This window comes from Paenisporosarcina sp. (assembly GCF_057785155.1).
On the sequence record NZ_JBYNRN010000025.1, the window covers coordinates 1 to 57,671 of the forward strand.

Consider the following 57,671-nt stretch of genomic DNA (forward strand, 5'->3'; position numbering starts at 1 on the left):
ATTCATAAATAAAAGAGAAATCAAGCGCAGACTCAATTTTGCGAACAAGGTGGTTCGCAGGCACAAGTTGATCTAAAGCAATCATTTCAATTTGATCTCTTTGAATGGAATTATGTTTTGAAAGCATTATAGTCACCTCAAACAAGTATTTTTAAAAGGAAAGGAATCAGAGCCACTCCCGCGGAAAAACGGATGCCGAAAGCCCCGCAGACCTTTAGGTCGAGGAGATTGAGGCGTTCGTCCGCAGGAAAGGGCTCAGATTCCACATGATTTGTCATATTTTAATTTTAAATGAAAAAAGACTGTAGGCAAACTCAAAATTAATGAGTTTGTCTACAGTCTGACGGTCTCTCATTTTATTGAGAGACCGTTTTTTCTATCTTAAAAAAAGTTTTTGATTTCCATTGCTGCGGACGCTTTCCTGGGGGCACGGCTTTAGCCGCTTCCCTTGCTCCTGCGATTACTCGTCGCAAATACAAAAACATTCGCTATGCTCAGTCCAGGGTCTGCAGCTCGTGCTGCTCCCCATGGAGTCGCGGCCTCCATTCCAATCAGAAAAAACACATTAATCTTAACAAGTAAAAACACCTTCATGTTTACTTAAAGAAACCAACATCATCTAAATATAAGTAAAAAGCCAAACGAATTCTAAACTAGAAAGATAGAGATAAATCATTGTTTTATACATTACACAATTACTTAATTATCAATTTGAAAACACAAATGAGAATACAGATCCTTTTCTGCAGACAGACAAACGAGTTTCCTCACAGGTCAGTTATTCTGCAGGAAAGATCGGTATTCTCTAGAATGTAACAGTTTTTTTCACCTATATTTTATTAATTTGGATGTGATTATCAACAACAGTTGCTTCAATTCGGCTACCTGGGATTAATTCTCCACCTAATAATTCTTTTGCAACTGCCGTTTCGACATGACGTTGTATAAATCGACGTAATGGTCGTGCACCAAAGGCGGCGTCAGTTCCTTGATCAACTACCCACGCTATGAGTTCTGGCGTGTACGTTAAATGGATTTCTTGTTCACCCACACGTTTAGCAAGCTGCTCTAAATATTTCTCCGTGATTGCTTCGAAATGAGAACCTTTTAATGCATGGAATAAAACGACTTCATCCATACGGTTCAATAGTTCCGGTTTGAAGTGAGCGCGTAAAGCAGTCATCACTTGGTCTTCCGCATGTTCTCCACCATCTAATAAATACTGCGATCCAATATTGGAAGTCAAAATAACCACGGTGTTCGTGAAGTTAACCATTCGTCCTTGGCTATCTGTAATACGTCCATCGTCTAGCAGTTGCAACAAAATATTCGCTACATCCGGATGTGCTTTTTCAATTTCATCTAACAATATAACCGAATATGGATTTCGTCGCACCGCTTCCGTTAATTGTCCGCCTTCTTCATACCCGATATAACCAGGAGGTGCTCCAACTAGTCTAGATACACTGTGTTTTTCCATGTATTCAGACATATCAATTCGAATGAAATGATCCTCTGAATCAAACAAATTAGCAGCTAACGCTTTCGCTAATTCCGTTTTCCCGACTCCAGTAGGACCAAGGAATAAGAAGGAACCAATCGGTTTAGATGGGTCTTTAATACCTGCACGAGCGCGCCATACAGCTTCCGTTACAAATTGAACGGCTTGATCTTGCCCTACTACTCGTTCTTGAAGTGTTTCTTTTAAGCGCAATAATTTATCCCGCTCTCCTTCGATAAGCTTCGTAACAGGGATGCCCGTCCATCTAGCTACAATTGAGGCAATTTCTTCAGCTGTTACTTCTTCTCGTAATAAACGATTATCTGTGCTTGATTCAAGAGCTGCTTCTAAATCCGCCAATTCTTTTTCGAGAGATGGCATTTTACCATGACGCAGTTCTGCCGCTTTATTCAAATCATAGCGATTTTCAGCATCCTCTAAGTCTCTTCGATAAACATCTAATTGTTCACGTTTTTCTTGTATATGCTTTAATGATTCTTTTTCAGTTGTCCATTGGTTGCGCATCGCTTCTGTTGACGATTTTAGTGTCTCTAGTTCCGTACGCAAATTAGTTAACCTTTTTTGACTAGCAGGATCTTTTTCTTTCATTAATGCCTGTTCTTCTATTTCAAGTTGCATCATTCTTCTTGTGACTTCATCCAGTTCCTGCGGCATCGAGTCAATTTCAGTACGAATCATCGCACATGCTTCATCTACTAAATCAATCGCTTTATCTGGTAAAAATCGTTCAGTTAAATAACGGTTCGAAAGCTGTGCTGCTGCTACAATTGCGCGGTCGTGAATGCGCACTGCATGATGCAATTCAAATCGTTCCTTTAATCCTCGCAAGATCGAAACCGTATCTTCAACAGATGGTTCGCGAACAAGCACTTGTTGGAATCGACGTTCTAACGCAGGATCTTTTTCAATATGCATTCTATACTCATCGAGAGTTGTTGCACCTATACAATGCAACTCACCACGAGCCAGCATCGGTTTTAACATATTCCCTGCGTCCATCGCACCTTCTGTTTTACCTGCGCCAACAATGGTATGGATTTCATCAATAAATAAAATGATGCGTCCTTCACTGTCTTTTACTTCTTTCAATACTGCTTTTAAACGCTCTTCAAATTCTCCACGATATTTAGCACCTGCAATTAGTGAAGCCATATCTAACTCGAAGATGTCTCGATCTTTTAATCCTTCAGGCACGTCTTTTCTTACAATACGTTGTGCTAATCCTTCTACAATCGCTGTTTTCCCAACACCGGGTTCTCCGATGAGAACCGGATTATTTTTCGTTTTACGGGAAAGGATTCGAATCACATGACGAATCTCTTGATCACGCCCAATGACCGGATCCATTTTGCCATTTCGAGCTTGTTCGACAAGATTTCGACCGTATAATTCAAGAGGCTTTTTTTGTTCATTTTGTTGTTGCATATATCCCACTCCTCAAAGTTTGACCTTTTTTGACCATTATACGATTGAACATGGAAAACTGTAAAGAAAAGTGATTTCGAATGAAAATCTGTACTTTGTATATGTTTTTTATAACTAACTTGATCTTTTGAAGTACCGTTATCTATTGAAGAATTTCAGGTATTGGACATAGAATTCTAAAAAGAGTTAACGGGTATCAAGTGATTGAAATGAAGACGGCGACTCCAGCGGAATCAGCAAGAACTGAAGACCCTGGACTGAGCAAAGCGAGGGAAGCGGCTGAAGTCTTGCCCGCGGAAAGCGTCCGTCGCAATGGAAATCAACATTTTTTATTCGTTTATAGTCTTGCTTTCGTACATAAAAACTTGAATGTGCAAGCTCATCAAATGAAATCAAAAAAAGTCCTACAACTCAGCTTTCACTGAATCATAGGACTGTATGCACATATATTATCTGACACCGAGTGCCATTTTAGCGTAACGTGACATATTGTCTTTTGACCAACCTGGTGTCCAAACAATATTAACGTCCACTTCTTTGATTTCCGGTAATTCATATAATGATGTTTTAACCATATCAACGATCATTGGTCCCATTGGGCAACCTAATGATGTTAACGTCATCGTTACTACTGCAAATCCGTCTTCAGACAAATCAACGTCATAAACTAGACCTAAATTAACGATATCAATCCCAAGTTCTGGGTCAATCACGTTTTCAAGTGCACCCATCATGCTTTCGCGCATATCTTGATCCATATTCATACCCCTTTCCGAATCTGGTATAGTTCCATCATATCAAATCGCGGTTAGACTGACAAATACTCTGCCAGAAAATCCGTTGCTTCCAGTAAACCTTTTCTTGAAACAGCATGTCCTGCTAGTTGATCTGACTTAAATTGAAAACGCTCAGGATGATCAGCATACGATTTTTTTATGGCGTTATAGAAATTATATGTTGGTTCGTATGGAACGACCGTGTCTTGTTGACCATGCCAAAAGAAAACAGGTCGTCCATTTAACGCTTCCGGATTTTTCGTTAAGTCAAAATTGCTTAGCGTCTCTAAAATTTGTTTACGCTCGATTTCGGTTACTGGCAGTTTAAAGCCACGTGCTTCGTATTGTGCCATCTGTGCTTTCGCCAGTTGAACATACCCCGGTGACCCCATCATCACGGCTGCCACATCTACCCATGGGTACACTTTTAAACAACCTAATGTTTCAATCCCGCCCATTGAGGTACCTGCAAGCGCTATTTTTGTATCGTCCGATAATAACTGGCGATTGATACATTCACTTCTTAAAGTTTTGACATCTTCAATAGAAGTTAAAACAATTTCCCAAAATCTTAACGATAATTGGATTTCATCCAAAGATTCATGACGTTCACCATGTAAATGCGCATCTGGCAATAAAACACGCATTCCTCTTTCAGCTAACTGGTAGGCATAATGAAGATTATGCTCCTTCGCACTCGTAAAACCGTGTAAAAAGAAAACAACTGGAACTTGTTCATTTTTATATTCTTCCTTATATACATGCAAAAGAGGAATATTGCTCCACTTTTCGTGATCAACAATCATACATTACACATCCTTTTAGCTCAACATACTATTATCGTAGCAAAATATTTCTGAAAGTTCAAAAATGAGTTGGATATTTTTGACGATTCCTCTATGTGAAGATACACTTTATATAGAAGGAAGGGAGTTCTACATCATGCAACCACATTTAATCGTTTTGGATTTAGACGGAACTTTATTGACTGATGAGAAAGTCATTTCAGAAAAAACCTTACATACGTTAAATAAAGCTCGTGAAAATGGACATGAGGTCATGATTGCGACCGGTCGACCTTATCGAGCAAGCGAAATTTATTATCAACAACTAAAAATTGAAACGCCGATCGTGAATTTTAACGGTGCGTTTGTTCACCATCCTTTGGATAAAGGTTTTAAAACCGTCCATGAGCCAATTAATTTAAAGGTGGTAAATGAAGTCATTGACGCTCTACACGATTTTAAATTCCACAATATTATTGCCGAGGTTATGGACGATGTATACTTACATTATCATGATGAAAAACTGCTCGATATATTCAGTTTCGGTAATCCGCAAATAACAACTGGGGACATTCGCAATTATTTAAAAGCGGATCCAACGAGTATACTCATTCATGCAGAAGAATCGGAAGTCTCTGCCATTCGACAACACTTACATGATGTTCATGCGGAAGTGATTGATCATAGACGTTGGGGTGCACCTTGGCATGTCATAGAAATCGTACGAAGCGGTTTAAGCAAAGCTGTTGGGCTCGCCCATGTATCTAAACACTTGAACATTCCTCAAGATCGCATCATAGCATTTGGGGATGAAGACAATGATTTAGAAATGATTGAATATGCTGGGACAGGCGTAGCAATGGGTAACGCGATTGCACCTTTGAAATCATTAGCAAATGATGTTACCGGTACGAATAACGAGGACGGTATTGCGAACTACTTACAACAACGTTTAAAATTATAAAAAAAGACAGAAATTATATGGGGGATGGAAATGAGAATATATGCAGACAGTGCCTGCGATTTACCGAAAGAATTTTACGAAACTAATCCTGTGACCCTAATTCCTTTACGTGTTCAAATTGAGGAGGCAGAATATTTAGATGTAGAAACTATTAATTCATCTGAAGTTTATGCTGCCATTCGATCAGGCAAGCATCCGAAAACGTCACAAGCATCACCAGAACAATTCATTACTCTATTTGAAGAACTTGCGAAATCCGGCGAAGAAGGATTGTACATTGCCTTCTCATCTGAATTGTCTGGAACACATAATTCAGCAGTTATGATTAGAGATCAGGTTTTAGAAGAATATCCTCAATTAAAGTTGACAATCATTGATTCTAAATGTGCGTCTTTAGGTTATGGTTTATTGGTGAAAGAAGCTGTTCGCTTACAAAAAGCCGGTGAACCTCTTGAGCGAATTGAAGAAATTATTCGTTTTAAAGCTGCACATATGGAACATTTATTTACCGTAGAAGATTTAGATTATATGGCACGTGGTGGCAGAGTTTCAAAAGCAAGTGCCTTTATCGGCGGATTGTTGAATATTAAACCTTTACTCCATGTTGAAGATGGCAAATTAGTTCCGATCGAAAAATTGCGTGGTCGTAAAAAACTAATGAAACGAATCCTCGAATTAATGGAAGAACGTGGCGAACGCTTGCATGATCAAACGATTGCAATAAGCCACGGAGACGATGAAGCATTTGCTTTGGACATGAAGAAAATGATAGAGGAAAACTTTCAACCGAAACATGTGGAAATTCATGTAATTGGTTCTGCGGTTGGTTCACACGCAGGTCCAGGAACACTTGCCATATTCTTTTCAAACCAAATTCAGCCATAAGAATGGAGTTTTTACATGCCGAAAATTGTCATTGTAGGTGCTGTCGCGGGTGGAGCTACTGTTGCTTCCCAAATCCGCTATTTAGATAAAGATTCGTCCATCACCGTTTTTGATCAAGACGAAACCATGTCCTTTGCTGCATGTGGCATGCCTTACTACTTGGGCGGTCATATCGAGAATGAACAAGATCTAATTGCCACTACTCCTGAAAAATTTAAGGATGAAAAGAATATTACCGTAAAAATGAAACACCGCGTCATGCGCATCGATCGAGAGAAGAAAGTAGTTGAAGTAAAAGACTTACTTTCCAATAAAACCTTTGAAGAAGCATATGATGTGCTCGTTCTATCTCCAGGAGGAACACCAATCGTTCCAAAAACAGATGGATTGGATAGCGCTAAAGTATTTACGTTACGAAATTTTGAAGATATGCGCAACATTCATTCATTTATTGAAGCGGAGTCTCCGAAGAGTTGTGTAATCGTTGGAGCAGGTTTTATTGGACTAGAAATGGCTGAAAACCTTGTGGATCTTGGAATGAAAGTAACATTGGTTGAAAAGTCACCACAAGTAATGAACATTTTGGATGTTGATAGCTCAGATATCGTTGAAAAAGAATTGCATGAACATGGAGTTAAAGTATACAAAGAAAACTTTATAACGCATGTTGATGGCCGTAATATCACGTTAGACCAAGGCGAAAAGCTTGAGGCAGATTTCATTTTGATGAGTGTTGGCGTTTCACCTTCTACCGAACTAGCTTCGGAAGCGGGACTTACAATTGGGGATTCACGTGGAATTGTGACGAACGAATTCATGCAGACCAATGATCCTGCCATATATGCGTTAGGTGATGCAGCTGAGAATAAAGACTTCATTACCGGACAACCAAAGAGAGTTCCTCTCGCATGGCCCGCACACCGCCAAGCCTATGTCGTAGCAAATCATATAGCCGGACAGAAAATTACGTTTAAAGGAATGCTCGGCACATCGATTGCCAAAGTCTTTGACTTAAGCGTCGGGATGACCGGTCTTGGTGAAAGAAATTTAAATGAATCGGATTTGACATTTAAAACCGTCACTCAAAAGTCTAAATCGAATGCCGGCTATTACCCAGATCATGGGGATTTGTTCTTAAAAATTCATTATGACGTGGAAAGTCGCAAAGTTTTAGGTGCACAAGCCGTAGGTGAAAAAGGTGTGGATAAACGAATCGACGTCATTGCAACAGCCATTTACGCTGGGTTGACGATTGATGACTTGCAAGCATTAGAACTGGCTTATGCTCCACCCTATTCTTCACCGAAAGACCCAGTGAACATGGCAAGTTATCGAGCTAAATAATTGATTAACGCTTAAGATGTTCCTTGTCTTAAGCGTTTTTTGTTTGGACAGAGAAGTCGGTGAGCGAAGCTGAAACTTGCTTGTTTTACAACATTAGCTGGAGATTTTACAACATTAGCAAAATAATTTACAACATTAACTGCTGGTTTTACAACATTAAACTTTCACCGGAATCCTACAAAAGAAAAAAGCCTTTATTCACAATGGAATAAAGACTCCCTCACTTATTTATCCTTTTTACGTTGCTTTCCCTTACGCCATACTAAGTATAAAAATCCAAGAAATAATACATAAACCATTGCTAGCGCGGCTAAATATCCTTTGTTTAACCCTTTAGGTTCATTAACGGTGAAAAATTCGGCAATTTCTCGATCTACTACTATTCGATACGTGCCATCTTCACGTTGTCTTAAAATATCACTTTCCATTAGGCCGCGTAATTCTACATTCGCACCCATCATTTCTTCCGTTAAATCAAACTGCTGCGTGCTGCCAGTATTATTGATAGCGACAACCCACGTTTCCTCTTCATTCCAACGTTTAAACACCATAAATCCATTTTCATTATGCAATAATTCCATCTCACCAGAACGTAAAGCTGCTGAACCATTGCGTAATTTTTGTAAATCCCCAACGTAATCAATTAACTCTTCTTCAACTTTGTAGTTCATGATTTGATTGGATTCTGGAGCCTGTTCACCATTCATGGCAATTTCTGAACCGTACGTAATAACCGGTACTCCAGGAATCGACATCAATGTTGCGAATGCAATTTTCCATCGAGTTGGTGGAAACATATTTTCTTCTGCTGCATCGGCTGTAAATCGACGTTCATTTATGTGATCGATAGAACGAATCATGTTTGATTGATCAAGGGTCTTTCCAAATTCTTCAGTCGGTAAATCAACATTTTTGAAGGCATTTCGCGCAAGATCTGTATTTTTTGCAGATACAGTCAAGTCAAAATCAGCTTCACTTTCTGCATTGCTCAAGACATACAGTGTTTCGTTTTTCCCTTTTAAAGCAACGATCATTTCATTTAAAAACGTTGTATCAACACCATCAATAGAGGTAATTCGTAAACCATCAACTTCAAATTCACCCACAAATTCAACAGCAGCTTGAATAATTGCTTGTTGCACTTCTTCGTTGTTCATATCCCAATCCAGCGTGCCGTCGTCGTTTATTGTCGCCCATTCCGGATTTTCTTTTGCCCACACATGGTTAGCACTCACTTCCTGAATCGGAAAATCCACCAGTAATTTGAGGTCTTGTTTTTGTGAACCGGCAATTAAAGTTTTGAACTCATCCTTTGTACCAAAATGTCGCTCAAAAGTTGAATAGTCCGTAACACGCTTTCCATCGTATGTATCTGTCGAAAACACCGGTCCTAATGACGCCCCCGTAAAGCCCATTTTTTGAAGGTAAGGAATCTTTTCTAACACTCCGAGGAAATCTCCACCCGCAAACGCCGCAGGATCTTGTGTATTCACTTCGAAATCATTTTGTACGGTTTTATTAAAAAAGCGATCCACTAATAAATCATATATACTTTCGTCCATTATGTTCTTGTTCGTTTCTGCAGAAGTTGGAACTTGTCCAACCATACTCACCAACAACACACAAGAAATAATAGAACCAATCCACTTATTTATTTTCAATTGAGGTCCTCCTCTAACGAATCTTCCTTCGTCATTTTACCAAACCGCCAAAGGACTTGTCATGATTCAAAGCAATATTCACAAAACAGTTAAGTCAAATCTGTGAATGAGACCTATAATGTTCGTATTTATTTCCCGGGAAAGTATTAATCAGAGTTTTCGGAATGAAATCTGAAATAAAAAAACATTCAAATGAGAATCACATAGACTCACTTGAATGTTTATAATACATCTGTTTTAGTTATAGGTTCTTGCTCACTCTGCAATGAATCGAGTGTCTCGCGTAATTCTTTTTTGGTAAGCGTGCTTACCTGATCCTGCTTTGAACTGAAGAAGGCGGAGATTGCAAAAGAAAACATAAGTAATAAAACGAACACTAGTAATATGATGCCAATCAAGTTAGTTTCAATCTCCTTCCAAATCGATTCCCGACGGTTTTTCTATTCTTTAAAATTACCACAATATTCTAAAGAATGGAAGTAAGATGTTGAACCTCTTTAATAAATAGTTGAAATGTAATACGCTTTTCTAGCATTTAGACACAGTTTGCTATTTTCTTTGTAAATATGCATGGGTAAATTAATGAGGGGTGGTTCAATAGTCGGTAGATAGATAATAAATGGCGATTAAGATGTGTACAAAAATGACTGTGAAAGTAAATTCACATTTTCCATATCACCTTTAAAAACTTCATTAAAATCTCTTATACAAGTTAATAAATCTTTTTACTATTTCTGTTGATTGAAATGGAGGTGGCGTAGAACAACTGCTCCTGCATCGCTGCGCTAGCTTCGTCGCAAAGATTAGAACTATGGTTCTAATCTTTCCAGGGGAATCAGCAAGAACTGAAGACCCTGGACTGAGCGTATGCGAAGGAAGCGGCTGAAGTCTTGCCCGCGGAAAGCATCCACCGCAATGTAAATCAGCCAATTTCTCTGTATATACAAACACTTATATATAATTTTTATCCAATAAACATAGATAAAAAGCAAAAATGCTCCATTTTCTGCGCGTTGAAATTGTGTGGAAAACGTGAATTTTAGAATAGGTAGCTCGAATTCTTGAATGTGCCCATTGAATCCTTGAATACCCCCGTCCAAATCGAGAAACCACCCAATGAATCCTTGAAACACCCTCGCGAAATGGAGAATGCCAAAAACAACACACCATTTCAAGGACAAAAAGAAAAAGCCAATCGACAAAAGTCAATTGGCTCACTCGCAATAAGTATTAAGCTAAGAAGTTGATACCCATTGGAAGTTTGAACCCTAGGAACATCGTAATAAACAAGAAGACAAATAACAAAATCCAGAACATCGTTGCTGGCTTTTGCTTCTTCATTCGCGCAAGAATCATTTCCATCATTCCAATGATGATGATCCCGCCTAATAATTTAAATCCGTACAGCATACCCATATCGAAGTCCATGCCATCCATAAACAAAGCAATACCTGTTAATAGAATGAAAATGTAGAATACGCGTAAAACCATTTGTGTAATTTTTTGTCCTTTGCTGCCGTTGGTCATCATCACTGCTGCGAAGAACAAGATTAGGCCGATTACCCAAGTTGTAATGTGTAAATGTGTGCTAGCTAAAAAGTCCATGTGTTTCACCTCGTCAAATTATTAGTTCAACTCTATCGTATCATATCTAGTAAATTTACATCGGAATTTACATGTCGCATCAATTTATTCAAAACGATTACACAAAGTTCCGATTCCTTCTATCGAAACTTTTACTGTATCTCCCGCTTTTAAAAACTTAGGCGGATTAAAGCCTTTCCCTACTCCGGCAGGTGTTCCAGTCAAAATGATATCGCCTGGTTCGAGTGTCACCATACTTGAAATCTCAGCGATTAATTGATCGACAGGGAAAATCATATCTTTTGTGTGACCATTTTGGCGGACTTCATCATTCACTTTTGTCACCACACTCAGTGCATGTGGGTCTGGCATTTCATCTTTTGTGACAATATATGGCCCCATCGGACATGAGCCATTTAAACTTTTTCCTAAGAAAAATTGTTGATGTTTCTTTTGTAAATCGCGTGCTGTTAAGTCATTTGCAATCGTATAACCAAAGATATAATCATACGCTAATTTTTGCGGCACATTGTAGCCTTTCTTGCTAATAACCACTGCTAGTTCGCCTTCATAGTCATAAGACGAAGTTAGTTCGGCATGCACAGAAAGCGTTTCTTCATCGGCAGCAATCGTTGTTGGTGATTTCGTAAAGACCATCACATCTTCTGGTGCTTCTTTTGAACCCATTTCTTTTGCATGATCCGAATAATTTCGACCGATCGCAAGGATGTTTTTCGGTGTTCGAGGAATTGGCGCTAACCATTCAATTTGGGTAAATAATCGCTTAAATTGCTTTGGCTCTTCAGAACTTAATGCCGCTTCGACTAATTTACGCATTTGCTCAACAAAATCCATACCAGCCTCAACGCCTTGTAAAATCGTCTGCGGAAAACTCGGCAATACTTGGAGCGTCTCTTGAATCGCTAAAACGTCCCACACGGCTTCTTCTTTTTTTACTTTGGGACCAAAGCAAATTTGACCATCATAGCGAAACGATAAAATTTTCATTTTCAGACACTCCCTTAAGAATTGATTATTGAATGTTCAATTGAACTTATTCTACGACAATTCAACCGAATTTTCACTCGTTTTTTTCTCACTTTTGCCATATGTCAGTCGCTTCCACAACATCTCTACTGGACCTTGCGTAAACTTAGCTAACCATAGCTCAGCAAATATTAGTTGTACGAGGAAGATCCCAATCGCCATCCATGTTCCAGTCATTACGTCGACTTTGCCATACAAGCCAAATCCGTATGAATAAAAAATGGTCGTTGCAATAATAGACTGGGTTAAATAAGTTGTCATCGACATACGCCCAGCTTTCGCAACAGGACTAAATAGTTTTCGGAATAAAGATAGCTGGCATAAAAGCGCTATTATCCCAGCATACGCAACTGCTTGAAGTGGTCCACCAAACATATCTTGCACAAATATAGTGTAGTAATTGGCACCTTGCGTGTGTGGTAAAAATTTAATATAGGTTCCAACACTAAGGCTAATAGCAATTAAGATTAGCCAAAAAAATTTCTTCTCAGCAGTTCGCTGAATCAAATTCAATTTAGATGCAACAGCACCAATCAACATGTACGGGAAAATCGTAATCAATAAAAAGAATAGGATTGTAAATCCATTCGCATACATCCAATCCTCGGCACGTTGTGCAAAAATATCACCCCATGAACCGGAACCAAACGCGACGATTGATGATTCAATTTGTTGAACACCTGAATATATCGGCTCGTCTTCAGGAATTAGCTTCATGACGAAGGACATCAAAATATTCGGAAGTAAATACAGTCCGAGTGCAATGCCAAGTAACCATTTCCAAGACAAGAACAAAATCCACATGACCAACAATCCGCTGATCGCGTACGTAATTAAAATATCACCAGACCATATAAAGAACGCATGGACAATCCCAAAACCTAATAACACAAGTAATCGGCGTAATGCTAATTTTGGAAATGAAACGCCCCGCTCCCTAGCTTTCGTAAATTGCATCGCAAGTCCGTACCCAAACAACATCGAAAATAATGGGTACACACTTCCTTGAATTGCAATATCAATCCATTGAAACGCATCACGATCCGCAGGAACTGTAAACCATGTATACGGATCGATGTAGTAAAACGGTGTATGAAAAGCTAACATATTCACAATAAAAATACCTAGTAGTGAGAAGCCGCGCATCATATCTAGCGCGACAACTCGTTCACTCAACTGAGTGGGTGCAACATTCACAGGGAATCCTCCAGTACCAACGTTTTCTCTGCATCAAATAAATACAGGATTTTCTCTTTAATCGTGATTCGTAAAATTTGTTCAATGGCTTCTTTGTATAAAGACAACTGCAAGCCATAGCGCACATTCATTTCTCGCGTTATGGCATTCTCCGTAATCAATACCCCTTTGACTCGGTCCGTCTTATAGTCGAGCAATACCCACTCACCGTCTGCTTCTTCAAATAAACAATCGGCTATCCCTTGAAGAATTTGAATATCACCATCATCATCTGTCAAACCATACGTAAATGGTACTTCGCGTAACACTTGTTTGGCTTGGCGCAATCGTTCACCCAACTCACTTTGCAGGAAGGCTTGCATAGCCGAGACATTTACTGTTCCCGCTTCCGCGACTGTTAACAATTGTTTATTTGCCAACTGTTGAATGAATTCTGTTAATGCTTGCGAACTTGAGTCCATCGAAAAATCAAGATGTTGCATTGTTGTATGAAGAGCTGTCCCGATTTCAGCAGCAGACAATTTTTTGTCCCCTTGTTGCATAAATGCAGGTCGCTTATACACCGATTTCTTCATTTCTTCCTTCACTTGAGCGGGTCTGAAAAATTCAGGTTCTTCTTCTTGACGCAGTTGATCGAGTCGTTTTAACTCACTTACCGATTGTTTCGAGCGTTTTGTTATCGCTCGTTCAAATGGATACGCTGTATCAAATCGTCGAGCGACTTCTGCCTTCAAATCTTCTGTAACCACTTGTTGAGCACCCTCAAATTGAGGCATGTCAACGACTACATGATCTTGACGCAATTGTTCAGCATAAACGGTTTCAAATGACCAGCTAGATGGATCCTCGATTCCGTTCACATTCGGTCTACCTTGCCATGACGCATAATCTGCGTGTCTCGCAACTGCTGGACCAATCCAATCCAGGAAGCCTTTTGCTCGTGCACGTACATATTCAGGGAGCATCGTATCAGCTGCAACACTCGCATCTTCCCATTTGGACAAAGTTTTTTCCACATCTTTTACCGTTGCCACTAACAGTAACTTTTCTTTCGCCCGTGTCATTGCTACGTATAACACACGCATTTCCTCGGATTTTAGCTCGAGTTGTTTCTTTTCTTTCATTGCTAAAAACGGCAAGGACGTGTACGAAATTCGTTTTTCTGGGTCGATTGCTTTTACAGCTAAACCAAATGTTTGGTCAAATAAATACAATTCATTGAAATCCATTTGATTGAAATCACGGCCAAGTCCGGCAATGAACACATACGGAAACTCAAGTCCTTTAGAAGAATGAATCGTCATTAAGCGAACCACATTCTCTTTTTCGCTCATGGCCCGAGCTGTTCCTAAATCATCACCGCGTTTTTTCATGCGGTCAATAAATCGAAGAAAACGGAACAAGCCTCTAAACGACGTTTGTTCATAAGCTAAGGCACGGTCATGTAATGCTCGTAAATTCGATTGGCGCTGTTTCCCGTTTGCCATGGCACCGACCATTTCATAATAGTACGTGTCCATGTAAATACGCCAAATTAATTCTGCCAAAGAACCCCTTCTCGCGAGATGACGCCACTCCTCAAACTGCAATAGAAAACGTTGTAATTTCTCAGCAGTTGCTGGATGAATACCGCTTTCCCCTTTTCGCACGAACTGCTTTAACGCTTCGTAAAAAGGTTCTTTTGGAGCGGATAAACGAATGCGAGATAGTTCCGATTCAGTCAGTCCGACAAACGGTGCACGCAACACGGAAGCGAGCGGAATATCTTGATACGGATTGTCGACAATTCGAAGGGTATTTAACATAATCATCACTTCTAACGCATCAAAATAACCCTTTTTTAACTCAGCATACAATGGAATTCCAGCTTGCTTGAATTCTTCTGTTAAATCTTCAGACCACGTCATCGAGCGCATTAAAATGACAATATCTCGATATTCTAATAACCGCTCTTTATTCGACCAAGGATCGACGACCATCGTTTTGGCTTCCATAAGCGATTTGATCTTCTGAATCATGTAACGCGCTTCCCATTGCGATTTTTTCAAATCTTCCTGTTCCACTAATTCCGCGTTCCCTACATCCTCTTCAAGCATTAATTCTTCTTGCGTGGTCAATAAAGCCAGTTCCACTGAGGCTTCCCCGTTTTTATAAGGCGCTCCCGGTTTAAGTGCAGCGGCATCATCGTAGTCAATTTCGCCAACACGCTGACCCATGATTTGCGAGAATATAAAATTCGTCGCGTGCAACACTTCAGGACGACTTCTAAAATTCGCATTTAAATCGATTTTGACACCCGATTGCTCAGGTTCAGACGTAAAGGTTAAGTATTTATGAAGAAACAGCATCGGCTCAGCTAGGCGGAAACGGTAAATGGATTGTTTCACGTCACCTACCATAAAGAGATTGCCATTCGCTTCAGTGCCAGATTTGACGATTTGTAAAATCGTTTCTTGCAGACGATTCGTATCTTGGTATTCATCGACTAATACTTCTTTAAACTGAGCCATGACATCTTCCGCAATTGCTGAAGGCACAAGCCTTCCTTCAACTTCTGTTGTTAAAATTTGTAGTGCAAAGTGCTCTAAATCAGAGAAATCAACGAGTCCTCGTTCGCTCTTAACGGCTTTATAGCGATCTCCATAAGCCGTTGTTAATTCAACCAAAGTTTCTAATAGTGGGTGCATCATCTTCATTTCTTCTAACAAACGTGCTGGTGAACGAGTGAAGTATTCTTCTTTAAGCTTCATCACACGTTTTTTCAGTTGATCGCGTTTGTCTTTTGCTTTTTTCACAAGGTCTTCATCACAAGAATCTTTCTGAATTCGGCCAGCTGTCGCAAACTTTAACCCTTGGAAATAATCATACGTTTCTTGCCACGAGTGTGACGAGATAAGGCGAATGGCTTCAGCGAGCAATAGCTGATCCTGTTCAACCGTTGCTCCAAGTGGCGCAGGTCCGTCTGGCAATAAAGCATATTGACGCACTTCTTCTGTCATTGCATAAGCTTCTTCTAACGTATGTTTGATGGTCAATTTTAATGGCGCAATAAAAGCAAGATCGTCAATCACCGCATCATCCGCTAACTTGTATTGAGCAGGAATCGATGCTAACCACTTCGTAGGTTCAGGATGCACGCGAGCAGCTCCGAATAATTTATCAATCACCACTTCAATCGCTTGATCGTCTCGATCGGTTGTAAAGCTATCAATTAGGCGATATACGTCTTCTGGATCATCGGCTTGGTACGCTGATTCAAGCACATCGACTAACACATCGTCTCTCAGCAAGGCCGCTTCCGCGTCATTTGCTAAGCGGAAACCTGGGTCCATATCGAGTACATACGCATATTGCTTCACGATACTTAGGCAGAAGGAATGCAAAGTAGAGATTTGGGCTTTATTCAACAAACTTAGCTGTCTTCTAATATGATGAGCCTCTGAATTTTTCACAAGCTCACGCTCTAGTGCTTCAGCCATTCGATGACGCATTTCCGCTGCAGATGCATTGGTAAAGGTTACGACTAATAATTGGTCGACGTCAATGGGGTCATCATTGCGAATCATTTTTTGAATTAAACGTTCGATTAACACGGCTGTTTTTCCTGAACCGGCAGCTGCCGATACGAGAACGTCACGTCCAGTCGCGAAAATAGCACGCCACTGCGCATCTGTCCATGTGACTTCTTGCGGTTTAGTTGGAATGAGCATCTGGTTCGACCTCCTGACGTATGCGTTCTGTAACTTGATCAGCCGGTTCGACTGGTAACGTACGGTATTGTTGAGCGGGATCACTCGGGTCAAACTGACACACACTGCGATAGCTACAATAGTCACAAGCCGTTTTATCTTTCATGCGATAAGGTAGCACGCGCGTGTCACCAGCTAACATGCCGTCCCCTGCCTGCTGGTGCTTTTTACGGACAAATGTACGAAGGGTTTGCATGTCCGCAGCTGTTACCACTTTCGAGAATGACTTAGACAAGCTTCCGTCTTTATTGACACGAGCAGGAATGACTTTTGAGAAGCCTTCCATCTCTGTATCCATTTCGTTTAACACGGCCACATCATCGATTAAGAGACCATTCATCTTGTATTTTTTAAATCGCTCTTCATCAGCTTCCATATCAGACATTTCTTGCGATGCTTTTAACATCGGGTTATGAACATGCATATACAGAACACCGGCAGGATCGGCTTCATCTCCGAGCCAGATCGTCGCATTCGCAACAGCCACATCTAAATAAGTCAGCATCTGAAGAGACAAGCCATAATACACATCGTTTAAATCTAAGCTTTTCGCCGAACTCTTATAATCGACTATACGAATATACGGTTTGCCGTTTACGACAGCCGCATCGACTCGGTCAATTCGGCCACGCATATTCATCGATTGGCCATTTTTTAATGGAATAAACAGCGCAGGTAATTGTTCGCCGGGTCCAAATCCTGCTTCAATCGCGATCGGTGAAAACTGTGACATATTGGCGTGGTCACGTAAAGTCGTCATCGTTCGTTGTAAAATCTGAACAAGTTTCCGTTGTATATATTGATGACGCTTTGTACTCAATAAGATTTGATTCACAAAGAACGGAGCAATCTCATCAACTGCTTGTCTAGCAAGCTCCCAAGCTTGTTTTGTAGACAAGCTAGCCCACGTAATTCCTAAGCGATTCGTTTCATCTGAAATCCATTTTAGTGCCGCATGGAATAAATCCCCGATTGCAGGGGCTTCTAATTTAAACTCCGCTCGTTCTTCCAAACGCAGGCCATACGTCGCAAAATGCGCGAAAGGACAACTGTAGTATTTCTCGACACGCGACACACTCGACGTAAATGAATCTCCATAGAGAGCATGGGTGGTGTCTGGGTCTAGACGCTCCTGCTTCGTTGATGAGGAAATTGGTTTGGTAACGCGTTGCAAAACCGTTTGCCACAGCGGATCCTCATTGTAATAAGACTCTAATGCTCTCCACTCAGGTTTGATGTCTTCTCCTCGCGACTCGTGACGCAATGCCGTGGCAACATAAGGCATCGCTGAGCGTGGATGCTGAATATACGAGATTACATCTTCAGTTAGGTCGGATGGGTCGATCACTGATGTCACTTTCGTTACATTCGGTAAAAGTTGTTGAAGGCGTTTCACATAAAGAGATGGCAATAATGCCTTCCCTTCTTCATCCGCACTCGAATAAGACACGATGAGTTTTTCTGAAGCGGTTGTAAACGCACGGTACGCCATATACGACTCGTCCATTAAACGTGCTTTGGAAGTCGGTGCCAGTTCAAATCCGATTTGCGTAAACCAATCCCGCTCCGTATCTGACAACAAGCCATCTTGCTCCATGCGCTTTGGAAATACACCGTCATTTACGCCGATGACAAAGGACGCACGGATTTTCGATAACCTCGACAAATCAACTGTCGCAACAATCACCTGATCGAGAGAAGGTGGAATACGAGAGAATTCTAACGTATCAAATCCTTCTTCTAACAGGCGCAAACTCGCTTCAGGAGATAGTTCTTCATTGCCAAACATCAAAACAAACTGGTCAAGTACATCAATCCATTGGGACCAGGCTTGTTCGTGTTCAGTTGCAAGAAGTAATTGCCCTTGTTCATTCTCTGTATCTTTTAACGCTTGCAGTTTTTCATAGATTTGTAGTTCTTCCATTAATTCAAATAAAGCTTGAGCTGTCTCACTACCTGTTTTGCAGCATTCAATTTTTTCTGCAAAGCGTTGCAATGGAAGCGTCACTAAATCTCTTACAGATGTAATGTCAGCTTGAATGGCACGCTCTTCATCCGTCTGATTTTTCGTATGGAATTCGAGTCCACGGTATTTCTTCACATGCCAACGTTTTTCATCAAACCAGCGATCGCCATAAATCCCTTGAGATAACACATAGTTTTCTAAACGATCCGCTCGTTCACGCCATGTAATCACGTCGCCATGGAGCGGGAAGAATAAGTCCGTCTTGATTGCCCGAAAAATCGGTTCAAATGAATACCCTTTTAACACGGCTTCAAAAGCAGACCGACTGAATTCAATCAAGGGATGATGCAACATCGGTTTTTTTCGGTTAATAAATACAGGAATATCGTATTGAGCAAATGTCGTTTCGATTAGCTCGTCATACACATCTGCTTGTCGATACAAAATGGCAATGTCTTGATAGCGCAGATGCTCATCGCGAATGAGCTGGCGAATTTGTCGAGCTACCCCGTGAATTTCCGCACGACGATTCTCCGCTTCTATGATCGTTACGTTTTCGCTTTCTTCTAGAGCAGGTGCAGGATATGCATTTAAATTCGCTTCGATATGACGAATGTCTTCTGAAGTAAATCGAGAAGATTCATTCACACGGACGGACGGTTCGATTTCAACCGATGCATCTCTCGCCATTTCTTTTAAGCGTGCAGCCGTTTTAGCCGCATGATGGAATAAAGATTGTTCGTTATAGAGGTCTTCTTCTTCGTTATGAAGCGGCAACGAAATCGTGACGCGCTTCGCTGTCTTCATCAACTCGCCAAGAATTTCATACTCTCTCGTCGTCATCGATACAAACCCATCGACATAAACCGTTGCTTCCTTAATCATCTCTGACTGATGCAACTGTCGAGCGAGCAACGCAAAATAACCTTCGCTATCGACAAACGTCGTGCCCAGGCGGTCTTCTAAAGCTTGTAGTAAAACCGATAAATCATGCGCTTTATCTTGAAGAGTTCTCGGAGCTTGGACAGATTTTAGTGTATCTTCAAGAGATGTAAGTGTGTCGCCATCTAAACAATAGCGACTAAATTCTTTTAACAGCATTTCCATCTGGTCTGTGAATCCACGTTTACTCGCTGCTTTTTTGAATAAAGTAAAGTCGTCTTGATGTTCTTCTAGAAGAGATCGAATGAGCATGCGGTAACCGAATCCATTAATTTCTTGTCGGCTTATCCCACCCGTTTCCTGTAAAATACGCCAAGCTAAACGTTTAAACGTCGTGACTTGTGAGCGAATCAATCCGTGTAAAACACCGGTTGTCGTCAAGGCATACTCAGAAGAGAATGACATCTGATCGGGCACGATTAAAAAGATGGGCGATCCAAGTGGTTGAGCTTCGGATGCTTGTACGATTTCACGTTTCATAAATGCAGATTTCCCAGCCCCTGCACGACCTGTAACAATGCGAAGTGACATCGTCATTCCCCCTATCAAGATTTATATATAGTAAATGGTTTTAGTCGTTGAGATTATTTAGATGTTCCGCAAAACAGCTTGCTTTCCGCGTGGCTTGCGCCGAACTAACTTGGACTTTTTGTCCGAGTGGATTTCGACAATTCGCTTTTCCCGCTGGAGTCTTCGCTGTTTTGCTACATATCTTTTAATACGGATATTAGTAGAGATAGTTTCTAGAGCAATTATTTATACATGTGTAGTCACTCGTTACTCGGTAGTGTTTGATTAGAAGATATTCCGCAAAACAGCTTGCTTTCCGCGGGGCTTGCGCCGAACTAACTCGGACTTTTTGTCCGAGTGGATTTCGACACTTCGCTTTTCCCGCCGGAGTCTTCGCTGTTTTGCTACATATCTTTAAATAGCAATAATGATAGATATAGTTCCTCTAGCAATGAGTAATATGACAGTAAGTTCGCAATTTCTGCTTAAGGTTGTGAGTTAATCGTCACTCACAGAGATTAAATAATTTACTTGATCACACTTCTTATTAAATGTATATATCTAGTGTAGCGGAAGGTGGCGACTCCGGCGGGAATAGCAGGTCCAGGTGAGACCCCGCAGTGAGCTTTGCGAACGAGGAGGCTCACGGACCGCCCGCGGAAAGCGTCCACCTGAAGCGGAACGAGCGTATATAATTTGTAAATCAATGTACATACTTTTTCGATTGAATTTACAAACAAAAAAATCCCGAATAGTTCTATCTCTATTGTACCTAACTCGGACAATAGAAAGAAACTATTCGGGACGTGCTGTCATGAAATTTATTGTCAAATTTGGAAGTGGCCAGTAACGAAGAACGACTTGACCGACAACTTGATCAGCCTTAACAAATTTAAAATAGCGGCTATCTAGACTATGTCTGCGATTATCACCTAATACAAAGTAGGAATCTTCTGGAACACGCAAGTTTCCGGTTAAGCCTTCTAATGTGAAATTCTCGGTTAGATTTTCATCTGGATTCACATACGCAGGATGTGTATCGAGGAATGGTTCATCAACCTTTTCTTTATTGACATAAAGCTGATCGTTTTCGTATGTAATGATATCTCCTGGAATACCGATGACTCTTTTTACGTAATCCTCATTTTCGTCATTGTGAAAAACGAGCACATCTAATCGATCAATCTCGCCGAGCGTGTACGCAATTTTGCTTACAATGACTTTGTCTTGGTCTTGTAAAATCGGCATCATCGACTCACCTGAAACCGCATAATTGGTGAAGAAAAAAATTCGAATGATCATGACAACGATCAAACCAAGTACAATTGCTTTTGTCCACTCCCATAATTCTTGCTTCAAAGAACTCAATCGATGGGCTCCTTTCCTATGTTCTGGTTCGAACTTTCTCGAAAGTCTTTTTCCACACGTGCATTTAATCGACGTTCAATTTGTTTCCCTACAAGCCATAATAAGAAAATGACCGCCCCGACAATTGCGGTGCGAATTGGTTGTGTAATAAGCGCTCGAATGTCGTATCCAATGAAACTAATCGTTAAAATCATGACGAATTTACCCGATAGTAATGTCCATAAATAGTTTTTCTTCTTTATATCAGATAACCCTGCCACTAAATTGACTAGCGCAGATGGTGTAAACGGAAAACATAACAATAAAAACAACGGTCCAAAACCATGTGTCTCTACCCAGTGTATGAGTTTTAAGACTCTTTCATGTCGAGTCATAAACCGTAAAAATCGTGCTCGTCCATATTTGCGTACGAGTAGAAACACGACATATGAACCGACGACCGTTCCAGCCCATGATAATAAAAAGCCTAGCCATAAACCATATGCACTCGCATTAGCAAAGACAAAAACGAATAATGGTAAAAACGGAAGGAATGCCTCTAAAAAGGGAAGAAAAAATCCAATGACGGGCCCGAGTGACCGATAATTCTGGGTTAATTCAAGTAAATTTTCAGCTGATAACCAATCTGGCATGTCCCTCATCCTCTTTGCAACTCAATTAGCGAGCGTTCAAATTCGAACACATCAATATAGTACTAGTTTTCCCTTGACCTAGCTCACTCAAACATTCGAATAGTGAATAATTAGGTGTAAAACACACTTTGAATTAGACATATTTTCATATCGATGAGGCTGGTTCCCGTCAAATACCAATGTATCCCCTGTTGCTAATTCAACTTTCTCTGAACCTACTGTCACTTGCATATTCCCTGCCACGACAGTAATCGTTTCTTCCACACCTTCATTATGGGGTGCGCTTTCATATGAGCAATTCGGATCGAACTCTAATCGATATAATTCCCATCCTCGATCTGGATTGTAAGGAATGATTGAGTAGACACGGTATCGTCCGTCATCTTCTGTTAAAAATGGCGCATCTGTTTGTTTGATTTTGGTTAATAATGACTTTGGTGCTTGAAGCAGAGAGGAAAAACTAATTTTTAATCCGTCTGCAATTTTCCAAATCGTAGATACCGTCGGATTAGATTCACCTTTTTCCATTTGAGCTAACTGTGCTTTACTGACATCTGTTAATTTGGCTAACTCATCTAAACTTAAGTCGCGCTGTTTTCGAATTTTCTTTAATTGTACACCTAAATTCCTTCGCATTGCTTCCATATGCCTCACCTCTTATTGTTTATTTTACCATACGTATGTATACTATATTAAACATCAAGCGGGAAGGAATGTGTTTAAAATGACTTTCTCAAAAGGATTGCGCGCGGGTCTAAGTATCGCAATTGGCTATTTTCCAATAGCGCTCACATTCGGCTTACTTGCGAAAACCACAGGACTATCTATGTGGGAAGCCACAGCGATGAGTATTTTTGTTTTCGCTGGGGCAGCTCAATACATATCATTGACCTTAATTTCTTCAGGCGTCGATCCAATCTTAATCGTAATAAATACCTTCGTCGTGAATATTCGTCACTTCTTAATGACGGCGTCACTGAATGAAAAGATGCAACCTGAAAAGAGATGGAAAAAAGCCATCTACGCTTTCGGGGTAACGGATGAAACATTTTCAGTACTCGCAACACGGAAAGAAGAAAAAATTCGAACGTCATTTGCTGCGGGCGTTATTTTAATTGCATATGGAAGTTGGGTTACTTTTACAGCACTTGGTCATGTAATTGGCGCAAATTTACCGGAGTTCTTACAAGCCGCGATGTCGATCGCACTATATGCGATGTTCGTTGGATTATTGGTTCCTTCTATGAAGGGTAATCGTAAAGTGATTTGGCTCGCTACTTTTGGAGCGGTGATTCATAGCGCACTTTATTGGAGCGGGATGCTATCCACGGGTTGGGCAATTTTAGTGGCTACCTTAGGATCAGCAATTCTTGTTGAAATTATTTTCACTCGGAAAGGACGTGTCGCTTAATGGAAAATTGGTATTGGTGGATGCTATTAGGCATGGCCATTGTTACATATATTCCACGTGCGTTCCCGTTAACCTTCTTAGAAGGACGCGAATTACCACCGATGGTGAGCGGAGTATTACGAAATATTCCTTTTGCCGTACTTGGCGCATTAATATTCCCAGCGATTTTGTTTGTGCAGGAAGGAAATATTTTATTTGGCTTTATTGGAGCTGTCGCAGCATTTGCTATTGCGTTTGCTGGAGCGAATGTCATTGTAGTAGTTATGGGTTCGATTGCTGTTTTGGCGATTTATAGTTTGATTGGTTAAAAAATAGTGTATTAAAAAACGCCTAAGCACGATGCTTAGACGTTCTGTGAGAAAGATATATGGCTTACCAACCAAAGTCGTCTCACACTATCAATATATAACCTCTATACATCAAACTAAACGAAGGAATATATACCAACTGAACCAGTAACAGGCTTTTACTAAAAATAAATAACTTTAGTCATTAAAAAAATTCTATATTATGGATATAATGTACAAAACTAACTCATCCAGAAGGAGTTGACGTACATTGGACAAAAAGAAAATAGTCATGATTGTATCAATCATATTCATTCTTACGCTCACTACATTAAGAATCGTTCAAATTAATAATAATCACCTAGCAAACGAGCAGAAACTCGATGAATGCATGGCGAATGGGGACAGTGTTACGGTAATCAGTGGTAGTTTATTTGAGCTATCGTCTGTTCAATGTGAATAATCAAAAGACTGCTAATTCCAATGAGGATTAGCAGTCTTTTTTGTTGTTTATTTCTTTATTGCCACTGGCTCATTCCGCCACGAACGTTAACAACGTTCGTAAATCCAGCTTTTTTTAGAATACCTGCTGCACGAGAACTTCTCATACCACTTTGGCAAATAACATAAGTCTCTTTTTTGGGATCTAGCTTGCTAAGTTTAGCTGGAAGCTGATCCAGTGGGATGTTTTGGAATTGTGAGATATGACGTCCCTTAAATTCTCCAGGTGTACGTACATCTACAAATTGTGTTCCTTTATCGTTTAACTTACCTTTTAAGTCTGTTGTTGTAATTGTTGAAACGCCTTTTGCTGGCATCATGCGCCAAACAATAAACGCGACTACAGCTCCGATTAATATCCATTCCATTTCCATATCCCCTATCTACTTTTCATGAGTAATTGGACTGCTTGCTTGACATGTTCGTCAGAGCCTTGTCCATCCGCCATGCTTTCTCGTACACATTGCTCTAGATTTTCACTAACAATTAAACCGATGGTGCGGTCGAGCGCGCTTTTAATTGCGCTCAACTGCGTTACCACATCGCTACATTCCCGAGTGCTTTCGATCATTCGAAGAACACCGTGAAGTTGACCATCCACTCGATTTAATCGATTGACTATTTGTTTAGAATAAACCATTTTGCATCGCTCATTTCGTTATGCTTTTATTAAAGCTAGCACACGGTCTGGATCAAATCCAAGAACCCACTGGCCATTAATGTTCGTTTGAGGAACACCCATTTGACCAGTTGTTTCAACTAATTTTTGTGCTGCTACTTGATCTGTTTGCACATTTACTTCTGTAAATGAGATATTATTTTGATTCAAAAAGCTCTTCATCATGTCGCAATAAGGACATGTATTTGTTGAGTAAACCGTTACTTCGTTATTCATATTAAATTCCTCCTAAATTATGCTTTTTTGTAAGCCGCGTATCCGCCAGCCATATGTTTAACATCTTCAAAACCTAATGATTTTAAGACAGTTGCGCCAATTGCTGAGCGCGCACCACCTTGACAGTGCATCAAAATTGGTGTGTCTTTTGGCAATGTTGTGTCGCGAAGTTTCCCAAGGAAATGGTGATGTGCGCCATCAATATGTCCATCACTCCACTCCGTATCATTTCGAACGTCCATGACATAACCATTTGGCATTTCTTTTTTAAACTCTTCCACCGATAATGTCTCATAAGTAGTTAAGTCCATTTCATTCAATAAAGATGGATCCACAAATGCTTTGACATCATCCAAGTGAATGGATTGCAATGAATCGACAATGTCTTCACGCTGTGATTCTTCTGCAATAATAACCATTTGCTCATCGTAACCGATCAACCAACCCGCCCAGTTCGTGAACGCTTTGTTAAATGGAATGTTGATCGCACCAGGAACAAGTGTTTTTTCCACTAAGTTTGCAGAACGAGTATCTAATACGAAAGTACTCGAGTTTTGTAATTCCTTGTCAAACTCTTCTTTTGACGAGATTACTGGGACTGTTTTGTCTTCCATTATAGTTGGTCCCATTTTGTTTACTTTTTTCATTTCAGCAAAGTAAACAGGCGCTTCAGGTTGATCTTTTAATAATTCATTTACAAAAGCTTCTTCATTTGTTTCTTTCATTGCCCAGTTGAATTGTTTTTCATAACCTACCGTAGATGATGGAACCGCACCTAGTGATTTCCCACAAGCTGACCCAGCACCGTGAGCTGGCCAAACCATCATATAATCAGGAAGTTCCTTAAAGCGTTGAACCGATTTGAACATATCGCGCGCACCTGAATCTGCTGTGTCAGCAATCCCTGCAGCTTTTTCCAATAAATCCGGACGTCCAATGTCTCCAACAAACACAAAGTCACCTGTGAAAATACCGATTGGTGATGTCGCACCGCCGCCTCGGTCAGTTAAAACAAATGAAATACTTTCAGGTGTATGACCTGGTGTATGCATCACTTCAAAATCAAGATTACCTATTGTGAATTTAGAACCGTCTTTTACGAATTCTACGTCAAGACCATCTGTATATTGATATTTCCAATCTGCATCGCCTTCATCTGAAAGATACAGTTTGACGTTTAAGTCATTTGCTAGTTGTCGTGATCCTGATACAAAGTCAGCGTGAATGTGTGTCTCAGTCGCTGCGGAAATATGCAGACCTTCTTTTTTTGCAGTTGCAATTACTTCTGATGAATCACGTGCTGGGTCAATGACAATCGCTTCACCCGTACGTTGGCATCCTACTAAATATGAATACTGTGCTAATTTTTCATCAAAGAAAGAACGGAAATACATGAAATCTCCTCCTACATTGTTTTTAACTTATAACCAAATAATATACCGTTAGGGGTATATTTGCAAGCGTTTTGTTTTGCAATAATTTACTATTCCCTTTTTTAATGAAAATATATATTAAAAATAGAATTAAGTGACTGTTTACAATTGAGACGCAGGATTTTAGGAAGCATACTTCTTACAAGGAGTATCACGTTCTGCCTCTAACTAAAATCAACAAAAATAATTACAAGGAATCGAACATCAAAAAAACGCCCCTCCTCGATTGAGAAGAGACGTTATTCTATTCTATGCTTGTTTTCGCGCACGGTTCATCATTTTTGTCGCATACCAGAAACCAACTGTAAGTGACAACGCATCAGCCACGTATAATCCCCATGTATGCGTGTAACCTGCGTACACTGAAGCTGTAATTAACGCCACCGTTAAGATTAACGCAACAACATGGTGAAAAGTGATGCGTGTAAATAATACGACCAGTAGTCCGGGTAAAAATAATGCGAGTATAAATTTTGTTAACATGGATTCCATATGTGTCTCCTATCTAACCACGAGCAAGCCTAAACGGTGATGATCGTGTCGATAAATCACGTGCTGTCTTAAGCGAACTTCACCTTGATGATCCAGTACTTCAAGTCGACAATGTGCTGCATTAATTTGAATCGCTTCATACAAGTCACGCTCATTTGTTACAGACAAGCCATTCACTTTGCGAATGCACTCCCCAACAACAAGTCCCATTTTATCAGCAGGTGAATCCGGTAGAACACCCGCAATCATTACCCCTAAATTATGTGGTGAAACTGCGTAACTTCCTTGTCTTTCTTTCATTGAAAAATACAACCAAACGCCAAGGCGACTTACAACACCAACGGCTAAACTGATGACTCCAAAGATGGGCATCCAAATGCCGACAAGGGCAATCACAACAACAGATACCCCCACCGCCATAACAGCTTTACCGACTACAGGGTAAAAGTATACCGGCAATGTGCGTCGAGCTTTTTGAGCAAAACCAATGACAACTGGCAATAAAACCAATCCGAACGCATCTTGACCAATCGTAATTTGTGGCCAGTAAGGTGCATATGTAGAAATCACATCACCTGGAACCAAAACTAAGATGGGTAGCATCCATAATCGTTTGGACAAATAAACCGCTGCATTCATACCGCGAGATGACTTTTCAAGAATTGGCGATGCTGAGCGTGCTCCTTCTTTACGAATCATCCAGCCTTCTACAAAGACAACTGCACCAATTAAAACTCCGACAGACACAGCAACAACCATCCAATTATCAGACGGATTCCAATCAAATCCAATAAATGAAAATGAATAGCCAAGTCCCATAGCTAAAATAGCGAGTGCTGCCGCAAAAATCGGTGAACCAATTTGATATACATATAAAACAACTAAAAGAATACTTGCTACACTAAACGCTACAATCCAGTCCATCGTGACTGTTAAACCTGCCGCTATACTAATAACCGACAATATGAGTGCGAATAACCAAGTATCTGCGACTAAGCGTTTTACCTCCGTCCAGCCCCATAGGATGCGTGTGCGAAACGATCGACGTTCCCGCTTAACACGAACATAGCCTAACAATACAGCAAATACTACTGTGATGTAGACGAGTGGATTTAAAAATAATTTTCCGATACCTTTTAACAACTCTAACCCAATCTCTTGCATCATGAAGCGTCTCACCATCCATTCAACGGTTCGTACATTTCCTTCCATTGTAACATAATAGAATGAAAATATTATAAGGATTTTCAGCTATTAATGGAGGGAATATCTAGTTATAAATGTTAGCTCGTGGCTTTCATAATGTTGTTCGTATAGATTTTCTTAGTGATAGTCTTTGCTGATTGAAATAGAGGCGGCGACTCCAGAGGGATTAGCAAGTGCTAAAGACCCTGGACTGAGAGAATCGAAGGAAGCGGCTGAAGCCTTGCCCCTCGGAAAGCGTCCGCTGCAATGAAAATCAGCTACTTCTTTTTTGTTAAAGAAAAGGGAGTGTCCAAAAGTCAGATTTTCGATTTTTGGACAACCCCCCTACCTTTGCACAGCGTGGAACAAATAGCCGATCGACATTTGCAATTGGTCGTCATTTTTCTTGCTTGATTTGAAAGTAACTACTTTTTGTCTTAGGTTTTGGAAGAACACTGGCGTCATTTCTGAAGATGCTTTTTTCGTTTCTTTTTCATTGAATTGTTCGATGGCTTTCGCTGTATCTTCATCAAAATAGCCATCTACTCGAGAAATGGAATGACCCAGAGCTTTTAACACTTTTTGTGCGTAAGCTACATCTTCGTGGTAATCGCCTACCCGATAAGTGCCTGTAGAAATTTGTGGATTAAGTTGGAATAACTCATTTGATTCAACAAGAAAATCTACTTTAATGCCACTGCCATGAATCCATTCTTGACTCGGTGTTAACCATTTATGTGACGATAACTTGATTTCTCCACCATTTGAGAGATCCCACGTTTCTTGCACCGTTCCTTTTCCGAAGCTCTTCGTTCCCGCAATTAACGCACGTTTGTTTGATTTCAACGCGCCACTTAACACTTCACTTGCTGAAGCACTGCCTTCATCTTGCAATAAAACAAGCGGCATCTTCCGCATCGTGTTGATATAAGCATCTTCTTTTTGACTTACAACCGGTAGCGGCTCAAGGACACCTTCTGCATCTTGCATATATGCATAAGTGGCACCTTTGTCTAACATGGTAGATGCGATGGCTTCAACGCTATGTAAATAGCCTCCTGGGTTACCTCTTACGTCGACTAATAAACCGTCAACTTCACGTTTAACGAGGGAACGAGTATGTTTCTCCCACTCTTCAGCCGTCTTCTCTCCAAACATGGTGATTGTAACAACACCTATTTTCAGATCATCTTTTTCAATTAATTCACTCGTAACGGTGTGAATTTGAAGCGAATCTCGTTTCATGCTGACTTCGACGTGACGGTTTTCATCCCCACGGAAAACTGTTAACGATACTTTCGTTCCCTTTTCACCCTTAATCGCTTTTAGGAGTTCCGACAAACTTTTGCCTTCCATCCGTTCACCATTTACGCGAACGATTTCGTCATACGGTTTGACACCCGCTTTTGCTGCAGGTGATTCCTTAACTGGTGTTACAACGATAAATCTTCCATTGCTCTCCATCACTTCAAGGCCGATTCCAACGCGTTCATCTGCTAATGATTCTTTGTGCGCTTTGGCTTCTTCTTTCGTTAAGTAACGGCTATATGGATCTTTGACTGTCTCTGCCATCCCTCTTAGTGCACCTTCGACCAACAATTCGCTTTTAACTGGATGGACAGAACTTTCTAATATCCGTGCATAAGCTTCATTGATGGCAGGAATATCACTAATGGATTTCTCCTCTGTATTCTTCTGAAACGGAGACCAAAACACGATGAAACTAATGATCATGATAATTAAAAGGACAAACAAAAAAATCCGGCTTCTTCTCACATCTATCGCCTCCCTACATCTTCATACCATTGTATGAACGAGCCTAGGGAGTTACGACTGAGAAGAACCAGATTTATAGGAAAACAACAGCTTATTTGATATTCGAAACAAAATCTTGAATCATCGTTTCATCCATTGGACCAACAATTTTATGTTGAATCATACCATTTGTATCAATTATATAAGAAGTTGGAATGGTAACGGCTTGGAATTTTTGTCCAACCTCACCTTCAACGTCCATTGGGATTGGGAAAGTTAAACCATAATCTTTCACAAATTCCTCAACACTTGCTTCACGATCTCCGCTTGTTAAATTCACAGCGACTATCTCTACATTTTCTGATTCTGCATAATCTTCATAGAAGTTTTGCATATGTGGCATTTCAGCTTTACAAGGAGGACACCATGTCGCCCAAAAATTCAGGATAACTTTTTTCCCTTTTAATTCAGACAAACGAATCGGTTCACCTTCTAAAGTAGTTAATTCAAAATCTGGAGCTTGCTCTCCTTTGTTAAGTCCTTCATTGGCAGCAACTCCAACTAAATCTACTCCGCGTTCCTCATCGTCAAATGAATCTTCTTGATCGACATTTTTTTTCACCATGCTCGTTACCGCAATAGCAATCAATACGGCAATCAAAATCAAACCAAACATTTTCTTCGTCATAATTTCTCCCCCATTTGTTCCTGTTGTTTATGTGTGACTACGTAAATAGCCACACTGCAAAGAACGAATAAGCCCGTCACAAATAAAGGTGTTTGTACGAATCCTCGTGGTTGCAGAATCGAAACAAACAAATGTCCGGCTAAAAACAAAATCGTTAACTGGATTCTCCACACACTGGATAGCTTTGCTTTTTGCCAAGTCAACATCGTTAACCCAACAAACACAAGCACCGTCAAAATCTTTTGCCACATCTCTGCTTCGTTTAATAAAACCATAAACAATTGATACAAGGATTGTACCATGACCATTGCAATCAGCATGGCCACAAGCTCACGTTCCGGCCAGCCCTTGCGGCGAAGTTGCCAAAACAATCGACCCAATGCAGCAATGACACCTAAATACAAACCAGTCTCGCCACCATTAAAATAGAGAATCGATAATGGAGAATCCAAGATCATATCAAAATCAGTTACAACAACGCTTAACTTCCAAACTAACAAAAACAAAATCGCGGCATCAGAATACCAGTCTTCCGTCTCTTTCCCAAATACACGCCATACCACAATACCCGTCAGTATCAACGCCAATAAAACAGCAACCCATGAAGAAGGAACAGTTAACGATTTAACAATAAACCACTCAGTGACCGGCAACGCCACACAACTCCTTTAAAATAAAATAATATGTATACCCTATATCGTATATTAAAATGGAGAATTTTTGTAGAAATTTGCTTGGAAACTTGGTTTTTAATCCAGCTGATACATCAATATGGCGCAAATCGTGATTATTATGTCGTTCGGAACGGAACTTGGAATATGTCGTTCCGAGCTTTAATATGGCGTTAAGCCCCCATAATATGGCGATACCTCGCAATTTATTGGCGCTCGAGCATAAATCAACCGATTTACCTCATCCTAGTCTGAACCAATCACGTCCTATTTGTTTCTAAGCTTTTCCAATAAACTATCGCTCTATTCAAAAATGGCACTCACTATCAGTTTATTGATAGTGAGTGCCTAGCATTTTACTTAAAATGATACGTAACGAATTGGATTGACCGCGTTAGAACGAGATCCATTCCATGGACCGTTATGAACTTCAAAGTGTAAATGTGGTCCAGTCGAGCGACCTGTATTACCCATTTGACCGATAACTTGTCCTTTTGATACAGATTGACCAGATCCAACATTATAACCATTTAAATGTGCATATACAGTAGTGAAAATTTGACCATCAATTGAGTGAGTAATCATAATTACATTTCCGTATGTACCCATTGGCGATGCATACGATACAATTCCATCTGCTGCTGCTACAACTGGCGTTCCAATACTGTTCGCAATATCACTACCATAATGGAACTCAGATCCAGATCCAATATTACGTCCTCCAAATGAAGATGTGAAACGACCAGCTGCTGGGCGTGTCCATGTTCCAGAAGAAACAGATGGTGCTGATACACTAGGTGCTTTCGCAGATGAACCTTTGTTTGCAGACGACTTTTTACGAGCTGCAGCTGCTGCAGCTTCTTGACGAGCACGTTCTGCTGCTTCTTTTTTCTTACGAGCAATTTCAGCTTGACGAGCAAGTTCGATTAAACGAGCTTGTTCTGCTACGATTTTATTTTCAATTTCTTTACTTACTTCCATCGCTTCGTGTTTAGAATGTTCTAAGTCTTTCTTTTCTTCTCTAAGTCTATTTTGTTCCGCTTCTAATTGATCAACTAATTTTCCTTTAGATGCTTTTTGTCCATCTAAACTCTTTTTTAATTGAACCAAACGATCGCGACTATTTTCTTGCTCGGCAAGCTTGTCCTCTACTTGAGCTTGTTGCGTTTCAAGTGATTGCTTATCATCTGCTTGTTCTTGCAAAATCTTACGGTCAGCGTCCATTAATGTATTAACGGCACTGAAGCGATCAATGAAATCTGCAAAACTACTAGCGCCTAAAAGAACATCTAAGTAGTTAACACTTCCACCACTTTGTTGTACGGCGCGAAGACGTTCTTTAATTAATTCGTCACGGTCAGCAATTTTTTTCACTAACACTTTAATCGATGCTTGAAGTTTTTCAATTTCTGTCGTTGTGCGGCTAATTTCACCTAAAACGGCATCAATATTTTTGTCTGTTTTAATAATTTCTGAATCTAACGCTTGAATTTGCGCTAATAACTGTTCTTGTTTCGTTTGATTTTCTGTAATGTCGCCTGTTTTCTCTTTAATATTAGAGTTTAGCTGATTTGTCTTTTTCTCTATCTCTTGTTGTTTCTCTTTTAAATCATTTAAAGTGTTTGCATTTGCGACTGGCTCTGTCAAAACTACTGATAAGCCTAGAACCGCAGTAATACCAGCTAACATCCATTTAGATTGTTTCTTCCCCATGGTAGACCCCTTTCGATCGTGCTTATACACGTAAGAACTTTCGAACTGACATAAAACTTCCCCACACACCAATGAAAATCCCCATAATAAGGATCAGTCCATTAACTTGATACAAGAAAGGTGTCAGCGGCATTAATTGGAATAATTCTCCTTCTAAATAAGGCTGTGCTACTTTGTAAAGATTGACGTAAAGAACCGTGACTAGAGTGATTGGGACAATTGCTCCTAAAATTCCGATCCACATACCTTCTAAAATAAATGGAATTCGGACGAACCAATTTGTTGCTCCTACTAGTTTCATAATCTCGATTTCACGGCCACGCGCCACAATCGTGATGCGAATCGTGTTTGAAATTAAAAACATTGCGGTAAATAATAGTGCAAGGATTAATCCAAGTCCTATATTTCGAGCTAAATCCAAAAAGCTAAATAGCTTTTTAATTTGTGTTTCTCCATATTCAACGGAGTAAACGTTTTTAACACGCTCTACACGTTGAGCGACTGCCTTAGTTTCAAGTGGATCTTTTGCTTTTACATAAAAAGCTGCGCGCAAAGGATTATTTTGTTCAGATAATCCCATATTTTCGCCGAAATCTTTAATTAAATCTTCAAGTTCAGCTTCTTTTGTGGAATAAACGACCGTGCTAACACCGTTAATTGACTTAATGTCTTCCTCAATTTGAGAAATCATAGCGTCATCTGCGGTTAATTCAACAAGCACTTTCATTTCTACATCTTTTTCTAAATCGTCAGCGACTTTATTTAAGTTCATCATAATCATAACGAATACGCCGACTAACAATAACGTAACGGTAACGGCACTTGCAGATGCAAATGTCATCCAACTGTTGCGTCCTAAACTTTTAAAACTTTCACGGAAATGTCGCCCAAGTGTTCTAGCTTTCATAACCGTAATCACCTCCGTGTTCATCACGGACGATGAGTCCACCTTCAACTGCAATTACACGATGTCGAATGGTATTAACTATTTCTTTATTATGAGTGGCCATAACGACCGTAGTTCCGCGTCTATTAATCTCTTCAAACAAATTCATAATATCCCATGATGTTTCTGGATCTAAGTTTCCTGTCGGTTCATCCGCAATCATCACTTTTGGAACATTGACGATGGAGCGCGCAATGGAAACCCTTTGCTGTTCTCCGCCTGATAATTCTGTAGGAAACATTCTTGCTTTATGTTTTAAGCCAACTAAATCGAGCACTTCCATAACACGTTTGCGAATAACTTTTGGAGACTCTTCAATTACTTCCAAAGCAAATGCGACATTTTCATACACGTTTAGACGTGGCAATAATTTAAAATCTTGAAACACAACGCCAATTTGACGTCGTAAATAAGGAACACGCTTTGACTTTAACTTAGCCATGTTGATGCCGTTAATAATAATTTCCCCGCTAGTCGGACGTTCTTCTCGATACATCATTTTGATGAATGTCGATTTACCGGCCCCACTTGGACCTACAACATACACAAATTCACCTTGCTTAATTTCTACATTAATACCGTTTGCGGCAACAATACCGTTTGGGTACTTTTTGTAGACATTCTTCATTGAAATCATATATTTGTAACCACCTATGTGTTTTTCATTGCTGTCAGAATTTTTCCGACAAACTCATTATAACAAGAATTACAACAAATTTTTATTACAGTACTATTACAATGTTCGATAATAAATTCTTGATATTCCTGCACTTCGATACTTTATACTTATTTTTGACAGACGTAATAAGTCCTACTATTGACTAAAATTCGCCACATTTTCCAGTATACCTTCTTTTTTCTAATAAAAATTTTATATTGTCGATTAATAAAATACAAAACCATCAAATTAATACTAGTTTTGCTATTTTTTTATCGGAAGGAAATTGGAAATCTTTAAATATAATTTAAAATTTGTCTTTTCTCATTTCAGGAGATGCTTAATTTAACTCTCTTTCTAATGGTTTTCCTGGAAAGATAAATTAACAAAAAAAAATCCGAAAACGATTTCTCGTCTTCAGAGTTTCTTGTTTATTTTTTATTCGATAACCATTCTGCTACGACTTCAGCTTCAGCGCCTTCAATTATGTTTGGTGGCATTCCACCTTGTCCATCTTGAATAACTGCTAAAATTTCTTCTTGTGATAATCGAGATCCTACATCATTTAACGCAGGGAAATTACCTTGTCCTTCTAGGTTACCACCATGACAAGTTGAACATTTGGCTTGAACGATTTTTTCAGCATCATGTGATTGGGTTACTTCTCCACCATTTTCTTCATTCGTTGGTGTCGCTTCTTCGTCTCCGCCGCCACATGCTGCTAGCATAAGGGCTGATCCGAATAGGACAGCTAATAATTTTTTATTCATTTAGCTACCTCCCAAATTCAATTTTGTTCCTAAAGTATACCATTTTTAAGCTAAGCACGCTTGAAACCCTCACCCAAAACTTCATAGGCATCAGAAACGATAACAAAAGCTGTAGGATCGACCGCTTTAATGACATGTTTCAACTTCGAAAACTCCGTTTGATAAACGACGACTAGCAAAATCGGTTTCTCTGCGTCAGTATATCCTCCAACAGCTGGAAGTTTCGTCACCCCACGATTTATCTCAGTATAAATAGCATCCCGTATTTCTTCTTGTTTATTCGTAATTATATAAACCATTTTCGATTGGCTAAAACCAAGCTGAATAATATCGATTGTCTTCGTCGTTACAAATAATCCAATAAGTGCATACAAACCTTTTTCAACATCAAAAACAAGAGCCGCACTCAACACAATCAGTCCATCAATTAACATAACACTCGTACCAAGCGTTAAACCTGTGTACTTCGCAATAATTTGTGCCGCTAAATCCGTACCTCCAGTTGATGCATTCCCACGAAACACAATCCCAAGACCAACACCAACTGAAATCCCACCGAATAAAGCACCAAGCAACGGATTCAACGTTGCCGGTTCCCAACTTGACGTCAAAATAACGAACAAAGGTAATGTCAATGTACCAGCAAGCGATCGAGCTCCAAACTGCTTCCCAAGGAAGATCACACCAGCAATAAACAATGGAATATTAAACGCATATTGTACAAATCCTGGCTCCCATCCAAATACACCTTTCAAGATCGTACTGATACCACTGACTCCACCAGATGCCACTTCATTTGGCAATAAAAACACATTAAATCCAACCGCGACAATCGCCGCTCCAATAATAATATATACATAAGCCAAAATCGTCTCCAAAACTGGATGCGGCTCTTTTCGAACTTTACGATTATTCATCTATATCCTTCTCTCTTTATAGAAAATTTCCCTAAAGAAGTATAGCATTCACTCACACAACTGTGAAGTTTAGCACAGTAAAGTGATAGAGAAAGGTACCTGGTACACACACAATTCAGAATTCGATAGTGAGTATATACTTAGTACTTATTTTTTCATTCTCCATTTCGCGGGCTACATTCAAGGATTCAACTAATCGATTCTCCATCTCATCAGGCGTATTCAAGGATTCATTCGTCACATTCTAGGATTCGCACACTCTATTCTAAAATTCACGTTTTTAACACAATTCAATCGCGCAAAAATCAAAACCAATTTGCTATCAGTTGCCAACTGATACTTTACTGTTAGTGAGTATTCTCGATTTCGCGAGGTACATTCAAGAATTCATCTACTCGTTTCTCCATCTCACATAGCACATTCTATAACTCGACCGATACATTCTCGATTTCGACCCCTCTATTCTAAAATTCACGTTTTCCACACAATTCAATCGCGCAAAATCAGAACCAATTTGGTATCAGTTAGCCTGCCAACTGATACTTTACTGTTAGTGAGTTTTAATAAGTCAGTGTGATTTTGTCATAATGAGTTTTTGAACACCATCTAACAACTCCAGATAATAAATTGAAGTGGAAAGCGGCGACTCCAGCGAAATTAGCATGAACTGAAGACCCCGCAGACGAGCTTGCTCGTCGAGGAGGCTGAGGTCATGCCCGCGGAAAGCGTCCGCTTGAAACGGAAATTTCTCAAAACTACTTACAATTTGTATGTCGATAATTAAAAAAACTACCACAAATCAGTTCTCACTGATTCATGGTAGTTCTGCAAAAATATTAATTCATTCTCGAACGTAAATACGCATTTATAAACAAATCGATGTCGCCGTCCATTACACCTTGTACGTTTCCACTCTCAGCACTTGTACGGTGATCTTTCACCATTGAGTACGGGTGGAAAACGTATGAACGGATTTGGCTGCCCCACCCGATTTCTTTTTGCTCTCCACGAATTTCGAGCATTTGCGCTTCTTGTTCTTCAATTTTTAAAGCATATAACTTAGCTTTTAACATCGTCATCGCTTTTTCACGGTTCTTGATTTGAGAACGTTCTTGCTGACAAGTAACAACTGCTCCAGTTGGAATATGCGTAATACGAACGGCTGAATCCGTCGTATTGATATGCTGTCCACCGGCACCACTTGCGCGATACGTATCAATTTTCAAGTCTTCCGTACGAATGTCAATTTCAATTTCATCATTAAACTCAGGCATTACTTCGCAAGATACAAAAGAAGTATGACGGCGTCCTGATGAATCGAAAGGTGAAATTCGAACTAAACGATGAACACCTTTTTCAGCTTTCAAATAGCCATAGGCGTTATGCCCTTTAAAGCCAAGCGTTACAGATTTGATTCCAGCTTCATCCCCAGCTAAATAATCCAAGGTTTCCACTTTAAATCCTTTTTTCTCGCCCCAACGTTGGTACATGCGAAGTAGCATTGAGCCCCAGTCTTGAGACTCGGTACCACCAGCACCTGGGTGTAATTCTAAAATGGCATTGTTTTTATCGTATGGTTCGCTTAGTAGCATTTGCAATTCAAAGTCATTCATCTTCGCCGTGAATTCTTTCATTTCACGTCCAAGCTCTTCTTGCAAATCTTCGTCCGCTTCCTCACGCAATAACTCAAGTGTCATTTCTAAGTTTTCTTGTGTTTCCATTAATTCATTGAAGGAATTAACGATTTCTTTTAATGCATTACCTTCACTGATCACTGCTTGAGCGGTGTTTTGGTCGTCCCAGAAATCGGGCATCGACATATTTTCGTCCATTTCAGCGATTTTGGCTTCTTTGTTTTCTAAGTCAAAGAGACCCCCTAAAGTCAGATAATTTTCCAGCTGTTCGATCTAATTCATTCCGTACGTCTGCTAATTCCATCATGTTTAAATCCTCCGTTGCCTATACCGCGCCGTGACAATTTTTGAACTTCTTGCCACTGCCGCAAGGACACATTTCGTTTCGTCCGACTGCTTCTTCTTTACGGACTGGTTTTTTCTTAACCTCGCCACCCTCTTCTTTCGGGTTAACAGCTTGGCCTTTAATGATTTCTTCACGTTGTAAATTGTTGCGAATTTCAGCTTTCATTGCATATTTCGCTACGTCTTCTTGAACGGATTCAACCATTGCTTCGAACATCGCGAATCCTTCATTTTGATACTCACGAAGAGGATCGTTTTGTCCGTATGCACGTAAATGAATTCCTTGACGTAATTGATCCATTGCGTCGATATGGTCAATCCATTTCGAGTCAATTGAACGAAGTAAGACAACCTTCTCAAATTCACGCATACGTTCAGGTGTCATCTCTAATTCTTTTGCATCGTAATGTTCATATACAGTCTTTTTCAAAAGCTCCACAATTTCATCTTGTGATTTGCCTTCTAAATGAGGTTGCGTTAGAACTCCGTCAGGTAATAGGTTGGCATGAATGTAATCTTCTAAACCTTTAAGATTGATTTCACCTTGTTTTTCCATCGATTGGTGAGCAGCAACTGCACGCTCAATAACTTCATTAATCATGGTTTCGACAAGTCCGCGCATATTATCCGTTTCAAGAACTTCTAAACGCTCTTTATAAATAATTTCACGTTGTTGACGAAGAACATCATCATATTGTAGCAAACGTTTACGAGCATCGAAGTTATTACCCTCTACTCGTTTCTGAGCACTTTCAACTGCACGTGACACCATTTTTGATTGGATCGGTGCAGAGTCGTCCATTCCAAGACGCGTCATCATGGTACGCATATTGTCTGAACCGAAACGACGCATTAATTCATCTTCCATTGAAAGATAAAATTGAGTCACACCAGGGTCACCTTGACGACCAGAACGACCACGTAACTGATTATCAATTCGGCGAGATTCATGACGCTCAGTACCGATAACCGCTAAGCCACCTACTTCAATAACACCTTCACCTAATTTAATATCCGTACCACGACCAGCCATGTTCGTAGCGATTGTAACAGAACCTTTTTGCCCTGCAAGCGCAACGATTTCTGCTTCACGTTCATGGTTTTTCGCATTTAAAACACTATGACGAATGCCATATTTCGTTAAATGCTTCGAAATAATTTCAGACGTTTCAATCGCAACAGTACCAACAAGGACAGGTTGTCCCTTTGCATTTCTCTCAGCGATATCATCCGCAACTGCTTTGTATTTCCCTTCCATCGAAGCGTAAATTAAATCCGCACGGTCATCACGTTTAATGACACGATTCGTTGGAATCACAATAACATTCATATTGTAGATATTATGGAATTCTTCTTCTTCCGTTTTTGCTGTACCGGTCATACCAGCAAGCTTCTCATACATACGGAAGTAGTTTTGGAACGTGACAGTTGCCATCGTCATCGATTCATTTTGAATTTCCAAACCTTCTTTTGCCTCAATCGCTTGATGAAGACCATCTGAATAACGACGTCCCTTCATTAAACGACCAGTGAAAGAATCGACAATAACAACATTGCCTTCTTGTACAACATAATCTACGTCAACATGCATACTTGAATGTGCTTTCAACGATTGGTTAATCGCGTGATTCAAGCGCACATGTGTTAAGTCGAATAAATTATCGATACCAAAAGCTTTCTCGACCTTCTCAATACCTGATTCAGTCAATACAACACCTTTTGTGGATTCATCAAATGAAAAATCGTCATCCTTACGAAGCGCACGAACCAATGCATTTGATTGCATATACAATTGTGCAGATTTCGCAGCTTGTCCTGAGATGATTAAAGGCGTACGTGCTTCATCAATCAAAATCGAATCGACTTCATCGATGACTGCATAGTAAAGTGGACGCTGAACATGATCCTCTTTATACAGGACCATATTGTCGCGCAAATAATCAAAGCCTAGTTCATTATTTGTAGAATACGTGATATCAGCAGCATATGCTTCACGCTTCTCGTCTTTATTCATACTGTTCAAATTCAAGCCAACCGTTAAACCAAGGAACTCAAACAGCTGTCCCATTTCCTGTGCATCACGGCTTGCTAAATATTCATTGACTGTTACAACGTGTACGCCTCGTCCAGTCAACGCATTTAAATATACAGGTAAAGTAGAGGTTAACGTTTTACCTTCACCCGTCTTCATTTCTGAAATATTCCCTTCATGAAGTGCAGCGGCACCCATGATTTGAACGCGGAAAGGATATAGTCCAAGCACACGCTTAGCAGCTTCACGAACAACTGCAAAGGCTTCTACTTTAATATCTTCTATGTTAGTTCCGTTTTGTAGTTGAGCTTGGAACTCGCCCGTTTTTGCACGAAGCTGATCATCTGATAAAGCTTCCATATCTGATGCTAATGCCTCAACTTGATCGGCAATTTTTTCTAATCTTTTTACATCACGTTTATTTGGGTCAAATAATTTCGTTAATACACCAACCAATACAATCACTTCCAATGTTTAGTCTCAACGTCCATTTTAACACTGCACAAGTAGCGGTGCAAATGACTCAATCTCTAGGTTGGATTCGACTCTTTTCGCAAAAACTCTTCAAGAGAGATTTGATTCAACGGTCGACTGAAGTAATAGCCTTGAATCACATCCACATGCCAGTCTTTTAACTGGTTTAATTGTCCAATCGTTTCAACACCTTCCGCTACCACGTCGAAATCGAGACGATGCGATAAGTCAATAATCGATTGTACAATCGCATGAACTTTTGGGTCCCCTTCAACTTGCGAAGTGAATTCTCGATCAATTTTCACACGATTGATTGGCAATAAACGCAAATAATTTAATGAAGAATAACCTGTGCCAAAATCATCAAGCGCAATCGATACGCCCATTTCTTTTAAATTTGATAATTTCATTAGCATTTCTTCGCCACCATCAACTAAAAGTGACTCGGTAATTTCGAGTTCAATAACACTCGGTTCTACCCGGTGCTTCTTCAACAATTCCTTTAAACGTCCCATAAACGACGGTTCACGCAGTTGCAACGCACTCACATTAATGGCAATTCGTTTTACATGAGGATACGCTTTTTGAATTTCTTTAAATTGTTGGATAGCTGTTTCCATTACCCAATCACCAATCGCTTGGATATGTCCCGTGCTTTCCGCAATCGGAATAAATTCAGCTGGTGAAATCATGCCCCATTCAGGATGTTTCCAACGAATCAGCGCTTCTAAACTTTCGGTTTGATTTGTACATAAACTAAATTGTGGTTGGAAATGCAATAGGAATTGATCATTCTTCAGTGCTTCACGCAATCCTTGCTCCATCATTAACTGCTTCTCAAACACTTCTTTCATTTCAAAATTAAAGAAAATAACACGGTTACGTCCAGTTTCTTTCGCTTTATAAAGAGCCGTATCTGCATTGGCGATTAGTTGTTCACGAGACTGTGCGTCCGTTGGGAATAAAGATACACCCATGGAAGGCGTCACATACAACGTATGATCATGAAAAATAAACGGCATCATAAAGGAACGGTGAATATCTCGTAACGTAGAACGGATATCAAAGAAATTTTTCTTTTCAGCCCGCAGTAATATGATGAATTCGTCTCCACCAAAACGACCGAAATAACCATTTTCCGGTATTAATTGTTGGATACGGTCTGCCACTTGGATAAGTAACGAATCGCCATAGGCATGACCTTTTGAATCATTAATTTGCTTAAAATGATCCAAATCCATAAAGGTGACTGCCACAATGTCATTCTCATTAGAATGGTTTTCGATCCATTCATTCAATTTCGTATCAATGGATAAGCGATTTGGTAAGTTTGTTAACTGATCGAATTTCGCTTGATAATCCATTTCTTGAATTTTAAAATGCAATCTCGAACCCATTTGTTCGATCGATTGTGCAATCATGCCAACTTCATCTTTACGTGAAATATTCATATTCGTAAGTAAATTGCCTTTTCCCATTTTCTTAACATGACGGTCAATCGTTGAGACATCACGAAGCAAAGGTCTTAAGGACATGCCAATAAAGAATAAAATTAATAGCCCAGCCAAAATCCACGTAAAACTTAGCGTCGTTAAATAGTTGCTTAAAGGTTTAGTCACAATGGACTCATTGGCGTAACTAACTAAATGCCAGCCCGTCCGATCGACACCACGAATTTCAACATAATAATTCCCTTTATCCGTCTCAATAAGTTTTGAATCGTTAGCTAGTAAATTACGACCATCAAATTCAGACCACATCCCTTGAGAGTCATACAATACCTGACCACTACTTGAAAGCAAAATATGGTGCTTATCATCGGTTTCAAACAAATTAATCATGGGTGGAATTCCTTCTAAATACATGTCTGCCCCAACATAGCCAAGACGTCTCCCATCACGATCAATCGGATAAATAACACTTATTGTATTTTCACCTGTTTTGTAATCGATGTATAAATCGGAAAATGAAACATTGGAAGTCGATGCAGCTTTCCATAACCAAGGACGATCATTCACTCGGAAAAACGCATCCGACACGACTCCGTTATCACCTATATAAAAATCATTTTTTAAAAATGTAACCCATAAAAATTCAAGCGCACTATCTTCTTCTTGCACACGTGTCAAAAAGCTATTGATAAGTTCGTAATCCGGATTTGTTATCACGTTTTCTCTAGTTGGTTCAGATTCAGCAAATCGTTTCACCGTCTCAAGCTCGGCGATTTGTTTCACAACTTCACCTTTACCAGAAAACAACGAAAAGACTTTCTCAGACACCAACTCATTTTCCAGTGCCAAACCCTTTTCCATTTGAGATTCATACAAATTTTTAGAATGCATAAATGAATAAGTTGCCAATATGTAAATAATCGGAATGACGACAGCAGCCATCGCTAATAAAACCTTCGCACGGAACCCTAACTGATTCCAAAATGTCATCTTCGCCATTCAATTCCCTCCCCAGCCGAAACGGAATTCTTTTTACTATATATCGTTTATTTATTCTCTTTTTCTAGTCAAATTCCTTCTATTTCGACAAAAAATTAATGATTTTTGAGTTGGAAAATAAATATTTTGGATTGAATAAATAAACTGGATTTCCGTTTCAGGTGGAAGCTTTCCGCGGGCGGTCCATGAGCCTCCTCATCGCAAGCTCTTGCGGAGTCTCATTCGGACACGCTATTCCCGCAGGAAAGATTGACACCAAAGTATTTGGTGCTAATCTTTGCGACGAAGCTAGCGCAGCGATGCAGGAGCAGGTGTTTTACGCCACCTTCCACTTCAATTAATTATTAATATTAAAATGTTGGAAAGTGATAAAAAAATTTCTTGAAGGTTGTCTTGGAGGTATTATGTCAAATTGAAGTAATTTACCGTATTGAACTGTTGAAGGTAATAAAATCAAAATTATAAATAGATTACGAGCAAACATTTAAATAGTCAGATGATTACCTTTTCATTTTTAACTCTGTTTTGACTATATACTGATTGCAGTGGAAGGCGGCGACTCTGGAGGGATTAGCACGATCTGAAGACCCTGGACTGAACGAAGTGAAGGAAGCGGCTAAAGCCGTGCCCCTCAGAAAGCGTCCGCGTGGAACGGAAATCTATTTCCTGCAATAACATTTAAATGGCACAAAAAAGAAAGCCCTCAAAATCGAGGGCTTCCTGAACAACTAATATTAATTTGTTTCAATTAAACCATACTTACCATCTTTACGTTTGTAAACAATATGTGTACCATTGCTTTCCGCATCCGTAAATACGTAGAAATTATGGCCTAACATATCCATCTGTAAAACAGCTTCTTCTTGATCCATTGGTTTCAATTCGAACTGTTTCGTACGCACAATAGTGATTTCTTCTTCATTATCATCAGTATTTGCTGTTTGTTCTGCTGAAGTGAAGTTCGCAAAATGCATCCCAACGCCTTCGCGTTCACGGAACTTGCGATTTACCTTCGTTTTATGTTTACGAATTTGACGCTCTAACTTGTCGATGATTAAATCAACTGCTGCATACATATCACTATGCATTTCCTCAGCACGTAGCGTTAAATTCTTCATTGGAATAGTTACTTCCACTTTCGTTTCACTGTTATTAACGACCTTTAAATTGACATTTGCGTTCGCTTGGAAGTCTTCGTTGAAGTAGCGCTCGACCTTATTGATCTTGCTCTCAACGTGCTCGCGAATCGCAGGAGTTACCTCAATGTTTTCACCGCGAATGTTATAATTTAGCATGTAAACTCCTCCTTTATTTAAGGCTATGTTAACCTTATTCTACTTATCCCCTTAAAACTCCTGCAACAAACCAAAAACTTTTTGTAGTTTTGTCGAAAAACGTCGTTTTCTTCAATAAAGACGCTTTCCCTTCAACCGGAACTCTTCCTCCAATTCTCTGTGACGTCTGAATTTTAATTCTGAAATAATGTCTAGCTCCTGTTTCTTATCATGTGAAAAATGCATGCCGAATAGCGTGCCATCTTTTGATGGACGCTTCCATACAATTTCACCTGGAATAACTAATTCCTTTTTAAATAAGGTTACGACCATTTCTACAATGACATCAGCAGTGTATTCATCCAGCCGAATTGGTGAAAATAAGCGAGCACCACGTGCACTAATGTCAATCAAATCACAAACATAGATTAAGCGATTTGACTCATTCGCTCGAAGTTGGACAACAGCAGATTGAGGAGTATCAAACGTAAAACGAAATGATTCCTTTCGACGATACTGCATGGACTCAACTCCTTTTCTAATGCTTCCTCTTTTCGACATATCTATACAAAATTCCTTTATTAAAATGGAAAAAAGCCAACAAAAATTTCTGTTGACTTTCCTAAATTACTTATTTGATTTTTTTGTTTCAATCAATTCAAGACGACGACGTTCTTTCAATTCCTGAATGATTTGAAACTCAATTTTTTCATCCGTTTTTAAATCGATTCCATACTGATGCCCATCCATATAAGCTTTCTTCCAAACCAAATCACCAACAAGCTTTATAGGTACATCCGTCAATAAAACCTCAATCGCTAAATGAATCGGATAACCAGGACGCTTTGGAATATCCAATTTTGAATAAATCCGGATACCACTTGGACTTAAATCGACGATTAAACAAGCGCCTTTATTGGAAAACTCAACCTCATCATCTTTTTCACCTTCAACGATTAATTGAAAGTTAGCAGGAATTGGATTATTAAATGTGTGGCGAAATGCTTCCTTACGATTGTATAACACATTTCTCACCTCTATTTTCGGATTGCCACCGCTTCGTCATATGTATCATTGACATAACGAGTGATTTTTTCTTGTTCATCCGTCAATTGGACAAGTGTAGCATTCAATTCTTCTACAGCAGCCGTACTTTCTTCAATAATAGAAGCAAATTCATTCGTGCTTTCTTGAATCGTTCCCGTATTTTCAGAAATGACATCCACTACCTTCGTGAAGCTAGTTAATTCACGCTGTAATGCGTTCATTTCGTTAAATAATTCTGTAAAAGTAGAATTGGCTTGCTCCGTAGTTTGAACTTGCTTGTACACTTGCGTAGCACCTTCATCAAGCTTTGTTAACGTCAACTCATTGTATTGATTTACATTCGATAAGTTCGTGTCAATTTTCTTCAATGTCTGATCTGTTAACCCAGCAAGCTTACGAATTTCGTCCGCTACGACAGCAAACCCTTTACCATGTTCACCTGCACGAGCTGCTTCAATTGAAGCATTTAATGCTAATAAATTCGTTTGTTCTGTAATTTCACGAATTGAGCTAGCAAATTCATTTGTTTCTTTTATTTTGTCAGTTAAATCTTTGAACGTTTTATTCAACTCAGCAAAGAATAATGTGAATGAATCCATCTCCGTTTTAACCGAAGCCATTTTAGAAGAACCATCTTCAGCTTTTACGCCAGCTTCTGTAGCTTTCTCCACAATGCCATCTAGTTGTGAAACCATTTGATGAACAGAATGATTGGTAGACTCTGTACTCTTCGCAATATCCAAAATATGATCCGTTTGACGTTGAGACCCAACGCTCACTTCATTTATTGCCACCAACATTTCTTGTTGGGAAAGAGTCGTTGTCTGTGCATTTTCTCGTATTTGTTCTAAATTTTTTGTAATCGCTGAAACTGCAGTATTAAGTTTTTGCGTTAATAATTCTTCTTCATGAGCTTTTGTTTGGGAAGCTTGCAATAATTCAACAACCTGCTTCTCCAATTTCTTCGCTTGACGAATTTGAAGGAATAAAGCAAAACACATTAAAACCAAAACAAGCATCAACGAAGATTTACTCGACTGAATTTGTTCCTGGTGTGGATACATCGTGATAAAAATTACTTGCAACACAATTGCTAAAATCGATCCATAAGCCATGACCCAGCGATTAGCCGCAACACTCGCTAATCCTGCGATGAAGAAAGCAATCCCCATCGTCGCAACAGAAGGCTCACCTATATAGGCACTCGTCGTAGCTGCCCCAAAAATAACCGTCAACACAATCCAAGGAAAGGCGATTGCTACTGGCTTAACCTTCTTAGAAAGCAAATAAAACAATACAGTTAGTAAAAACGGTACAAGCATACTAACCGTTTTCACGGTACCTTGATCAGTTAACCAGTAAACAATAGTACCGATAAATCCTGAAATCCCATAAGCAGCAAACAAAATCGTATTCTTGCTCTTTATATCTTTTTGTCGAATTTCTTGAACGTTCAACAGTCTTTCCCCCTAATATTCTATCTATTTCAAAAGTATCATAGTTTCAAGATTCCGTCATGAATATTTTGACAATTATTGTTGAATTTTTTCAAGGAGCACCGGTTGCACTCTCTCATACCATGCAAGGTATGTTGGAGCAAGCTTTTGTTGCACCACTTCTTGCTTCGCTTGTGACTGATCGAAGATACCTTCTAAATCTTCAGCCGCAACAGTTACTTCATAGAAAGAAGAGATAGCTGATTCAAGTTCTGCATCATCTTTGAATAAAACCTCTAGCGATTCATTGGCTTGAATAACTTGTATGAAGGCTTGAAGAATATCGTTCAAAAGTACATCACCTTCTGTTTTTGAGTAATCGGAATAACTAGCGGTGATATATTCGAATCCCTCTTTAATTGAAGATAATAATTGTGTGTATTCCTGAATTAAGGTAATTTGTTCTTCTGTAAAAGTTGTCATCTAGTTTCTCCTCTTAAAAAACCGGCTCAAGCAGATGCCTGATGCCGGTTATTAGCTTATTTTTTTTTGTCGTAAAATGTTCCATCACGGAATACTTGTGAATATGGATCTGTATAAGCATTCGAAGAATCCATTTTCTTTTGATGTCCAGATATGTCTAATCGGATATCTTTAGATAATAAAGCCAGTTTGATTTGTAATTCTTTATCAAGCAAAATAAGTTCTTTACCAAATTCATGTTCTTCCTTGGAAAATGGCGGTTGAATGGATGGCTGAAGTTGATCACGCTCAGTTAGCAACTTTTCTACATGTTCAATCGTAGAATCTCGATGATCTTCTGCACGCTGATCTAATACGGATAACAATGACACTGTAGCCATTTGCCAATGTGATAAACTCGGACGAATCATACCTCGCCAGGTTTCCCATATTGTTTTTGTCGATTAATTTGGATCACTTGCTTCCAGGTATCACGAAATTCAGTAGTGAATCCAATCACTTCTTCTACGATACTAGCATCGTTATTTACATTCGCTTCAATTAAACGATTATTCATATAATCATATAAATCTAACATCGCTACTGAAACAGGCACTGACTTGTCAAGTGTGATCATAAACTCACGAATGATTGCTTGAGCTTTTTGAATATTCGTATTGCGCAACTCAATATTATTCGTTTCAATTCCCTTTTTCGCTTGATTTAAAAACTTGATACATCCATTATATAACATCAGCGTCAGTTCACCGGGAGTCGATTGGGTAACGCTATTTTGTTGATAAGATTGGTATGGATTATTTACAGCCATGTGATCACTCCTTTGTTGCAAAATTATTATATTTATTGTCCGCCACCAAATGAATTCATTAAGTAAGCAGATTGTTGATTTGCTCGTTGGATAGCAGCTTCCATTGCTCCAAATTGACGATAATAGCGTGTTTCAACCATTTGAAGTCGAGCTTCGAAACGAGTTATTTGTGAATCAAAACCGTTTAATGAGCGTCCTAATGAGAAAGTATTATTTACAGAGGTATCACTACCTGCTTTTGCGATAACTTTTTTACGAGTTTCATCAAGCGAATCCCGAATTTGTCGGCCCAAACCTTTTTGACTAGTAGTTAGTCCATCCGCAGTAAATAACTCATAAATGCCATTCGGATTATCTGAAATTGCTTTTTTCAGCTTATCTACATCAATCTCTAGCTTACCTTTATCTGCATAGTTACTAGATGTGTTGATTCCGATATCACTTAAACGCATCGTACCAGTTGAAGTTGTAACAGCACTATTTAAAATCGAGCGCATTTGAGTTAGTGAGCTTGAGATAATAGTGTCATTACGTAAAGTTCCACTTTTAGCTTTTTCATCCCATAATTCAATTTCTTTTTCATCTAATTCGCTACGCTGCTCTTTGGTTAATGGCTGGTATTCACGGTACTTCTTTTCACGAATTTGGCCGTTTAAGTCTGCTAGAATTTTATTGTATTCATCGACAAATTTTGTAACGGAATCTAGTATTTTATCCGTGTCAGTTGCAGAACTGAAATTGACAACTTCTGCTCCAGTTACTTGTTTTAGATTCAGCTCAAATCCATTAATCTGGAACGTGTTACTTGAACGTTCTGTTAGTAAACCATTAAAGGTAAATTGAGCATTTTTCCCTTCAGTACCATAGCCAACCATTGCAGCATCATAGTTATTAGCGCTAAGTTTTGTGAAATTAGTGAATTCTGCAGAACTAGTAATCACTATTTCATTCCCCGAAGCGTTATTACCTGAATTTTTGGCTGTCATCGAAATACGTCCAGTGAAGGAGTCATAAAATGCAGATACATTCGCACCTTTATTAATTTCATCCAATACATTTTGTAATGATTTTTCAGCAGGATTAAAAGTTAATGTAAAAGCCTCAGCATCCGTTTGTAAGGTACCGTCTTCTTTAATTGATTTAATAGTGATGGTTTGAGGATTAGTTAATGTTGGGTCAAGTGTAGACAACTTTGCAGTAGTATCAATAGGAGTAGTTGAACCGTTTACTCGAGCCGTACTACGCATTGTTGCTTGTTCAGCCAGGCGTTGCACACTTACTGCTCCAGCAAAATCACTAGTAGAATTTATATTTCTAACAGAAACTGCGTCTTCATTTGAAGAAGTGACTGTTTTTTGAGTGAAAGTACTAGAACGCATCATATTATCTGAAACTAAATTCCGAAAATCAAATAATTGACGATTCACTGTACGGTAATCGTCGCGTTGCCATTCCATATATTGTTTGCGTTGAAGAATTTTATCCATTGGCATACGTTGAGCTCTCATCATATCTTTAATCATCGTTTCGGTATCCATTCCACTTGCTAAACCTGTAATACGCATACTCTCACCTACCTTCTATATTTTATGATCCACCATTAGTCCAAGGAAATCTCGCATTGCCGCGTAAATATCCATCAACTTTTTAGATGGAATTTCCTTAACTAACTCATTTGTTTTCGAATCAACAATTGTTACATAATATTCTTTTAAATCTTCATGATACTGAAAGCGCAAATTTGTATTAGTTGTCTCCATAAATCGATTAATACTTTCCGTCATTTTCTTGGCTTTTTCTCCAGGCAAAGGATATTGTTCTTCTGGTATTGATTGAGTAGTAAACTGTAGATCATTACTATTCACCGGTTGAACTTGTATTTCAGATGCTTCTGTCACAGTTGAATCTGAACTTGAGTTTGCATGAACTAATGGTACAGAAGCAGCTATACGATTAACCATAAAAAAACCTCCTAATTTCATTATCCTGTTAGTTATATCGGTTAGGATATGGAGAGTTTAATATAGAAGGCAAGAAAATATATAAAGATGATAATGTTTGGGAAACCTTTTTATCAAAATCGTTTAATTAAAATACAAAATGCGATCGGAAAATTCCAATCGCACTTTGATTTCCTTATTAGCTAAATAATTCTAGAAGGCCTTACGGTTGTAAATTTTGTGAGATTTCGCAACTCTATTTCGATGGAAGGAATAATTCTTATTAATGGTTTTCTTGCACTAAAGGCTGGTCGATTGACTTCAATAAATCGATAGATTTCACTTTATTTAGAATGCTGATTTTCATTGACAAGTGTGTCATTTGCTCTTTATGCAGACAATTCCCTTTCTGATTGTAGCATAGGATGTATATCACTCATTTCACAATTCAGCTGTTTGAATTAGTTAAATCCCATCTTGCATATTTCGTTGCTCTTATTCAATACCATTATGTACCTGAAAGTCTATACAAAAAAGGACCTTAGGAAATTATCTAAGGTCCTCCATTTAAAAAGTGTTTAAATTAACGTAATAATTGAAGAACGCCTTGTGGTTGTTGATTAGCTTGAGCTAACATAGCTTGTGCAGCTTGAGAAAGAATTGAGTTCTTAGTTTGAGTCATCATTTCTTTCGCCATATCAACATCACGGATACGAGATTCTGCTGCAGTTAGGTTCTCTGCAGATGTACCTAAGTTGTTGATAGTATGTTCTAGACGGTTTTGGTTAGCTCCCAATTTAGAGCGTTCCGCTGAAACACTATCAATCGCTGATTGGATTTTTGTAATTGCTGCAGATGCATTTGTAGCGTTTGAAACATCAAGTCCAGACTCAGTACCCGCAGAATCAGTACCATTGCTTACATTAGTAACTGTTGTATATCCAGCTCCAGATCCTGTTAATTGAAGAGCGCTTGCACGCATATCAGAAATTTCAAGTGTCAAGCTTTGGTTTTCATTAGCCCCAATTTGGAATTGTAATCCTGCACCAGCATCAGTACCAGATGCACTAGATACAGAAAGATTTAAGTCTGCCAAAGCTGTTCCAGCTGATGCTCCAAGGACTTCTACAGAAGAAGTATCACCACTCGTTAAAGAATTAAGATCCAATGCTCCGTTACCATCAATTGCAGCATAGGTTAGACCTGTTGTTCCTAGTGCAGTATTTGCTGCAGTGTTAATTGAAGTAACTACTGTGGCTGCTGTATCAGCATCCGTAATTGTAACATCGACAACTGTGCCATCAATTTCAAGATTTAATACTCCACCAGTTGTTACAGCGCCTGCAACCCCAGTACCTGTAAGACTAGCAGATGTAGCTAATGTTGCATCGTCTTTTTCACCATTAAGTAGTTTTTGAGTATTGAACTCAGTTGTATTACCAATACGGTTGATTTCAGAAGTCAAAGAATCAATTTCTTTTTGGATTTCTCCACGATCTGAAGTTGTATTAGTATCTGTTGAAGCTTGAGTAGCTAATTCACGCATACGTTGTAAAATATCATGTGTTTCGTTTAATGCGCCTTCAGCTGTTTGGATAAGTGAGATAGCATCTTGTGAGTTCTTGCTAGCTTGATCCAAACCGCGAATTTGTCCACGCATTTTTTCAGAAATTGCTAAACCAGCAGCGTCATCTCCAGCACGGTTGATACGAAGACCAGAAGCTAATTTTTCCATTGATTTTGATTGTGCATTTGTCGCACCATTTAATTGGCGGTGTGTGTTAAGTGCTGCGATATTGTGATTAATTCTCATTTTTGTTTTCCTCCTTGAATGTGTGTTGCTCACGTCCTTGTGAGCGGATATGTAATTAGTAGAGACCGAGTCGGCCGAACCCCGCATTCTACTGTTACAATAATAGTATCGGAGTTAGTTTCAATAGTTTAATAGTATTTTTAAAATAATTTTAGATTTTTTTAAAGTTAGGTAATTTAGTTGATAAAGCTTCAGCGTTTGCATTAGAAACTTCTGTTCTTAATTCACCTCGAAGAATTTCCATTGTGCGTGGTGCATTGATTCCTATTTTAACTTGGTCTCCTTTAACTTCGCTAATGATGATTTCTATTTCGTCATTAATCCATATAGAATCGCCGATTTTTCTTGTTAAGATAAGCATGTAATCACCCTTTTCCTTGTGAAATTGGATGTCTTAGTGGAAAATCTGATTTTTCAATGATCGTTTGTTTTGCTTTTTTTAACTTCATATTGATTACAATAGGTGCCTTCAAATTCAATGTCGATTCTGAAAAAGGTTCCTTTACTGTAACAATAGTTAGTATCGCAATATCTTCATTCGATGTAATTGATAGAGAATGGACTGTGCTTTCATCTAAATCAAAATTATAATTTGTAAATACAAATGGATTTACGGTTACAAAAGCTATTTGAGCATTATTGACTGACTGTAATACTTGATAGACAGCATCGTCTTCTAACGGAATCAATGCGAATTTTTGTTCTTCTTCAAAACCAGGAAGTCCATGTTCAAAGTAAAAAGTTTGTGAATCATCAATTTCGATTTCACCTAAAAATGCGGTTTGTATTTTCATATTAATCCTCCTCTATTACCATGAAATATCAATGGATGGGTACTGTAGCATTTCAGCTGTTACTTTACCTGGTTTGTATTCATGTGTAGGTTTATTTGTTTGAGCAGATACAATTGGTTTTTGTTGCTCTGTTTGAACATCAACTTTACCAGGTGTAAAGCTTACTTTTACACTTCCGTATGATGGTATGAATTTTATTCCCAGATCTTTCATTTGTCGTCCCGACCGTTGAGCAATTGAAGCAAAAGCATTGCTGCCATTTTCTATTCGCATCATTTCAGAACCTTCCATAGCTCGTCGAGCAGTCCCATCAGATACAGTCTGTCTACTATAACTTGCTACTTCTTCCCATCTCTTAAAGGAGCTTTTTAAATCTACGTCAGCACGAGCTTGTGTGCTATCAATATTGAACTGTGATTTAGTAGTACGGAACGTTTGTATAGCATTAGGTTGTTCAATTGATAGTGTCGCTGGTTGCTGTGTTAGTCTTTGAATTGGTTTAGTAGTCGATAGACCAAGTAACCCTTTTGTTGTTTGTACATTTAATCTTGGTATATCCATTTGATTCACCTCTTTTTAAAAAGCGCCTACGCAATAATGCGTATGGCGCTTTTTTATTTTAACGTAAAAAGTCTGCTAATGAGGGTTGAATAATTTTAGCTCCTACTGACAACGCTGCACGATGAACAGATTCTTGTGTGATCATCTCAGTGATAGACTTTTCGTAATCAATGTCTTCATTTTCAGACATTTGCTTCGTAGCAATGACACTTTGAGAATCCAAACGATTATCCATTAGTTCAGCACGATTTTGTCGAGCACCAATGTCCGCTCTAGTTGTTAAAACCACATTCATTTGATCACTGATATCAGTAAGGTAAGCAGAATATTCACTTCCAGATGCAGTACCTGCTTGCATTTTTGTCGAAATGTCACCCAACATTTTGTCAATATCTCTAAATACATCAATGCCGTTTGTATTAACTTTCATTGTTACTCCATCGAAAATTTCAATTTCTATATGTTTCTTCAACGGATCTGTAACGGCTGTCGGTCCAGCGGGATATCCAGTACCATCAAATAATGGCGAAGTAGTGCTTGTACCACTGAAGATATATTTGTCTCCAACTTTTGTATTAGCAATATTTTGGATATGACTGCGAATTTGAGCGATTTCACTTTCAATCTTCTTCCGGTCATCAGTTGTAGATGTATCACTTGATGCTTGGACCATAAGTTCATTAACTCGTTGCATAGCTGAACCAACCTTATCTAAAGCATCGTCCGAACTATCTAATAAGTTATGAACCTCTCCAAGATTACGTTGAAATTGTTCTACTTTATCAAGAGCAGAACGTAGTCCGATTCCCTTCATTGCTACTACTGGATCATCTGAAGGTCTATTTACTTTTTTACCAGTAGTAATTTGGTTTTGCAACTCACCCATCTTTGAATAACTATTAGACAAATTTCTAAGCATATTACCTGAAAGCATTGATTGTGTTACGCGCATTGGTTGGACCCCCTATTAGTTTCCGACACGGCCCATGCCGTTAATGATTTTATCTAAGGTTTCATCTACTACAGTAATCATACGAGCAGAAGCGTTATATGCTTGTTGGAATGTAATCATATTCGTCATTTCTTCATCCAAAGATACGGAGCTAACTGAAGCACGACGTTCAGCAACCGCTTGTTGAAGAGTAGCAGTATTGAACATTAAGCGTGAAGCTTGTTGTCCGTCGACACCTAATTGACCAATGATGCTTTGGAAATATGTTTGAGTATTCACATTTCCTAAATCTGACAAATTAACAAATTTCATATTCGCTAATTTTAAAGCAAATTTTCCATTACCTGGTTCTGGGTTAGCCACACCTGGAGGAGCGACTGGTGCAGAGTCTGAAGCAACTACTTTACCTGGATCACTAATAATATTTGCCGAAACATAAATATTACCGGCATTTAATGGATTTGCATTATTACTAACAAAAAACGCTTCACCAGGGCGACCATTAATGTCTGAGCCAGCTGGATAATTAGCTGGATCTGTTGTATCGCCCATATGAATTTTATTAAACTCTTCTGCGAATGCACCTGCCATTGTATTTAATTTCGCTATCATTTCTGGGAATAAACCCTTTTCAACTGGTGTTGCAGAATTATCCATATATCCATAAGAGTTTGCCAGCGACTTAATTTTACCTAAATCACTGAACTCTAAAATGTCCTGAACATCTTTTACAGATGGTGACATGTTTCCGTCAACAAAAACTTCATTTCCACTAGCATCAATCTGTACTAAATGGAAACCTTCTACCGCTGAAGTAGGTGTTACACCATCAGTAGAACTGGCACCTGAATTTCTAAGCTGAGCAAAATCTTTACCATCAACTACTTTAAGTAAATCACCATTTTTCAACTTAATTGAAACCGTCACTGATCCTTCAGCAACCTTCAAAGCATTACCACCTGAAGGAGAATTAGAAGTCTCAATTGGGAAGAACTGCCCTAACTCGTCTAGTAAGTTATCACGAGCATCATATAAATCATTTGGCATATAGCCATTTGGCTCGATTGCTGTGATTTGCCGGTTTAAGTCTCCAATTTGTTCTAGAATTGAGTTGACGTTATTAAGTGAAATGCCGATTTCTTTTGCAGCATTGTCTTTTATTTCTGTAATCGATTTATGCATGTAGTTGAATGAATCCGCAACTGCGATTCCTCGTTGAACGACTACTGCCCGTGCTCCACCGTTTTCAGGGTTAACACTTAAATCTTGAAGGGATTTCCAGAACTCATCCATCGATTTTGCTAAACCATAATCAGATGGTTCGTTTAGAACGTCTTCCATTTGAGAGATAGCTTGAGATCTTGATTCCCAGTAACCTAATTTGTTTGACTCTTGTCTGAATTGACTGTCTGTAAATGTGTCACGAATTCGTTGGACTGAACCCGCTTCCACTCCAGTTCCAATAAAGCCAGGTGTCATTGGAGCGTTTAGACCTGTTCCAGGAAATCCAAGTGTTGGTTGCATGTTCACGCGTTGACGTGAGTAACCAGCTGTGTTGGCATTAGAAATATTGTGACCCGTTGTATATAAGGCGGTTTGTTGTGTGAAAAGACCGCGTTTGCTTGCTTCAAGACCCATAAACGTACTGCGCATGGTGTCGCCTCCTTAGACTTGTGAATCGAAATAGGTTTTCTCTTTGTTTACCTTGTTACCTTTTGTTTCATTTCGAGAGTAATTAATTTCTTCCGGACGTGGTTTCAACATGTCTAGTGTTAAATTGACAAATTGCAAAGACTGGTAAGTTAGTTTTTGGTTTAAGTCATTTTGGAATTTCAGTTGGTCGACGGTTAGTAACAGTCGATTACGAGAAATTTTGAGTTGTTCTTGATCAGATGGCGACTCAGCTGCTTCCATTACTTCCTTAACAGTTGGTGTGTCAGAAGGAGCAATTCCTTTTGCTCGAAGGTAATCCGTTACCACTGCCTGACGCTGTTGTTCAAGTTGTGAAATTGCCGCTATGTGCGCCTGCTCGTCCTTGAGCAGTTGATCGAGACTATCCATGTCTCCAGTTTTGATGAACTCAGTTTTCTTATAGGCAAGTTCAAGCAAACTTTTGTGTAGTTTTTCTAAGTTGTCTAACGTTTGAATGATCGTATCAATCGACATGGAAAAAACTCCTTTAGTCATATACAGAAAATGGACCGCCAGCGTAAATTAGAAGGCGGTCATTTTATTTGCGGTAAAATGCAAGTAAATCTCCTGCAACTTGCTTCGCATCAACTTTGTAGTTACCTGATTCGATATCTACTTTTAATTGTTGAATGCGTTCAGCACGTTCCGTTGCGAATGATGAAGACTGCAATTCTTTCGCTACTGATGAAATTTGCAATTGATCAGCTGATTGTTTTTTCGTTTGTTCAGCAGCATCTAGCTTTTGTGCTTGACGTTTATATGGATTGACGGCGTTCACGCCTACATTGTTTATTTTCATAATGGTCTCCTTCCTTTTATGAGTGTCTACTTACTATTTCGGCTGATTTAATGAATTGTTAAGGGTCTTTTGAAGGAAAAATAACTGTAGACAAAATGGTCTATATAAATTTAGCATTCCACAAAAAAACGATGGCAAACATCGCCATCGAATTATTATTTGCGCTCTGAATGGTATGTTCCTTTATCTTGATTGGCAACTTTATCACGGAAGTCTTTAGCTGCGTCAAATGTTCTTAAGTCTGCTTTTAAATTCGATGTACAATTTTCACAAAGCTTCCCACTTGTAGTTAACTTCCCACAGTTATCACATGGATAACCAAGGTTTGGGAACAATGCCGGCTGCAGTCTTCCTTTTCGAACCCACTTATGTAAAAGAGATTCTTTAACGCCAGTTACTTCACAGATTCGTTCTATATTCGCCGCACGATTTTCACGCTTCCGCAAAAATTTATAAAC

The 57,671-nt window shown here is 39.2% G+C and carries 53 protein-coding genes (1 of these 53 running past the window's edge); 6 read left to right on the forward strand and 47 right to left on the reverse strand.

Going from position 1 to position 57,671, the window contains the following annotated elements; all coding sequences use genetic code 11:
* Positions 1-829: 829 nt before the first annotated feature.
* The 3 genes from AC3EA5_RS10235 to AC3EA5_RS10245 form a co-directional block, all read right to left on the reverse strand.
* Positions 830-2,947 carry an ATP-dependent Clp protease ATP-binding subunit gene (locus tag AC3EA5_RS10235; protein WP_488608248.1) on the reverse strand — a complete coding sequence of 706 codons (2,118 nt, stop codon included), beginning with the start codon at positions 2,945-2,947 and terminating at the stop codon, positions 830-832.
* Positions 2,948-3,396: 449 nt separating this feature from the next.
* The gene (locus tag AC3EA5_RS10240) at positions 3,397-3,705 is read right to left on the reverse strand and encodes a metal-sulfur cluster assembly factor (protein WP_394188704.1); all 309 of its coding nucleotides are present in this window, start codon (positions 3,703-3,705) and stop codon (positions 3,397-3,399) included.
* A 50-nt stretch (positions 3,706-3,755) separates the two neighbouring features.
* Positions 3,756-4,529 carry a serine aminopeptidase domain-containing protein gene (locus AC3EA5_RS10245; protein ID WP_488608249.1) on the reverse strand — a complete coding sequence of 258 codons (774 nt, stop codon included), beginning with the start codon at positions 4,527-4,529 and terminating at the stop codon, positions 3,756-3,758.
* 136 nt (positions 4,530-4,665) lie between these two features.
* Between AC3EA5_RS10245 and AC3EA5_RS10250 the strand changes: the two genes are divergently transcribed.
* The 3 genes from AC3EA5_RS10250 to AC3EA5_RS10260 are packed head-to-tail and all read left to right on the forward strand — an operon-like array spanning position 4,666 to position 7,701.
* Complete coding sequence (locus tag AC3EA5_RS10250; RefSeq protein WP_488608250.1) at positions 4,666-5,472, forward strand: Cof-type HAD-IIB family hydrolase; 807 nt, start codon at positions 4,666-4,668, stop codon at positions 5,470-5,472.
* A 30-nt stretch (positions 5,473-5,502) separates the two neighbouring features.
* Positions 5,503-6,357 (forward strand): DegV family protein, encoded by an 855-nt coding sequence (locus tag AC3EA5_RS10255; RefSeq protein WP_488608251.1) that lies wholly within the window; start codon positions 5,503-5,505, stop codon positions 6,355-6,357.
* A gap of 15 nt (positions 6,358-6,372) precedes the next feature.
* Positions 6,373-7,701 carry a CoA-disulfide reductase gene (locus AC3EA5_RS10260; protein WP_488608252.1) on the forward strand — a complete coding sequence of 443 codons (1,329 nt, stop codon included), beginning with the start codon at positions 6,373-6,375 and terminating at the stop codon, positions 7,699-7,701.
* A gap of 224 nt (positions 7,702-7,925) precedes the next feature.
* Here the strand turns inward: AC3EA5_RS10260 and AC3EA5_RS10265 are convergent, their stop codons facing one another.
* From AC3EA5_RS10265 to AC3EA5_RS10305, 9 genes are all read right to left on the reverse strand, one after another.
* Positions 7,926-9,362: an alpha-amylase family glycosyl hydrolase gene (locus AC3EA5_RS10265; RefSeq protein WP_488608253.1), complete on the reverse strand. Its 1,437-nt coding sequence runs from the start codon at positions 9,360-9,362 to the stop codon at positions 7,926-7,928.
* A 1,230-nt stretch (positions 9,363-10,592) separates the two neighbouring features.
* Positions 10,593-10,967 carry a YisL family protein gene (locus AC3EA5_RS10270; RefSeq protein WP_488608254.1) on the reverse strand — a complete coding sequence of 125 codons (375 nt, stop codon included), beginning with the start codon at positions 10,965-10,967 and terminating at the stop codon, positions 10,593-10,595.
* Positions 10,968-11,051: 84 nt separating this feature from the next.
* Positions 11,052-11,954, reverse strand: a complete 903-nt coding sequence (locus tag AC3EA5_RS10275) for a fumarylacetoacetate hydrolase family protein (RefSeq protein ID WP_488608255.1) — start codon at positions 11,952-11,954, stop codon at positions 11,052-11,054.
* A 51-nt stretch (positions 11,955-12,005) separates the two neighbouring features.
* The gene (locus tag AC3EA5_RS10280) at positions 12,006-13,190 is read right to left on the reverse strand and encodes a DUF418 domain-containing protein (RefSeq protein WP_488608256.1); all 1,185 of its coding nucleotides are present in this window, start codon (positions 13,188-13,190) and stop codon (positions 12,006-12,008) included.
* Positions 13,187-16,900, reverse strand: coding sequence for a helicase-exonuclease AddAB subunit AddA (gene addA, locus AC3EA5_RS10285; RefSeq protein WP_488608257.1), 3,714 nt, complete (start codon positions 16,898-16,900; stop codon positions 13,187-13,189). Before addA ends, AC3EA5_RS10280 begins: the two co-directional genes overlap by 4 nt.
* The gene (gene addB / locus AC3EA5_RS10290; protein WP_488608258.1) at positions 16,884-20,378 is read right to left on the reverse strand and encodes a helicase-exonuclease AddAB subunit AddB; all 3,495 of its coding nucleotides are present in this window, start codon (positions 20,376-20,378) and stop codon (positions 16,884-16,886) included. The genes addA and addB overlap by 17 nt, the downstream gene beginning before the upstream one ends.
* A gap of 774 nt (positions 20,379-21,152) precedes the next feature.
* Positions 21,153-21,725, reverse strand: coding sequence for a signal peptidase I (lepB, locus tag AC3EA5_RS10295; RefSeq protein ID WP_488608259.1), 573 nt, complete (start codon positions 21,723-21,725; stop codon positions 21,153-21,155).
* Positions 21,722-22,357, reverse strand: coding sequence for a TVP38/TMEM64 family protein (locus AC3EA5_RS10300; protein ID WP_394188718.1), 636 nt, complete (start codon positions 22,355-22,357; stop codon positions 21,722-21,724). Before AC3EA5_RS10300 ends, lepB begins: the two co-directional genes overlap by 4 nt.
* An 87-nt stretch (positions 22,358-22,444) precedes the next feature.
* The gene (locus AC3EA5_RS10305; protein ID WP_488608260.1) at positions 22,445-23,002 is read right to left on the reverse strand and encodes a helix-turn-helix domain-containing protein; all 558 of its coding nucleotides are present in this window, start codon (positions 23,000-23,002) and stop codon (positions 22,445-22,447) included.
* Positions 23,003-23,081: 79 nt separating this feature from the next.
* Here AC3EA5_RS10305 and AC3EA5_RS10310 point away from each other — a divergent pair, with 79 nt between their 5' ends.
* The 3 genes from AC3EA5_RS10310 (at position 23,082) to AC3EA5_RS10320 (ending at position 24,518) form a co-directional block, all read left to right on the forward strand.
* Positions 23,082-23,768: an AzlC family ABC transporter permease gene (locus AC3EA5_RS10310; protein ID WP_488608261.1), complete on the forward strand. Its 687-nt coding sequence runs from the start codon at positions 23,082-23,084 to the stop codon at positions 23,766-23,768.
* Positions 23,768-24,076, forward strand: a complete 309-nt coding sequence (locus AC3EA5_RS10315) for an AzlD domain-containing protein (RefSeq protein WP_394188719.1) — start codon at positions 23,768-23,770, stop codon at positions 24,074-24,076. Before AC3EA5_RS10310 ends, AC3EA5_RS10315 begins: the two co-directional genes overlap by 1 nt.
* Positions 24,077-24,326: 250 nt before the next feature.
* Complete coding sequence (locus AC3EA5_RS10320; RefSeq protein WP_488608262.1) at positions 24,327-24,518, forward strand: hypothetical protein; 192 nt, start codon at positions 24,327-24,329, stop codon at positions 24,516-24,518.
* A 55-nt stretch (positions 24,519-24,573) separates the two neighbouring features.
* Here the strand turns inward: AC3EA5_RS10320 and AC3EA5_RS10325 are convergent, their stop codons facing one another.
* The 35 genes from AC3EA5_RS10325 to AC3EA5_RS10495 form a co-directional block, all read right to left on the reverse strand.
* Positions 24,574-24,924 (reverse strand): rhodanese-like domain-containing protein, encoded by a 351-nt coding sequence (locus AC3EA5_RS10325; RefSeq protein WP_488608263.1) that lies wholly within the window; start codon positions 24,922-24,924, stop codon positions 24,574-24,576.
* Between the two features lie 11 nt (positions 24,925-24,935).
* Positions 24,936-25,196, reverse strand: a complete 261-nt coding sequence (locus AC3EA5_RS10330; RefSeq protein ID WP_394188721.1) for a metal-sensitive transcriptional regulator — start codon at positions 25,194-25,196, stop codon at positions 24,936-24,938.
* Positions 25,197-25,214: 18 nt separating this feature from the next.
* Positions 25,215-25,451: a glutaredoxin family protein gene (locus tag AC3EA5_RS10335; RefSeq protein WP_394188722.1), complete on the reverse strand. Its 237-nt coding sequence runs from the start codon at positions 25,449-25,451 to the stop codon at positions 25,215-25,217.
* A 17-nt stretch (positions 25,452-25,468) separates the two neighbouring features.
* Positions 25,469-26,845, reverse strand: a complete 1,377-nt coding sequence (locus AC3EA5_RS10340) for an MBL fold metallo-hydrolase (RefSeq protein WP_488608264.1) — start codon at positions 26,843-26,845, stop codon at positions 25,469-25,471.
* Between the two features lie 288 nt (positions 26,846-27,133).
* Entirely contained in the window at positions 27,134-27,376 is a 243-nt protein-coding gene (locus tag AC3EA5_RS10345; RefSeq protein WP_394188724.1) for a CsbA family protein, read from the reverse strand.
* A 9-nt stretch (positions 27,377-27,385) separates the two neighbouring features.
* Entirely contained in the window at positions 27,386-28,543 is a 1,158-nt protein-coding gene (locus AC3EA5_RS10350; RefSeq protein ID WP_488608265.1) for a PDZ domain-containing protein, read from the reverse strand.
* Between the two features lie 363 nt (positions 28,544-28,906).
* Positions 28,907-30,337 (reverse strand): S41 family peptidase, encoded by a 1,431-nt coding sequence (locus AC3EA5_RS10355; protein ID WP_488608266.1) that lies wholly within the window; start codon positions 30,335-30,337, stop codon positions 28,907-28,909.
* A gap of 91 nt (positions 30,338-30,428) precedes the next feature.
* On the reverse strand, positions 30,429-31,004 hold the full coding sequence (locus AC3EA5_RS10360) for a redoxin domain-containing protein (RefSeq protein ID WP_488608267.1): 576 nt from the start codon (positions 31,002-31,004) through the stop codon (positions 30,429-30,431).
* A complete protein-coding gene (locus AC3EA5_RS10365; protein WP_488608268.1) occupies positions 31,001-31,657 on the reverse strand; it encodes a hypothetical protein in 657 nt (218 codons plus the stop codon). The genes AC3EA5_RS10360 and AC3EA5_RS10365 overlap by 4 nt, the downstream gene beginning before the upstream one ends.
* 378 nt (positions 31,658-32,035) lie before the next feature.
* Positions 32,036-33,388: a murein hydrolase activator EnvC family protein gene (locus tag AC3EA5_RS10370; RefSeq protein ID WP_488608269.1), complete on the reverse strand. Its 1,353-nt coding sequence runs from the start codon at positions 33,386-33,388 to the stop codon at positions 32,036-32,038.
* Positions 33,389-33,410: 22 nt separating this feature from the next.
* The gene (gene ftsX / locus AC3EA5_RS10375; protein ID WP_488608270.1) at positions 33,411-34,295 is read right to left on the reverse strand and encodes a permease-like cell division protein FtsX; all 885 of its coding nucleotides are present in this window, start codon (positions 34,293-34,295) and stop codon (positions 33,411-33,413) included.
* Positions 34,285-34,971, reverse strand: coding sequence for a cell division ATP-binding protein FtsE (gene ftsE / locus AC3EA5_RS10380; RefSeq protein ID WP_488608271.1), 687 nt, complete (start codon positions 34,969-34,971; stop codon positions 34,285-34,287). Before ftsE ends, ftsX begins: the two co-directional genes overlap by 11 nt.
* A 452-nt stretch (positions 34,972-35,423) precedes the next feature.
* Positions 35,424-35,762 carry a cytochrome c551 gene (gene cccB / locus AC3EA5_RS10385; protein ID WP_488608272.1) on the reverse strand — a complete coding sequence of 113 codons (339 nt, stop codon included), beginning with the start codon at positions 35,760-35,762 and terminating at the stop codon, positions 35,424-35,426.
* 50 nt (positions 35,763-35,812) lie between these two features.
* Positions 35,813-36,679: a YitT family protein gene (locus AC3EA5_RS10390; RefSeq protein ID WP_488608273.1), complete on the reverse strand. Its 867-nt coding sequence runs from the start codon at positions 36,677-36,679 to the stop codon at positions 35,813-35,815.
* Between the two features lie 836 nt (positions 36,680-37,515).
* A protein-coding gene (gene prfB, locus AC3EA5_RS10395) for a peptide chain release factor 2 (protein ID WP_488608344.1) occupies positions 37,516-38,617 on the reverse strand; the annotation gives its coding sequence in 2 pieces (ribosomal slippage) (positions 37,516-38,544 and positions 38,546-38,617; 1,101 coding nt in all).
* A gap of 21 nt (positions 38,618-38,638) precedes the next feature.
* Positions 38,639-41,146, reverse strand: coding sequence for a preprotein translocase subunit SecA (gene secA / locus AC3EA5_RS10400; RefSeq protein WP_488608345.1), 2,508 nt, complete (start codon positions 41,144-41,146; stop codon positions 38,639-38,641).
* A 74-nt stretch (positions 41,147-41,220) separates the two neighbouring features.
* Entirely contained in the window at positions 41,221-43,614 is a 2,394-nt protein-coding gene (locus tag AC3EA5_RS10405; RefSeq protein WP_488608274.1) for a bifunctional diguanylate cyclase/phosphodiesterase, read from the reverse strand.
* A gap of 734 nt (positions 43,615-44,348) precedes the next feature.
* Positions 44,349-44,909, reverse strand: coding sequence for a ribosome hibernation-promoting factor, HPF/YfiA family (gene hpf, locus AC3EA5_RS10410; protein WP_488608275.1), 561 nt, complete (start codon positions 44,907-44,909; stop codon positions 44,349-44,351).
* 111 nt (positions 44,910-45,020) lie between these two features.
* Positions 45,021-45,410: a PilZ domain-containing protein gene (locus tag AC3EA5_RS10415; RefSeq protein WP_488608276.1), complete on the reverse strand. Its 390-nt coding sequence runs from the start codon at positions 45,408-45,410 to the stop codon at positions 45,021-45,023.
* 105 nt (positions 45,411-45,515) lie between these two features.
* Positions 45,516-45,914, reverse strand: a complete 399-nt coding sequence (locus AC3EA5_RS10420) for a PilZ domain-containing protein (protein ID WP_488608277.1) — start codon at positions 45,912-45,914, stop codon at positions 45,516-45,518.
* 11 nt (positions 45,915-45,925) lie between these two features.
* Positions 45,926-47,392 (reverse strand): methyl-accepting chemotaxis protein, encoded by a 1,467-nt coding sequence (locus tag AC3EA5_RS10425; protein WP_488608278.1) that lies wholly within the window; start codon positions 47,390-47,392, stop codon positions 45,926-45,928.
* A gap of 75 nt (positions 47,393-47,467) precedes the next feature.
* On the reverse strand, positions 47,468-47,854 hold the full coding sequence (locus tag AC3EA5_RS10430; protein WP_488608279.1) for a DUF8042 domain-containing protein: 387 nt from the start codon (positions 47,852-47,854) through the stop codon (positions 47,468-47,470).
* Between the two features lie 56 nt (positions 47,855-47,910).
* Positions 47,911-48,264 (reverse strand): flagellar protein FliT, encoded by a 354-nt coding sequence (fliT, locus tag AC3EA5_RS10435; protein WP_488608280.1) that lies wholly within the window; start codon positions 48,262-48,264, stop codon positions 47,911-47,913.
* Positions 48,261-48,662 (reverse strand): flagellar export chaperone FliS, encoded by a 402-nt coding sequence (fliS, locus tag AC3EA5_RS10440; protein ID WP_488608281.1) that lies wholly within the window; start codon positions 48,660-48,662, stop codon positions 48,261-48,263. The genes fliT and fliS overlap by 4 nt, the downstream gene beginning before the upstream one ends.
* Positions 48,663-48,694: 32 nt before the next feature.
* Positions 48,695-50,227, reverse strand: coding sequence for a flagellar hook-associated protein 2 (locus AC3EA5_RS10445; protein ID WP_488608282.1), 1,533 nt, complete (start codon positions 50,225-50,227; stop codon positions 48,695-48,697).
* A 15-nt stretch (positions 50,228-50,242) separates the two neighbouring features.
* Positions 50,243-50,623, reverse strand: coding sequence for a flagellar protein FlaG (gene flaG, locus AC3EA5_RS10450; RefSeq protein ID WP_488608283.1), 381 nt, complete (start codon positions 50,621-50,623; stop codon positions 50,243-50,245).
* Positions 50,624-51,185: 562 nt separating this feature from the next.
* Positions 51,186-52,415: a flagellin N-terminal helical domain-containing protein gene (locus tag AC3EA5_RS10455; protein WP_488608284.1), complete on the reverse strand. Its 1,230-nt coding sequence runs from the start codon at positions 52,413-52,415 to the stop codon at positions 51,186-51,188.
* A 151-nt stretch (positions 52,416-52,566) separates the two neighbouring features.
* On the reverse strand, positions 52,567-52,776 hold the full coding sequence (csrA, locus tag AC3EA5_RS10460) for a carbon storage regulator CsrA (protein WP_488608285.1): 210 nt from the start codon (positions 52,774-52,776) through the stop codon (positions 52,567-52,569).
* 4 nt (positions 52,777-52,780) lie between these two features.
* Complete coding sequence (fliW, locus tag AC3EA5_RS10465; protein WP_488608286.1) at positions 52,781-53,209, reverse strand: flagellar assembly protein FliW; 429 nt, start codon at positions 53,207-53,209, stop codon at positions 52,781-52,783.
* A gap of 15 nt (positions 53,210-53,224) precedes the next feature.
* Positions 53,225-53,770 carry a DUF6470 family protein gene (locus tag AC3EA5_RS10470; protein WP_488608287.1) on the reverse strand — a complete coding sequence of 182 codons (546 nt, stop codon included), beginning with the start codon at positions 53,768-53,770 and terminating at the stop codon, positions 53,225-53,227.
* Between the two features lie 58 nt (positions 53,771-53,828).
* The gene (flgL, locus tag AC3EA5_RS10475) at positions 53,829-54,722 is read right to left on the reverse strand and encodes a flagellar hook-associated protein FlgL (protein WP_488608288.1); all 894 of its coding nucleotides are present in this window, start codon (positions 54,720-54,722) and stop codon (positions 53,829-53,831) included.
* A gap of 15 nt (positions 54,723-54,737) precedes the next feature.
* Positions 54,738-56,375 (reverse strand): flagellar hook-associated protein FlgK, encoded by a 1,638-nt coding sequence (flgK, locus tag AC3EA5_RS10480; RefSeq protein WP_488608289.1) that lies wholly within the window; start codon positions 56,373-56,375, stop codon positions 54,738-54,740.
* Between the two features lie 12 nt (positions 56,376-56,387).
* Positions 56,388-56,888, reverse strand: coding sequence for a flagellar protein FlgN (locus tag AC3EA5_RS10485; RefSeq protein ID WP_488608290.1), 501 nt, complete (start codon positions 56,886-56,888; stop codon positions 56,388-56,390).
* A 64-nt stretch (positions 56,889-56,952) separates the two neighbouring features.
* Entirely contained in the window at positions 56,953-57,213 is a 261-nt protein-coding gene (gene flgM / locus AC3EA5_RS10490; RefSeq protein ID WP_488608291.1) for a flagellar biosynthesis anti-sigma factor FlgM, read from the reverse strand.
* A gap of 155 nt (positions 57,214-57,368) precedes the next feature.
* Positions 57,369-57,671, reverse strand: the 3' portion of a protein-coding gene (locus AC3EA5_RS10495) for a TIGR03826 family flagellar region protein (RefSeq protein WP_488608292.1). 108 nt of this gene lie beyond the right edge of the window; only the last 303 of its 411 coding nucleotides appear in the window; the start codon falls outside the window, past its right edge — the gene reads right to left on this strand; it ends in the stop codon at positions 57,369-57,371.

Bases quoted from the DNA above. Each gene is read 5' to 3' on its own strand.
- fliW (WP_488608286.1), bottom strand. From the start codon at position 53,209: ATGAAAATACAAACCGCATTTTTAGGTGAAATCGAAATTGATGATTCA.
- AC3EA5_RS10255 (WP_488608251.1), top strand. From the start codon at position 5,503: ATGAGAATATATGCAGACAGTGCCTGCGATTTACCGAAAGAATTTTAC.
- flaG (WP_488608283.1), bottom strand. From the start codon at position 50,623: ATGGTTAATCGTATAGCTGCTTCTGTACCATTAGTTCATGCAAACTCA.
- AC3EA5_RS10445 (WP_488608282.1), bottom strand. From the start codon at position 50,227: ATGCGTATTACAGGTTTAGCAAGTGGAATGGATACCGAAACGATGATT.
- AC3EA5_RS10455 (WP_488608284.1), bottom strand. From the start codon at position 52,415: ATGAGAATTAATCACAATATCGCAGCACTTAACACACACCGCCAATTA.
- csrA (WP_488608285.1), bottom strand. From the start codon at position 52,776: ATGCTTATCTTAACAAGAAAAATCGGCGATTCTATATGGATTAATGAC.
- AC3EA5_RS10250 (WP_488608250.1), top strand. From the start codon at position 4,666: ATGCAACCACATTTAATCGTTTTGGATTTAGACGGAACTTTATTGACT.
- AC3EA5_RS10335 (WP_394188722.1), bottom strand. From the start codon at position 25,451: ATGAATAACGAAGTAACGGTTTACTCAACAAATACATGTCCTTATTGC.
- addB (WP_488608258.1), bottom strand. From the start codon at position 20,378: ATGTCACTTCGCATTGTTACAGGTCGTGCAGGGGCTGGGAAATCTGCA.
- AC3EA5_RS10330 (WP_394188721.1), bottom strand. From the start codon at position 25,196: ATGGTTTATTCTAAACAAATAGTCAATCGATTAAATCGAGTGGATGGT.
- AC3EA5_RS10240 (WP_394188704.1), bottom strand. From the start codon at position 3,705: ATGGATCAAGATATGCGCGAAAGCATGATGGGTGCACTTGAAAACGTG.
- AC3EA5_RS10370 (WP_488608269.1), bottom strand. From the start codon at position 33,388: ATGGGGAAGAAACAATCTAAATGGATGTTAGCTGGTATTACTGCGGTT.
- AC3EA5_RS10340 (WP_488608264.1), bottom strand. From the start codon at position 26,845: ATGTATTTCCGTTCTTTCTTTGATGAAAAATTAGCACAGTATTCATAT.
- AC3EA5_RS10360 (WP_488608267.1), bottom strand. From the start codon at position 31,004: ATGACGAAGAAAATGTTTGGTTTGATTTTGATTGCCGTATTGATTGCT.
- AC3EA5_RS10390 (WP_488608273.1), bottom strand. From the start codon at position 36,679: ATGAATAATCGTAAAGTTCGAAAAGAGCCGCATCCAGTTTTGGAGACG.
- flgK (WP_488608289.1), bottom strand. From the start codon at position 56,375: ATGCGCAGTACGTTTATGGGTCTTGAAGCAAGCAAACGCGGTCTTTTC.
- cccB (WP_488608272.1), bottom strand. From the start codon at position 35,762: ATGAATAAAAAATTATTAGCTGTCCTATTCGGATCAGCCCTTATGCTA.
- AC3EA5_RS10430 (WP_488608279.1), bottom strand. From the start codon at position 47,854: ATGACAACTTTTACAGAAGAACAAATTACCTTAATTCAGGAATACACA.
- AC3EA5_RS10270 (WP_488608254.1), bottom strand. From the start codon at position 10,967: ATGGACTTTTTAGCTAGCACACATTTACACATTACAACTTGGGTAATC.
- AC3EA5_RS10300 (WP_394188718.1), bottom strand. From the start codon at position 22,357: ATGCCAGATTGGTTATCAGCTGAAAATTTACTTGAATTAACCCAGAAT.
- fliS (WP_488608281.1), bottom strand. From the start codon at position 48,662: ATGGCTGTAAATAATCCATACCAATCTTATCAACAAAATAGCGTTACC.
- flgL (WP_488608288.1), bottom strand. From the start codon at position 54,722: ATGCGCGTAACACAATCAATGCTTTCAGGTAATATGCTTAGAAATTTG.
- AC3EA5_RS10315 (WP_394188719.1), top strand. From the start codon at position 23,768: ATGGAAAATTGGTATTGGTGGATGCTATTAGGCATGGCCATTGTTACA.
- AC3EA5_RS10305 (WP_488608260.1), bottom strand. From the start codon at position 23,002: ATGGAAGCAATGCGAAGGAATTTAGGTGTACAATTAAAGAAAATTCGA.
- AC3EA5_RS10405 (WP_488608274.1), bottom strand. From the start codon at position 43,614: ATGGCGAAGATGACATTTTGGAATCAGTTAGGGTTCCGTGCGAAGGTT.
- fliT (WP_488608280.1), bottom strand. From the start codon at position 48,264: ATGATTCGTCCGAGTTTATCACATTGGCAAATGGCTACAGTGTCATTG.
- AC3EA5_RS10470 (WP_488608287.1), bottom strand. From the start codon at position 53,770: ATGGATATACCAAGATTAAATGTACAAACAACAAAAGGGTTACTTGGT.
- AC3EA5_RS10245 (WP_488608249.1), bottom strand. From the start codon at position 4,529: ATGATTGTTGATCACGAAAAGTGGAGCAATATTCCTCTTTTGCATGTA.
- AC3EA5_RS10485 (WP_488608290.1), bottom strand. From the start codon at position 56,888: ATGTCGATTGATACGATCATTCAAACGTTAGACAACTTAGAAAAACTA.
- AC3EA5_RS10260 (WP_488608252.1), top strand. From the start codon at position 6,373: ATGCCGAAAATTGTCATTGTAGGTGCTGTCGCGGGTGGAGCTACTGTT.
- flgM (WP_488608291.1), bottom strand. From the start codon at position 57,213: ATGAAAATAAACAATGTAGGCGTGAACGCCGTCAATCCATATAAACGT.
- hpf (WP_488608275.1), bottom strand. From the start codon at position 44,909: ATGCTAAATTATAACATTCGCGGTGAAAACATTGAGGTAACTCCTGCG.
- AC3EA5_RS10275 (WP_488608255.1), bottom strand. From the start codon at position 11,954: ATGAAAATTTTATCGTTTCGCTATGATGGTCAAATTTGCTTTGGTCCC.
- AC3EA5_RS10350 (WP_488608265.1), bottom strand. From the start codon at position 28,543: ATGATGCAAGAGATTGGGTTAGAGTTGTTAAAAGGTATCGGAAAATTA.
- addA (WP_488608257.1), bottom strand. From the start codon at position 16,900: ATGCTCATTCCAACTAAACCGCAAGAAGTCACATGGACAGATGCGCAG.
- AC3EA5_RS10235 (WP_488608248.1), bottom strand. From the start codon at position 2,947: ATGCAACAACAAAATGAACAAAAAAAGCCTCTTGAATTATACGGTCGA.
- ftsX (WP_488608270.1), bottom strand. From the start codon at position 34,295: ATGAAAGCTAGAACACTTGGGCGACATTTCCGTGAAAGTTTTAAAAGT.
- AC3EA5_RS10415 (WP_488608276.1), bottom strand. From the start codon at position 45,410: ATGCAGTATCGTCGAAAGGAATCATTTCGTTTTACGTTTGATACTCCT.
- AC3EA5_RS10345 (WP_394188724.1), bottom strand. From the start codon at position 27,376: ATGGAATCCATGTTAACAAAATTTATACTCGCATTATTTTTACCCGGA.
- ftsE (WP_488608271.1), bottom strand. From the start codon at position 34,971: ATGATTTCAATGAAGAATGTCTACAAAAAGTACCCAAACGGTATTGTT.
- AC3EA5_RS10325 (WP_488608263.1), bottom strand. From the start codon at position 24,924: ATGGAATGGATATTAATCGGAGCTGTAGTCGCGTTTATTGTTTGGCGC.
- AC3EA5_RS10310 (WP_488608261.1), top strand. From the start codon at position 23,082: ATGACTTTCTCAAAAGGATTGCGCGCGGGTCTAAGTATCGCAATTGGC.